At 50.3% G+C, this 41428-nt stretch carries 30 protein-coding genes and 2 pseudogenes (1 of these 32 running past the window's edge); 23 read left to right on the top strand and 9 right to left on the bottom strand.

Annotated features, from left to right (window positions below; all coding sequences use genetic code 11):
• Nucleotides 1–4754: beta strand repeat-containing protein (locus tag IE076_RS22285; RefSeq protein ID WP_189439000.1), on the bottom strand; the 4754-nt coding region annotated here is incomplete at its 3' end.
• Between the two features lie 436 nt (nt 4755–5190).
• Between IE076_RS22285 and IE076_RS22280 the strand changes: the two genes are divergently transcribed.
• From IE076_RS22280 to IE076_RS22270, 3 genes are read left to right on the top strand one after another with little or no spacing between them, the layout of a single operon-like run.
• Complete coding sequence (locus IE076_RS22280; protein WP_189438999.1) at nt 5191–5655, top strand: hypothetical protein; 465 nt, start codon at nt 5191–5193, stop codon at nt 5653–5655.
• Nucleotides 5656–5696: 41 nt separating this feature from the next.
• Nucleotides 5697–6806: a phosphotransferase gene (locus IE076_RS22275; protein WP_189438998.1), complete on the top strand. Its 1110-nt coding sequence runs from the start codon at nt 5697–5699 to the stop codon at nt 6804–6806.
• A complete protein-coding gene (locus IE076_RS22270) occupies nt 6790–9024 on the top strand; it encodes a lanthionine synthetase LanC family protein (protein WP_189438997.1) in 2235 nt (744 codons plus the stop codon). Before IE076_RS22275 ends, IE076_RS22270 begins: the two co-directional genes overlap by 17 nt.
• On the opposite strand, the gene IE076_RS22265 is transcribed toward IE076_RS22270, so the two are convergent.
• Both IE076_RS22265 and IE076_RS22260 read right to left on the bottom strand, forming a co-directional pair.
• Nucleotides 9021–9443: a hypothetical protein gene (locus tag IE076_RS22265; protein WP_189438996.1), complete on the bottom strand. Its 423-nt coding sequence runs from the start codon at nt 9441–9443 to the stop codon at nt 9021–9023. The genes IE076_RS22270 and IE076_RS22265 overlap by 4 nt on opposite strands.
• Nucleotides 9444–9497: 54 nt before the next feature.
• Nucleotides 9498–9917 (bottom strand): type II toxin-antitoxin system HicB family antitoxin, encoded by a 420-nt coding sequence (locus IE076_RS22260; RefSeq protein WP_189438995.1) that lies wholly within the window; start codon nt 9915–9917, stop codon nt 9498–9500.
• 718 nt (nt 9918–10635) lie between these two features.
• On the opposite strand from IE076_RS22260, the gene IE076_RS22255 reads away from it, so the two are divergent.
• Nucleotides 10636–11409 (top strand): aminoglycoside adenylyltransferase family protein, encoded by a 774-nt coding sequence (locus IE076_RS22255; RefSeq protein WP_189438994.1) that lies wholly within the window; start codon nt 10636–10638, stop codon nt 11407–11409.
• 208 nt (nt 11410–11617) lie between these two features.
• Here the strand turns inward: IE076_RS22255 and IE076_RS22945 are convergent.
• From IE076_RS22945 to IE076_RS22240, 3 genes and pseudogenes are all read right to left on the bottom strand, one after another.
• A pseudogene (locus IE076_RS22945) lies at nt 11618–12627 on the bottom strand (transposase family protein); the annotation flags it as partial.
• A 628-nt stretch (nt 12628–13255) separates the two neighbouring features.
• Nucleotides 13256–13847 (bottom strand): annotated as a pseudogene (locus IE076_RS22245) (IS6 family transposase); the annotation flags it as partial.
• Nucleotides 13848–14009: 162 nt separating this feature from the next.
• Complete coding sequence (locus IE076_RS22240) at nt 14010–14813, bottom strand: hypothetical protein (protein WP_189438993.1); 804 nt, start codon at nt 14811–14813, stop codon at nt 14010–14012.
• A gap of 973 nt (nt 14814–15786) precedes the next feature.
• Between IE076_RS22240 and IE076_RS22235 the strand changes: the two genes are divergently transcribed.
• From IE076_RS22235 to IE076_RS22150, 19 genes are all read left to right on the top strand, one after another.
• Nucleotides 15787–17169, top strand: coding sequence for a type VI secretion system protein TssA (locus IE076_RS22235; protein ID WP_189438992.1), 1383 nt, complete (start codon nt 15787–15789; stop codon nt 17167–17169).
• Between the two features lie 33 nt (nt 17170–17202).
• Nucleotides 17203–17724, top strand: coding sequence for a type VI secretion system tube protein Hcp (locus tag IE076_RS22230; RefSeq protein WP_189438991.1), 522 nt, complete (start codon nt 17203–17205; stop codon nt 17722–17724).
• A gap of 10 nt (nt 17725–17734) precedes the next feature.
• Nucleotides 17735–18238 carry a type VI secretion system contractile sheath small subunit gene (gene tssB / locus IE076_RS22225; protein WP_189438990.1) on the top strand — a complete coding sequence of 168 codons (504 nt, stop codon included), beginning with the start codon at nt 17735–17737 and terminating at the stop codon, nt 18236–18238.
• Complete coding sequence (gene tssC, locus IE076_RS22220; RefSeq protein WP_189438989.1) at nt 18238–19722, top strand: type VI secretion system contractile sheath large subunit; 1485 nt, start codon at nt 18238–18240, stop codon at nt 19720–19722. Before tssB ends, tssC begins: the two co-directional genes overlap by 1 nt.
• Nucleotides 19723–19744: 22 nt before the next feature.
• Nucleotides 19745–21148: a type VI secretion system contractile sheath domain-containing protein gene (locus IE076_RS22215; RefSeq protein WP_189438988.1), complete on the top strand. Its 1404-nt coding sequence runs from the start codon at nt 19745–19747 to the stop codon at nt 21146–21148.
• Nucleotides 21145–21549: a hypothetical protein gene (locus IE076_RS22210; protein ID WP_189438987.1), complete on the top strand. Its 405-nt coding sequence runs from the start codon at nt 21145–21147 to the stop codon at nt 21547–21549. Before IE076_RS22215 ends, IE076_RS22210 begins: the two co-directional genes overlap by 4 nt.
• Nucleotides 21549–23342 carry a type VI secretion system baseplate subunit TssF gene (gene tssF / locus IE076_RS22205; protein WP_189438986.1) on the top strand — a complete coding sequence of 598 codons (1794 nt, stop codon included), beginning with the start codon at nt 21549–21551 and terminating at the stop codon, nt 23340–23342. The genes IE076_RS22210 and tssF overlap by 1 nt, the downstream gene beginning before the upstream one ends.
• A 5-nt stretch (nt 23343–23347) precedes the next feature.
• Nucleotides 23348–24292, top strand: a complete 945-nt coding sequence (locus IE076_RS22200; protein WP_189438985.1) for a type VI secretion system baseplate subunit TssG — start codon at nt 23348–23350, stop codon at nt 24290–24292.
• Nucleotides 24293–24304: 12 nt separating this feature from the next.
• Entirely contained in the window at nt 24305–26878 is a 2574-nt protein-coding gene (gene tssH, locus IE076_RS22195; protein ID WP_189438984.1) for a type VI secretion system ATPase TssH, read from the top strand.
• A 20-nt stretch (nt 26879–26898) separates the two neighbouring features.
• Nucleotides 26899–27750, top strand: coding sequence for an FHA domain-containing protein (locus tag IE076_RS22190; RefSeq protein ID WP_189438983.1), 852 nt, complete (start codon nt 26899–26901; stop codon nt 27748–27750).
• Nucleotides 27750–28259, top strand: a complete 510-nt coding sequence (gene tssJ, locus IE076_RS22185; protein WP_194539870.1) for a type VI secretion system lipoprotein TssJ — start codon at nt 27750–27752, stop codon at nt 28257–28259. The genes IE076_RS22190 and tssJ overlap by 1 nt, the downstream gene beginning before the upstream one ends.
• Nucleotides 28171–29589, top strand: coding sequence for a type VI secretion system baseplate subunit TssK (gene tssK / locus IE076_RS22180; RefSeq protein WP_308936442.1), 1419 nt, complete (start codon nt 28171–28173; stop codon nt 29587–29589). The genes tssJ and tssK overlap by 89 nt, the downstream gene beginning before the upstream one ends.
• 11 nt (nt 29590–29600) lie before the next feature.
• Nucleotides 29601–30488, top strand: a complete 888-nt coding sequence (gene icmH / locus IE076_RS22940; protein ID WP_244649753.1) for a type IVB secretion system protein IcmH/DotU — start codon at nt 29601–29603, stop codon at nt 30486–30488.
• A gap of 2 nt (nt 30489–30490) precedes the next feature.
• Nucleotides 30491–33901 (top strand): ImcF-related family protein, encoded by a 3411-nt coding sequence (locus IE076_RS22175; RefSeq protein WP_308936443.1) that lies wholly within the window; start codon nt 30491–30493, stop codon nt 33899–33901.
• Nucleotides 33902–33979: 78 nt separating this feature from the next.
• On the top strand, nt 33980–34819 hold the full coding sequence (locus IE076_RS22170; RefSeq protein ID WP_189438979.1) for a hypothetical protein: 840 nt from the start codon (nt 33980–33982) through the stop codon (nt 34817–34819).
• Nucleotides 34820–34938: 119 nt separating this feature from the next.
• Nucleotides 34939–35793: a hypothetical protein gene (locus tag IE076_RS22165; RefSeq protein WP_189438978.1), complete on the top strand. Its 855-nt coding sequence runs from the start codon at nt 34939–34941 to the stop codon at nt 35791–35793.
• Nucleotides 35794–35888: 95 nt separating this feature from the next.
• A complete protein-coding gene (locus tag IE076_RS22160) occupies nt 35889–37841 on the top strand; it encodes a type VI secretion system Vgr family protein (protein WP_189438977.1) in 1953 nt (650 codons plus the stop codon).
• A gap of 14 nt (nt 37842–37855) precedes the next feature.
• Entirely contained in the window at nt 37856–38422 is a 567-nt protein-coding gene (locus IE076_RS22155) for a DUF6931 family protein (RefSeq protein WP_189438976.1), read from the top strand.
• A gap of 1 nt (nt 38423) precedes the next feature.
• Nucleotides 38424–38720, top strand: coding sequence for a PAAR domain-containing protein (locus IE076_RS22150; protein WP_189438975.1), 297 nt, complete (start codon nt 38424–38426; stop codon nt 38718–38720).
• A 415-nt stretch (nt 38721–39135) separates the two neighbouring features.
• Here IE076_RS22150 and IE076_RS22935 read toward each other — a convergent pair whose 3' ends face one another.
• The 3 genes from IE076_RS22935 to IE076_RS22140 form a co-directional block, all read right to left on the bottom strand.
• On the bottom strand, nt 39136–39249 hold the full coding sequence (locus IE076_RS22935; RefSeq protein WP_244649752.1) for a hypothetical protein: 114 nt from the start codon (nt 39247–39249) through the stop codon (nt 39136–39138).
• Nucleotides 39250–39652: 403 nt separating this feature from the next.
• Nucleotides 39653–40969, bottom strand: coding sequence for an HlyD family type I secretion periplasmic adaptor subunit (locus IE076_RS22145; protein ID WP_189438974.1), 1317 nt, complete (start codon nt 40967–40969; stop codon nt 39653–39655).
• 4 nt (nt 40970–40973) lie between these two features.
• Nucleotides 40974–41428, bottom strand: partial view of a type I secretion system permease/ATPase gene (locus IE076_RS22140; RefSeq protein WP_189438973.1) — the end only. Its footprint extends 1273 nt past the window's final position; the window shows 455 of its 1728 coding nt (coding positions 1274–1728); its start codon lies beyond the right edge, outside the window; the stop codon is at nt 40974–40976.

The raw sequence follows: 41428 nt of genomic DNA, 5'->3' as shown, positions 1-41428 counted from the left end.
ATACCACCCAGCAGGTTGATGCCGGTCAGGATACGGTCAAAGGCGCGGTCATAGTAGATACCGGCATAGGCCGTCTGGAGTGTGTTATCCCAGTTTCGGTTGCCCTGGTTGACTCTACCCACGGAGTAACCGGCATAAACACCGCCCAGTCCGTTGTCTTCAAAGGCCCGGTCATAACCGATGGTGAAGGCACCCAGGAAATGGGAGTAGGCCCGTCCGGTGGTGCTGGCTTGACCAAACCCGCTGGCATCAAACCAGAAGTCCTGAATGAGGCCGTTGTCCTGATAGAGGAACTGGCGGTTTTTCAGTTCACGTGTGTAGATCTCCTGTTGCAGGTAGCGGATCAGGTCGTCTGTCATGCGGACACTTGAGGCTCTGAAGTAGCCATCGGAGTCGATGGAGACAACCTTTAGCTGGTATGGTGCGATCTGATTGACCGTCAGGGATTGGCCCTGACCCAGAACGGTTAGTTCATGCGGATCAGCATCCACCGTAAAGGCTGCATCAAACTCGCGGCCTATAATCAGCGTGTTGTCCATTCCGAACCCACCGGCACCATCGCCAAAGGTGATCCGGCCTTGTGTGACTGGCAGATTAAACATCTTCACCGTGTTGTAATTGCCTTCCATCCAGATCGCATGGCTGTCCGGAGCCAGATCAGCGCGGATCGTGCCACTTGTTTCCAGAGTGTTGCGGTCACCAATCATGTGAACACCATAAGAGCGTTTTGTTGCATCCCTTGAAGTGGCGATGATTACGCCGCGGTTTGTCACGTTGGCACTACCGCCGGCACTGCCGGAGACAACAAGAACACCGTGGGCTGTACTGCCACCTGAAGCAAAGATCTCAGCTCCCTGCTGCACTTCAACGGACGATGAGGAGATATTGGGCGCTAAGCTGTAAATGCCTAAGGCACGGTCCCCTGCAAAGACACTGATGCGGCTGTTGCGTTCGATGATCGCTGTGTTTGTGACCGCAATGGCACTTGGTAACTGTGAGAGGCCGATACCCGTGTTTCCTGCCTCAACATTCATGAAGGAGCCTTGGCCCAAGCGGAACAGGTTGTTAGCTGAACGCTGGCGTACGCCTCTTGCATCAGTCTCACCTTTAGCGCGGATATGAGAACCGCCACCCAAAATTGTACGGGCAGCTATCCCACTTTGTTCGATGCCAACAGCCTCGGTTCCGGCATAAACAGCAATTCGCATATTAGATCCGAAGTCAGCGTCACTCTCACCAAAGCCACCAAAGGCAGTATTTTGCTCCACCCCAGTGGCATCTAGTTCTGCGGTAACGGATATATTTCCATTTGATCCCATCCAAATCGAGTTATCACCTACATCACTGAACTGATTTAGGCCGATGGCCGCTGTCCCGGCAGTAACGGATATGTGCTGACCCGATCCGATCCAAAGAGAGTTATCACCATCAAGGTTGAACTGATCGACTCCAACGCCCACTCCCCCTGCGCTAACAATCAAAGGATCATTTGGTCCGATCCAGACCATGTTATTGCCGGTTAAACTGGACTGTGAAATCCCAACGCCCAAACCACCTGCGGTAACGGAAATGTGCGCATCTCGTCCGATCTCGAGAGTGTTATCGCCGTTGGAACTTGCCTGCGATACTCCAAAGGCCCTTTCCACTGCGACAACGGTCAGGTTCCAATTCTCTCCGACCTCGATAGTGTTGTCGCCTTCGCTATTTGTTTGAAAAATCCCATTGGACGAACCAGCCGCGTCAAGGGTCAATTCCCCATTTGACCCGATCCAGATAGAGTTATCGCCGTCACGAGTTGACTGGCCTATTCCATTGGCGTCCAAACCCGCTGCAAGGGTCAAGTGCCCATTTTCTCCGAGCGTGATAGTGTTATCACCGGTGGCACTGTCCTGCACCAGTCCTATGGCGCCGAGATCCGCGATAACGGTCAAGACCCCATTGTCTCCGATTTCGATAGCGTTATCGCCGTTGGCACTAGCTTGCGCTAGTCCCCTGGCGTCAAGATCAGCGGTAACGGACATGTGTTCGTCCGAGCCGATCCAAATAGAGTTATCGCCATTTTCTGTTTCCTGGAGTATTCCGAAGGCCCTTCCCAGCGAGGTAATGGAGAAGGGGTCGTTTGCGCCGATCGAGATTGAGTTATCGCCATTGAGAGTTAACTGCACTACTCCAACGGTGAAATCCCCCCCGTCAACGGTCAGGTTCCAATTCTCTCCGGCATGGATCGTGTTATCGCCATCGAGATTTCTCTGGCTGATTCCAAAGGCGTCCAAACCTGCGGTAACGATCAAAGTTCCATTCGGGCCGATATCGAGAGTGTTATCGCCGTCACGAGTTGCCTGACCTATTCCAGTGGCGTTCAAACCCCCGTCAAGGGTCAAGTCCCCATGTTCTCCGAGCGTGATCGTGTTATCGCCGTTGGCACTTGCTTGCGTTAGTCCGCTGGCGTCGAGATCAGCGGTAACGGACATGTGTTCGTCCGATCCGATCCAAATAGAATTATCGCCATTTTCAGTTTCCTGGAGTATTCCAAAGGCCCTTCCCAGCGAGGTAATGGAGAAGGGGTCGTTTGCGCCGATCGAGATTGAGTTGTCGCCATTGAGAGTTAACTGCACTACTCCAACGGCTAAATCCCCCCCGTCAACGGTCAGGTTCCAATTCTCTCCGGCATGGATCGTGTTATCGCCATCGAGATTTCTCTGGTTGATCCCAAAGGCGTCCAAACCTGCGGTAACGGTTACAGTCCCATTTGGTCCGATATCGAGAGTGTTGTCGCCAGAGATATTACTCTGCTCTATCCCAGTGGCATTGTCTGCCGCGATAACGGCCAAGTTCAAATCTGCTCCGGTCCAGATAGAGTTATCGCCCGAAACATTGATCTGCTGGACTCCAAGAGCATTGTCTTCCGCGATAACGGTCAAGTCCCCATTTGGTCCGATCTCGATAGCGTTATTGCCTTCCTCACTCCGTTGAAATGAACCAGTGGCATCGTCTCCAGCAGTAACGGTTAAAGTCCCATGCTCACCAACCTCAATCGTGTTATCGCCAGTGGTATTACTCTGCGCTATCCCATCGGCGTTGTCTTCCGCGGTAACGGCCAAGTTCAAATCTGCTCCGATCCAGATAGAGTTATCGCCCGAAATATTGAACTGCCGGACTCCAAAAGCATCGTCTTCCGCGATAACGGTCAAGTCCCCATTTGGTCCGATCTCGACAGCGTTATTGCCTTCCTCACTCCGTTGAAATGATCCAGTGGCATCGTTTCCCGCAGTAACGGCCAAAATCAAATCTGCTCCGATCCAGATAGAGTTATCGCCAGAGCTATTACGCTGAACTATTCCATCGGCAATATCTTCCCCGATAACGGTCAAGTCCCCATTTGGTCCGATCTCAATAGCATTATCGCCTTCGTCATTTTCCTGTTGTATTCCATCAGCACTCAATTGCCCGATAGCGGATATTTGCCCATTAGTACCGAGCTCTACAGTGTTATCGCCTGAGAAAGTGTCTTGAGATATTCCAGTGGCCGGTCCCCCTGCTGTAACAGTCAGGTTCCCGTATTCTCCGACCTCGATCGTGTTATCGCCGCCTTCCGCGAATTGCTGGATCCCAAAACCATTTCCGCTGGCGTTACTGTCGATTCTGGAGTTTGCTCCCAACGAGAGGCTGTTGTAACTAGAGCTGGAGGTTTGTTGCCTGATGCCATATGCTGTTCCTCCTGTTGATGTAGAAGTGACATGCGCATCAGAGCTGAACACAGTTGTATTGTTGCCGCTAATAGAATTAGATTGATCAATTCCAAAGGCGAATAACTGTGCTGTAACATCAATCCGGGCACCAGAACCGAATTCAATATTGTTGTCTCCGGTACCAGTCAGATCATGAGACTGGAACACTCCAAAGCCATCCAAACCTCCATTTGCGCTAAGCTGCACATCAGAGCCAAAAATACTTGTTGAGTCACCGTCGCCTGCATTGATTTGAAAAACAGCGCGGGCCCGCTCCTGTGCAACAACATCGATCTGGGTTCCCGATGCAATCTCGGCTCTGCTGTTGCCGGTGCCAGCCGCAACGTGATTTTGCACGATTCCGTTGCCATCACCTGCAGCGTCAACGGTGACTTGTAGGGCTGCCCCGGTCTCAATTAAATTATCTCCATTGGCAGTAGACTGCCCCACTCCATCGGCGGCTGTCCCCCCGAGAACGGATATTCGACCATTGTCTCCGAACTGGACTAAATTGGAGCCAGTAAAACTGTTTTGGTCAATCCCGCGAGCTATCGCGTTAGGGGCGGTCACAGTAATCTGCGCGTTCTCCAGATTAACCGTATGAGAGCCTGTGGGATTGTTTTGCTGCACGCCTCTTACAAACTGAGCATTTGCGGTGTCAGTTGCAGTGATGTCGCCGCCCTCGCGGACGATAAGTGTGTTGGACGTGTCCCCGTTCTGTCTGATGACAGCCAAACTATCGACATTGCCGGGTGAATTGATTGTTCCTGAAACCGGGCCGTGGAGGGTGATTTCGCTGTTAAAGCCATTAGAGCTGATAGCAAAGAAGCCGGGATTAACATCTATGCTGCCGGTGTCCGTGACAAGCACTGTCCCGTCCGCCAACAAAGTGACCGGCGTATTTTGTGGGGCGTTGATCACAATTTGAGCAACGGCACTGCCCGAGAATGAGACTGCGATGATTGTGCTGGCGAGCAAGCCTGCGGTGAATGGAGCAATCCTGCGATAATTCAGTCTTTTGCGCATCAAACACCACCTAGATTCAATGTCTAAGAAAGCATTTCCATTGATGAATCCTGTTTATCCGAGTATCCACCACATCTATACCCATGAAAACTAATTTAGGCATTACAACAAGAAAGAAGTATTCTTGTAAAAACTACTACATAAAGTACGCGCATACTTATTAGGTACATCATTACTACTTGCCTGTTCTTACCGGCGTAGTTGCAGAAATCACTGAAAATATGTAGGGTCGTTTTCCAACTTACATTCGTAGCTCCAAACGTCTCCGGGTGATCAGTTGAGGCAACATTATGGACTCTCAAGAATCTGCATTTGCCGATCGATGTGATTGTGTAACTGACAGAAATACAGAGAGAATACTGATACAGTATTATCTTATTTTGCTTCAAATGAGATCTATTTTATGCTAGCCTTCCCCAACGTAATGGAGGAGAACATGGCTAGTACAGATACTAACTTTCCAAGATTTGTTGAAAAGCTTGCATCAGATCCGGCAAAGACGCCAGCCATGACCGTTTACATGGGCTATCTTGGCCCATCCGACAAAGAGGGCATGGTGCGCATCTATGGCTCACCGGCGCTGAGCCAGTTCACTGAAGTCGCTAAGAATGCCATTCTGCATTCTGAACCAATCTCTGGCGCGCAGATTGATGGGCTCTGTGCATATTGGGTCAGCAAGTCTGAGGTCGTTTCCAGTGGGCGCACCCAGTCATCAAAAGACTTCATTGCCAAACAACAGGCCGCCTTCCTCGAAGGAGATATCTCATCGCGCTTTGCCCCAGGTGCAGCTGCCGGGCTAGGCGGTGGACAGCAGGCCTTCCTGACATCCATTCCGTGCACCATCACGCTGACGATATTCTTATCCTGTCTGCCAATTGATTGCCTACCAACAGCACACTGACGAATTCTGATCTAGTTGAGTATCATCAGGAGTTTTGTATTGTGATTTTGTCCCCTGACACAGTCATTCCCTATCTGCTGGACAGGGGATTAATCACGCCGAGGGATATTGTACAAAATCGAATTCAACTGCGCGACCTTTCCCGGCGCAACCGCAACTATGCTCTCACGTTTCCCGATGGTTCCGGCTACCTCCTGAAACAGGGTGTGGCACAAACAGGCGCGCATAAGCTGTTTCACACCGTGTCCTATGAGGGGGAGGTCTACAGCCTTCTTCATAGCGCCGACTGTCCAATCAACATTAGGTCACACCTTGTACCGTTCCATGGCTTTGACGAGAAAACCGGGATTTTGTGCATTGAACTGATGCCGAGCTTTGACCAGGTCAGGAAGCAGTATTTCCAAAACGCGCAGTTCCCGGTAGAACACAGTCGGCAGTTTGCCAAAACTCTGGCTGAAACCCACCGCCTATCCCCTCAAGATGCAGATAAGCTCCATATTAAAATTGCCAAAAGCCCCGCCCCATCCATTTTTGGCTATGGCTGCCCGGATCTTGATAGCTTTTACAAACTAAGCGCCGCAAGCCAGCAGCTCCTTGGCATTATCCAGGAAACTGAGAGCTTCACCGAACATCTCAACGCCATGCGCGCAGATTGGCGCGAGGATAGCTTCATCCATAGTGATGTGAAATTTGAGAACTGGGCCATCTCCAACCCTGAAACGCAGGAAATCAAGCTGATCGACTGGGAAACTTCCGGCTGGGGCGACCGCCGCTGGGATCTTGGTTCAGTGATCGGAGATTATCTGGTGTTCTGGGTTATCTCCATGCCGCTTTCAGGCGCAACACCTGCGGAGAAAGCCGTGCAAAATACCCGCTTTCCGTTGGAGGTGATGCAACCAGCCATTCGTGAGTTTTGGCACACCTACAGCGCTGCCACTGGCTGGGACGAGCAAAAAAGCGCCGAACAGCTGATCTCAGTCATGCGCTTTGCAGCGCTTAGGTTGTTGCAGGCCGCCATTGAACTCATGCAGACCGCCAATGAAATGTCGGGTGCAGCCGTCACGCTGTTTCAGGTCTCTTACAACATCATGCAGAACCCCGAAAACGCCACCCAAACATTGCTGGATATGGTTGATGCAGAACTTCAATGAGCAGATAACATCTGCCATAGACAATCTCGAAATTCTCTCGCCCACCAGTTTTTCCTGGATGGGGCACCTTTCTGAACCAATTGGCAAGGAAATCGAGGACACGCTCGATGCAGACGCCCTCAAGCACCTTCTGATCTCCCGCATCCAGACTCGGCTTTATGAAAACTTCTATAGCTCCGGTGGTCCTGTGCCCATTCCCTGGCACCGCCGACCGCCAACTGATGTTGCCGAAAAGCTGGAATTACCGAAGAAAATCATCGACGCTTCAACCAGCACCGGTTGGTATCAAAACGGATGGCACATTGAAGAAGTGAAAAAGAATGGTCTTGTGGTGGCAAATGGTCAGCGCAAACTGTTTTGCCGCCCTGATCAGGTCCGACCTATTGAGGACGACTATCTACTGCCCTACACAAAAGTGGATTTGAAAACCACACCGGCCTCACCCTCGCTTTCACCAGGTTATCTGTCACTGTTTGGGAATGCCGGATTTGCGCGGCCAGACGATCCCTCCGTGCGGTTTTATCTGCATGCCAGCCCGGACAGCGTTACAAACCTTGTGGCCAGCCTGACAAAGCTACTCAACGACGAAGATTGCGCCTTCACGCTGAAAGTCATGAATTTTGCCAGCCGTCAGGATCGCTGCGATGCGGTTGTGCTGTATCTCTCCCGAGCCGATTTTCTAAGTCTCAAAGCACCATTGCTGGACGCGCTGAAAACCCTCGCGCCAAAGCTTCTACCGGGAATACCGATGCTGACCAAGCGGATCGCCAATGGTATTGGGATGGCCGACAATCCAATCACGGACCATCGCGACCCGGTAAGCTTTGGCAGCCACCGTTGCCGGCTGATTGCCAGAGCAATGACTGACGCATTTCATACCAAAAAGCCTGAGCTGGAAGCTGTTCTCGCGGCGTTTAAAGCCGAGGGCCTCGACCCTGAAAAACCTTATCTTGGCTCAGACGGACTCGATGAGTTCGACCTGATCCCTGAGGCTAAAAAGTTAGCACCGCACATTCCAGATCAAGCCGAGTGCCTCACAGTTGCCCGGCAGATTGGCGTGGCCCTGGTGAAAAGCGCTATATGGCATGAAAACCGCTGCACGTGGTTTGGTGCCATTAATGAGGTTCATGGCACCGATGCCCCTCAGCTTATGTCGCAAACTCTGCCACACTCACTTTATGGCGGCACGGCTGGTGTTGCTCTGTTTCTCGCCGAACTTTATGCGGCAATGGGCGACATAAGGTTTAAGAAAGCAGCCAACGGTGCCCTTAATCAAACGTTGGCCCAGGAGAACATCGCCACGCCCGGCTTTTACTCAGGCGGTATAGGCCTTGCTTACGCTGCTTTGCGCTTTGAGCATTTAACGGGCGACACAACATTTTCGGAGCTCGCTCAAGGCCTGATCACTGATACAATTGCAGCCAGTAAACAGACAGATATCCTTGAGCTGGGCGCGGGCTTGGCTGGTACGCTGCTTGGCCTTGTGCTCTTACAAAACATGAAACTCGCTGAAGGCCTGAAACCACATATCCGCGCACTGGCCGACACGCTGTGCAAGTCGGCAGCATGGCAAGATGATATGTGCACTTGGCAGATGGATCGTGGAGAAAACCTTGGTATGTTGCATGGCACCAGTGGCATTGCACATAGCCTGCTGAGCGCCCATGCTCTCACCGATGAGCCAAACTATCTTAAAACCGCACTTGGCGCATTGCGTTACACGGACCAGTTTTTCCTCATCGACAAAAACAATTGGCAAGACCGGCGCATGAAGGACAGCACGCGCCATAAACCAAGCGTTTCAACAAGTTGGTGCAATGGAACGGTCGGCATGGCCATGCTACGCACTGCCTTTCTCAAGGAGCAACACGACGGCACAATCCACGCCAATACTATCTTGGCTGCGGAAAGTACTCTAAAAAGTGCAACGAAAGCGATGGCCCGCTCAGGCAGTGATTTTTGCCTCTGTCATGGCCTCTCTGGCAGCGCTGAGGCGCTACAGTATCTTTCAGTATTTCTAGACAGATCTGACCTGCAAGAAGCCGCATCTGAAATTATTGCGCATGGCTATGCTAACTATCATCAAACCGGAAAATCCTGGCCTTGCGGCGTACTGTGCGGCAGTACACCGGGTCTGATGACAGGACTGTCCGGCATCGGTTATTTCTACCTGCGGCAAGCCCAAAAGGACGTACCTTCTCTGCTTATGATCACTTAACAATTGGCAAGGCAGGCGAGAAACTTCAGCGTACATCCCGCCTTACACAACAGCCGCAGTTTCCAGTCCGGCAATGCATCACATGCCGCCTCGCACGCCTGTGCCTTTGCAGCACATAGCACCGGACACGGCACTCCATCCGGATCATCAATATCGTCTTCATCATCTGTCAGCATAAACTCGCCCGTAACGGCAGTCAGGGCTGCAACATAGTCCTTATCTGGTGTCCCTTCACTCTTGGTATCGCAGGCACAAATGTAGCGCTCCAACGCAGACTCTCCATCCGCCCGCACTTCCCTGATCAGATCACGCCCGGCAGCCAGCCCCGGCATACCGTACATTTTTTCCATTACCGCCAGGTAGCTGGCGACAAAGAATCGGTCAACTAAGTGTTTCGTGATATTCGAATCCGTAAACATACTCCCTCCTTTTTCGGACTTACGAGAAGAGCACTTATTCCGGTGCTCTTCTCCTTAGGTTATTGAGCGCAAGTTGCTTTCTTTGCAGCGTCGCTTAAAAGAGCGGATCCGTTCAGATCCACGCCTATGCGCTTCGTTGTCAATAGCTGACAGTCGTCCTGCGTCGATCATAATATCGACCCGACTGACCTTGCCCAGTTCCACGACGTGCCGGATATCTACAAGCACAGAGCCTCCTAGTTCTCCCGCAAGGTCTTCGTCTTTCTTAGCGTCTGCGTAGAGCTGGTCTAATGTGCGGGGTAGGGGATTAGCGTCACCATCTTGCTCCATACCGCTAAGGTGAAGTGATACGGCTTCAATCGCGTTTTTTTTGGCGTTTTCCAGTGTATCACCGGCGGAAACGCATCCAGGAAGATCAGGGAAACTAACCCCAAAGCAGTTATCAGGGGCATTATGAACGGCAGCGATATACATTTAGATCTCTTTGTTGTTACAAGCTGGCTATTGCCAGCAAGCTTGTATGTAGATCGATTTTACCGTCTTGATTGATAATCCTTTTTCGGGTGCTGGACGGTAACTTTTCCCGATTTGGTCGGATGGTGGGCAGGCACACCATTGCTGTCGACAACCAGCGGGAGGGGTTCACCATCCGGTTTTATGAGTATCTGAACTGACCAAGAATATCGTTCTGGAACAAATGTCACGGTAGAGATCCTTCTGATGCCATACTACAGGATCTCCGATCTTAGTTTTTCGCGCAATGATAAGAGGTTGAGTAGCAAAAATACCTTGTGGCACGCTCTTTGTTGCAACCAAGCAGAAATGGCAGGCAAGGCGCAAAGCAGAAGTGTTATTATCGAGATAATGAAGGGCAGAGAGTTTGCCCCTGGCTGCAGAGCTCTGGCCCTGACGGAAGAAGACTTCAAATATCGCAGGACGACAGGGCCAGAAGGTGAAGGGCACCGCTGAAGACACTCTAAGGAGGGAGAACCTGCTGTGTGCACAGATCATGCTTCAGCACCACGCCTGCAGCTCCAGTGCGGGACAAACTGGTCATTCAGTTAAATCAACTGTAGCTGGAATAGATCTCGACAGCAGACAAGTCGACACTGTCGTCCGGCACTGAAGCATACTAAAATCGCCTACACCAAAGCTGACGCTTATTTATCCAACTGCCATCTAAGGAGCCTAAATGCATATCCCAGTGCCAACTGAAGCCCAGGAAGCCTGCGCAGCTGTCGAGGCAGTATTTTCGAACTCCATAGTTGGTATCTATTTGTATGGCTCAGCAGTCATGAGCAGTTTGAAACCTGACAGTGATGTTGATGTTCTGGTCGCTCTTAATCGTAAAACCACATTCACGGAAAGAAAGATGCTCGCCGGTCGTTTGTTGGGTATTTCAGGCGAGATTGGAAATTCAAATTCGATCTGGCCACTAGAGTTGACGATAGTTCAGGTAGCGGATGTCGTTCCATGGCGTTTTCCGCCATCTGAAGAGTTTTTGTATGGTGAATGGCTCAGACATCGCATTGTCAACGGCTTGGTTCCGGAGCCGCGAAGCAATCCTGATTTGGCAATCCTATTAAGAAAAGCAATCGAGAGTAGCGTTGCACTCTATGGAGACGAGGCCGCCGCTGTCTTTGAACCGATTTCTACAAAGGATATTCAATTTGCGATACTTGCTTCTCTACGCGATTTGCTAGAGGAGTTGGAGGGGGACGAGCGCAACACAATTCTGACCCTTGCCCGAATGTGGTATACGGCGGCGACTGGTGAAATAACATCTAAGGAAAGAGCTGCTGAATGGGTCGAAAAACAAATTGGTGAAAGGCACGCAATCCTGATCCGAGAAGCACGGATGGCTTATCTCGGACTTATTGAAGATGAATGGCAAAGCAAACGCGCTGAACTCGAAAATCTAACCAGCCGAATGAAAAGCGAAATTGAAGCTTGCTTGAGGGATTAGGTTGATCAGTAGTTGCAACGACGCATAAGGCTTATTTTTCGTCGGATCCCGACCGTCCGCTTAGGGCACTATGCAACCAGCACATAACTTGAAAGGGAGGGGCAGTAACTCATCCTTATGTCTCCGGCTTGGCATGCTTTGTTCTGAATTCCTATAACATAGCCAGAGACTCCGCGTGGCTGCGACCAACACCTTGAGAGCGCCTTGGGCGCCGCGGCTTGCGCTCGCGCTTCTCATAACCGCCTTTCTCAGATGAATTTTTGACGTTCACACAAGGAGAGCTGGCCTCTTGTTCTTTCTTTACAAAGGACAGTACTTCGCCCAGACGCTTGTTCTTGGTCACAGCTGCATGGATGACGCGCTGTTCCTTGTCAAACACCTTGTGCGCCGGCACCCTGCCTTGCCAGCGGACTTGCCACACGGCCATCGGCAAGCTGATAGGTATCAACGTACTTGCCAGGAAGCTTCTTGCTCAGATCATTGGGCTCCAGAATGAGCATTTTCCGATTGTAAGACACTGTAAGCTGCTGCGTCACATAGCGCTTCTCGCGCCAGCACAGGATATCGGCGAGACGATCTGGCTCCAATTTAAGTGCCCCATGCAAGCTGTCCGGACGAGCAAGGGGCCTTGGCCTGGGACGAATTCGCGCACAGTATCTCGATGTTAAGCTCTGACAGAGCGCGGCCAAACTGGGTCATGCCAGCCCCGCCTTTGGCCTCGGTATTGGCCACCTTAAAACGCTGTGCTTGTCAGAATAATACGCCACCGGACGGCCATGTTTACCTAAATAGCGCTCCAGCGCGGAAAAATACGAGAATGCACTCTCGGACAGCACAAACTGCAGGTGCATTAAGGTCGATGTGGCGTCATCGACGAAGACGAGCAGGGTGCATGGATCGCCGCGCTCCTCAAACCAGCGGTGATCACTGCCGTCAATCTGGATGAGCTCACCGTAGGCTTCACGGCGATTGCGCGGCTGGTGGAACGTGCGCCGCTGCGCCTTGTTCAGCCAAATTCCGGCCTCAATCATCCATTTGCATACGGTGGCGCAGACCGCTCGCACCTTCTTGCTTGTAGCGCTTTACCAACCGCGAAATCTGCCGCGCGGACAGGTCCAGCAGATTGCCAACGCTCAGATTGGTCAGTTCGCCGCGGGCGATCTGTGCAATCACTTCGAACCGATTTACCTCCCGCTCGCTCATCACCACCCATCCCATACCACGCTCCCCAGCATAACCCACGTAACTGGAGCATGACATTTTTAGTTTGCAGAGCGTAAACAGTTTAGCATTGCGACTATAGCTCTATTTCGCAGAAGGTTCGTTATGGAACTTATTGTTTATTAATTTATCCAGATTGAGTCTGCTCTTAAGTTGCAAATTGCTTTCCGTTCGACAGGCTGAAGCGAACGGAGTTAAATCTTGGTTACGCATACTCTGACGAAACCAGCGCCATTCTTGCTGCTGTCGGTTCATATAATTGGCTCTCACCAAGGCATAAAATGGCCGAGCCATGATGTAGCGGGAGAGATCATCTAGTTTGGTAGAAACGCAGAAGCGGTCCAAGACACATCTGACGCCGACTTCCTATTATGATCAGCTCCAATCTCTAAAGGTAAGGCATTGAGCATCGTAGATGCGAATAAGCCATTTCGTGCACGGGATTAAAACGGGCCCGTTTTAGCTATCCTGTCACACCCCCTACTTGGAATCTCTCGGAGACTCTTGGAAACTTCTGGAATCTCTTGGAACTCTTGGAATCTCATGGAAACTCTCGGAATATCGTAGAAGACAAGCGCTTCAGGGTAGGGATCCAGCCATCAAACTGTCCCTACTTGAACATTCACATAACCTCAAAACCCTTGATGGTTGCAGCTGCTGTTCGCATCGATTGGAAGCCGAGCGCTGCTTTGATGAACCGTTTTAGCTTGCCATGGTCGCTCGCCAGCCTGTTGTTTAGATATTTAACTTGCCGCAACCTAACAATTTCGGGCACCTTTCCTTCGGCCTTGAGCTCGGCGAGGGCTTGCCCAAAGGCCGGTTGATCCTAGCAGGGATATAATGCTTCGAACGCCGGAGCGCTTTGCTTAAAAACCGTTTGGCAGCAGCAGTGTTACGGCAGGAGCAGAGCAGAAAATCAATGGTTTTGCCATGCTTATAGATGGCCCGGTAAAGGTATTTCCAGTGCCCTTTGACACGCACATATGTTTCGTCTACCCGCCAGAAAAAAGATAGGCGATTCTGATACCACAAGGTGCGTTTTTTTAGTTCAGGAGCGTAGTGCTGAACCCAGCGGTAGAGGGTCGTGTGTCAACATCAACGCCGCGCTCACTCAGCATTTCCTCAAGATCACGGTAGCTGATGCCGTACTTGCAATACCATCCCACTGCCCAAAGAATGATCTCGCCCTGAAACTGACGATACTTGAACGCTGGCATAGTAAATCCCCCACAACATAGGGATCATGCAGGCAAGGCCGCAAACTTGCAACAAAGCCCCTGAAGGCAGCTGAGACGAACCCCTTTAACGGGTCTAACAGAATACAGTACCGCTGAAAGTCCCTAAAGGTTTGTGAGATTTCCGGTTCGGCGCAAGAATGTTTACATGAGCGCGAGCTTGTCATTAACGACCAACCAACCGGCGGGTTCAGAGATGATTGTGCCAGCATCGTATTGTCCGAATATGCGAGTGTAGCCACGCCGGCGTAAGAGTTCAAAAATTACAGCACTTGCTGGCCCTACAGGTTTGGTGTGTTTTGCTGCGCCACCAAAGTGGGTACTTAGCTGCAATTCCAGCTTCGCTCGCCAGTGAAGTTCCATCGCAACTCTTGCTAATATACTGCTGTATTTTCTTTTGAATTCGATCGATGCCAGCGATGAGACAGCACCGGTAGCCAAGCCTAAATAAGGGACTGGAACCGCAGCACCCACAAGATCAACGGCCCGCTTTCCTGCCTTAAAACTCTTCGCAATTATACAAACTTGTATCCAGTCCTGTATCGTTTGTGATTGTTGGTAGTGACTTGCAATCTCGTGCAACATTTTTAAGTGCGCTGAACTGGATACAGATGCGTTAAGATTGGTCGCGGTACCTGCAACATCAACTTGGGTCACTCCTGAGGCGAGGCCACCGGCTGCGCCTACTAATCCAGAAGCAACATTTTTCTCAGCTCTGCTATTCAGGTACCTATTGGTCTTCTTACTCAGAAAATGGTCGCAGGGGTGGCCGTTTGCAATGAAGAGAGGGTTTGGTGGGACTTTAGGATCGATACCATTTATTTCTGAAGTACAGTCTCTTATCGCATGCAGGATAGTACTTATTTCTCCTATACCAAAATGATCTGTAACAGCATCTGCAATAGTCCAGCAAACTGCTTCTGTTCTTTCTTTGTTTATTTCTCTCATAATTGCACACAACTTTCCTGTTACCGGGAAACGTCTTTACCGAGTCCCAATTTGAGATTTTTAAGGCACTGATGGCCTGATGATCTAAGTTCGGCGAATCTTTACGAAGAGCTGGTGGTGGTGGGGTCGTAGGGGGTGATTGATGTGGGGTGCCTGCATTAATCTAGAACCGGCTCTCTACTTTTTCAACCCGTGTGGCACCTATCTTCTCCCCTGGCAGAAGTAATACTTACTCCTTTTTTTGATTTTGTTAGCCGAATAACAAATTCTTGGTCACTGAGTTCATAGCTATCAGAAAGAACCTCCCAGATTTTTCAACCGAAAAAATATTTCCTATTAATAAAAAAAATTTCTCGGCAAGTATAAATTTTCACGAGTGAAGTATTTTCATCCCAACTTTTTCACTCAATTATAAGTTACATCTATTCTGAAGTGCCAAAAGCATAATGGTTAGAGTTAGTTATGTACTCTGCATTCATACATTACGTACACGTCATGATTGTATTTTGGTGTTAAAATTCCTATGCATTAAAACACGCCACCAGTAGACTGAGCACGGGCGAAAAATTCATAGCGCTTCGGCAATATCTGCTTGCGATCCTGCTAAAATATTTGGCTTTATGAAACCCGTGCTGAATCAGGCAATCTTCCTTATAAATTGTTGATATTAATCGTTTTTTTGGAACTAATTTTTGTTAGTAAAACCTAAATTAAGATCCAAAAATAGGGATTTTCCGTCGCGGAACCTGAGTACTAGGACCAATCAAAATTGGAGCATTTTTGTGCCTCTGGAGCCGCTCATCACGAACGATCCAATAAAACAATTGGTATCATCACTCAACAGCCCAACAGAAACCACAACTAGGGGTTTACGCTTACGAGATCTGTATTTTCCCTAATTCACGCCCCTCAAATTTGATATATATCAGTTACTAGGTTTAATAAGATTTTTTCTTCGGAGAATGTTATTAAGATGATGATTACTAGCGATAATATTAGCCATTACTTAAAGAGTGAAAGGTCTACCTATCGCGAACTACGTAATCTGTTCAACACATCTCAATCTTGCTATCGCACATTGTGTGAGTCACAGGAAACTCTCAGTGACAAAGACCTTAGGGAAGCAAATAGTAAAGCTTGGTCTGAATTCGAGAATTCAGCAGTAGATATTCTAAATAATGTGTCTTTAGACATAGAATTATTCTGCTGGTATCTTGTGTCGCTCTCACAAAAACAAGATGGATTGATAGAGTTTCAGGAAGCTCTAAGAACGTTCTCCAATCTATTAGAAACCGATATCGATAGGCTGCAACCTATCCCCCCGCAAGAGAAGTTAAAATCTCAGGACGAACGTGAGCAGAAAGAGGAAATCGCAACCCTCAAATTGCGCCCTATAAGGCAGCTGTTTGGTGAAGCAGAGGGCAAAGGTTTGCTTTACCTGCCGATATCCAATCTCCCGTTACTCGGTGAGATTTCCTATTGGAAGCTCATTCAGGTTGAAAAAAACGGGACTCTGGAAGATCTGAAAGACGATATTTCTGCGGTCGTCAAAGCTGATCCCGAGAATCTGCGCAAAAAGCTTGCGACGTTTCAAAACATAATCTCTGTTGTCGTTCGCATTGAAAACACCGTCAAAAACTACGCGCAAGATAATGGACAACCTGCACCCCAGGTCATTCATTTCAAACGTTTTTTGGACGATGTGGTGCGCTGTATCAGTGTGCACTTCACAGACCTTGGGTTTGCTTTGCCCGACACCCCACATGAAACAGCAGAAGAGTTACCCGCCCGTTCGGGAGAAATGGCGAAGAGCGATACTTATGCAGGCCAAACACCAGAAGACGAAGTCTCACGACAACCTTCGGGCATCGTCAGTTCTCGGGAGCAGGCACTCGAAGAAATCGCAGCTCTAGCTACATATTTCCGCAGACGTGAGCCTCACTCTCCCATCTCTCTTCTGCTGGATCGAGCCGTGCGGTGGGGTAATCTGTCAGCCGGTCAGCTTTACCAAGAGATCCTTACTGAAGGCAGTGTTGGTATGGCGCAGATGGCGCTCCTCACCGGGCTCGAAAGTCAAGGCTATTCCGATCAATACAAGCGCAGCTCAAGTCGCGGTTTAGGTGATATCGAACACCCTAAACTCCCCGACTATCATGCAGCTCTCCCAAAACCCCATCTCACAGAAAACCCCCAAATCACTGAACCCGCTGAAGAAAAGACAGCAAATCCAACGCGTTCTGACATGAGCGCGAATAACAGTCAGGCTGATATCGAACCTGACCAAGTGGGTATTAACTCATCCAACGCTGAGGACACCCCAGCTGAAGATGCAGACTTTGTACAATTCAAATGGTGATCATCCGATCACCAAACTACAGAAGGAGTGAGTATGTCTAGTTTCTATATGCGTATCGACGGTATTACCGAGTTTAAAGGTATGGCGACTGTCAAGGAAATTGGCGGTAAGAAGGGATTTTTCCCAATTGGGGGCTTGGGCTTTGGTTTTGGCCGCTCAATCCATGTAGCCGTAGGCGCATCTGAAGACGCTGAATCCGGCGTACCATCCCTGAGCGATATCGCTATCTCTCGCCCAAATGATGCTGCGTCAGCAATCTTGGAGACACTGTTCTTCTCCCCAAGCAACAAAGGTAAGAAGTTTGAGATCGTTACGACCAAGACGTCGAACGATGGCAAAGGGCTGCAGCCGACTATGGTCATCACCCTGGAGGAAGCACGTGTCTCTTCTTACAGCTATGCGAACGAAGCGACCGACATCACACTGGCATATACGACCATTTCTATCGTTCACTACTTCGAGACAGAAGCTGGAGAAATCGTAAAAACAGACGCAGTCACCTTCGACCTTAAAGTCGCCGAACTGACCTCAGGCAACAGTGATGCCCAGAAATAGAGGTTTGTAAATGGCACTCAATGCACAACAGAAGCGGGTTAGCAAAAACCGCGTCTCTATAACGTATGACGTTGAGGATGGTGGCGCCGTTCAAACCAAAGAGTTACCGTTTATCATCGGTATGCTTGGAGGTTACTCCGGGGATCGAAAAGACAAAGAAAGTTTGGAAGATCGCTCTGTTTATCAGATAGATAAGGATAACTTCAATGCAGTGATGGCCCGTATCGGGCCAGAGCTGACCTACAAGGTCCCCAATAAAATTGAAGATGACGATTCAGAGTTCGAAGTAAACCTGGACTTCAAATCAATCAAAGACTTCGAGCCGGATGCAATCGTAAGCAAGATTGAACCTCTCAGGAAACTCGCAGAGACCAGAGAAAAGTTGATGACGCTTGCGGCAAAGGCTGAGCGTTCCCGAGACCTTGAAACGATCCTGAAGGAAATCTTACAGGATGAAAGTTTGATCAAGGTGTTGGGTGACGACCTAAATCTTGGAGAGGATGGGGCCGAATAATGTCTGAAACAGAACAGGGAGCAGCTGAAACAGCTGCTCCCGAGGCGGAAAGCCAAAGTTTACTCGACAGAGCTTTGCAGGCAACTCCACAAACGCCTGAAGACTCCTTTAAGGACCTCTTGTCAGTCATGACAACTCAAGCGATGGAAGGAACCATCGTTTGGGAAAAAAACGTCAGCACCACCATCGGTAAAGCCATTGCCGAAATTGACAAGGTGATGTCAAAACAAATGTCCGCGGTCCTGCAGGACGAAAAGTTTCGCAGGCTCGAAGGATCCTGGCGCGGTTTGCAGAAAGTAGTTCGCGAAAGCGAGCTTGGCACGCAACAGAAAATCAGGGTCATCGACTACGATAAGACTGAGCTTCTTGAGCAATTCGAAGACGCGCCAGCTGTTGACCGAAGCCCACTGTTTGAGCGGCTTTATCAGGACGAGTTCGGAACTGCCGGTGGCGAGCCATATGGCGCGTTAATCGGAGACTATTACTTCGGTTTCGGCGGTGAAGATATTGCGCTGCTGACATATCTGGCTCAGACGGCAGCCTCTTGCCATGCGCCTTTTGTGGCTGCCGCAGGGCCGGAAATGTTTGAGTATATGTCCTTCGAAAGTTTCAATGAAGGGCGCCCGATCGCAGCAGGGTTTGACAGCCCAACCTACGCCTCCTGGAGTAACTTCCGAGACAGCGATGAGAGCCGGTATGTAACGCTGACATTGCCATCAACGCTCGCGCGATTGCCTTACGGGAAAAATGGTAAGTCGGCCAAGACGTTCTACTTTGAAGAGTTGGCCATAGATGCTGAAGGCAACCAGCGGCCTACAGATAACTCGCAGCTGGTCTGGTCTAACTCTGCCTATGAAATGGCCTTGAATATGAACAATGCCTTCACCGCGTTTGGTTGGTGTACGGCAATTCGAGGCTTGGAGAACGGTGGGAAAGTCGATCAGTTATCTAACCTCGTTTATAAGTCGGACGCGGGGGATGTGCAGCAACATTGCCCAACGGAAGTAAATCTGACTGACGAGCGAGAAAAAGAACTCTCGGATTTGGGTTTCCTGCCGTTAGTCCATTACAAAAACACCAGTTATGCCGTTTTCCTCGGCAGTCAAACTGTTCAGCGGCCCAAAACCTATGTCAGCCCGGATGCTACATCCAATGCTGCGATCTCGGCACGCCTTCCATACATCATGGCTGCAAGCCGTATTGCGCATTACCTCAAGGTGATGGGGCGCGACCGGTTGGGCTCTAACGTTGAAGCAGCAGACATCCAAAAAGAACTCAAATTCTGGATCGACCAGTACACCAATGCTGGCGCAATCGGCAACGCAGAACGTTCGCGTACGCCTCTTGCTGAAAGCGAGATCAAGGTCGAAGAAAAACCCGGTAGTCCGGGCGCCTATTCCGTGGTCGCCTATTTACGACCGTGGCTACAACTTGAGGAGCTAACCACGTCCGTTCGTATGGTTGCGCAAATACCTGCATCATAAAATCAAAAGGGTATAGCTGGTTATGGGTTCAACCAATTCAATTCACTTGCAGTCAGAGGCAGTGCTAAAGAACGGATACTTTGGCGGCGGGGACAACTCTGTAGTATCCCCTCTGCCTAAGCTCAGTTCTGAGGCGGTGAAGTCTTTTATCTTACGTTCACTGCTTGATATTCAAGAGCGTTTTATTGCGCAGTTGAACGCAATCATCGAGGCTGAGGCTTTCAAAGTTTTGGAAGCACGCTGGCGCGCATTGCAAGAATTGGTGTGGCACAAAGGACATGCGTACTCCGTTAAAATAAAAGTCCTGGACCTTAGTTGGGATGAGCTCGCGGAAGACCTGCACTACGCCGGTGATGTGCGGCGTAGTGCTCTTGCCCAGATCCTGGGAAGGAGAGAACTAGATACCTTAGGGGGGGAACCCTATGGACTGTTGGTGGTAGATCACTCACTCACCTTTGATCTGAACGCCGACTATGATGAAATTTACACTGCTGAACTGCTTTGTGATCTCGGCGCTACAAGCATGTGCCCGATTATCATGAACGTGGCAGAGGATCTTTTGGGAGAGAGCGATGCTCAGTGGTATACAGATACCAAGCGCATCAAGAACATTCTCCAAAGCAAAGAATTCAGCTCGTGGCAACGACTGCGTGAAAGTTCCAACGCTCGTTTCTTAGGGTTGGCCTTACCGTATTATCAATTACGTGGCCGCTACGAAGATCTTGATCTTGAAAGTGGATTTCGTTTCCATCAACGACCTACGGACAGCAGCGGACTTTGGGGTGGCGCCGCGACGTGTTTTGCCCAAACGGCAATAAGTGAATTTGCAGAACGGGCCTGGTTCGGGTTCCTGAAACTCATCACAAACGAATTCGGCAGTGGCGCTGTGCTTGCTCCACATGCTGCGCCAGCACCGCAAGGAACGACTTCCACACTCCGCTCTCGTGTGCGTTTTACGCGCGCTGTCTCGCGTTTTTATTCCGAGGAAGGTTTCATACCGCTGGCGGAAAGCACCAAAACCAACCAGCTTTACTTTGTTGGTAATAGATCAGTGGTCGATTGCGCTGGCATCCCCCAGAAGGAAGTTTTGACCCAGTTGCAATCTATAATGATTGCCTGCCGGCTTGTTCATTACATCAAGATCCAGATACGAAGCCTGATTGGTAGCACCAACACGATCAAAGAGTGCGAAACCAGACTAAACAGGTTTCTGCAAGCCTATACATCGACAGCTTCCATGTACACGAGCGAACTGCAGTCTCGCTATCCATTGCGAAGCGCGCGGGTGGAAGTATCGGGCGACACGCTGTTTAACACGCGTTTTAGGTGCAAGATCTTTATCGAGCCGCAATATCAGATCGATCACGTGCTGGGCGAAATATGCCTTGAGACCGACCTCCAGATACCTCAGGGAGTAGCCGCGTGAGATTTAGAAAAGCATTTCTCCAGCCCGATACCGACGAGACGATTGAAAGTCATGTCGCTTTTCATGTCGAGCACCTGTTGCAGAGCGTCTCGCCGGAAGTCTCACCGAGCCCGCTTCTGGAAAATGTGGCCTCCTCCAACTTATGTTTCGGCGTACCCATGAACTGGGCATTGCAGGATGCTGTTCGCGATAAACGGATACGTATTGAGTTGCGCGAGCGGTTGAGCCGGTTCGAGACCCGACTTTCGGGCATTTCAGAGATTAACCTTGCCGAAGACAGAAATAACAATCAGGTGAAGTTTGTTATCTCAGCCTCCTGCCTGACGAACGATGTCTGGCAAGCTGTAGAACTGCAAACAACGCTCTCTCGTATGGATCAATTTTCAGAGGAGGGGGCGTAATGGATCGGTTGCTTCAGTACTACGAAAATGAGCTGGATTACATGCGCAGGGCGTTTGATGCCTTTGCCCACACCCACCCTCAGGCAGCCCGTACCCTTGCGGTGACCGCTGGAAAGAGCGCCGATCCGGACATTCAAAGGCTCTCTGATTCACTCGCCTTAATCGCCTCTCGTCTGAACCAGAGAATGGATGATGCTGTCCCTGAGATCGCGCTTGATCTGCTACGTCTCATCTGCCCGATGTTTTTGTTGGGATCACCGAGTTATTGCCCAATAAAGCTCGAAAAAAGTGATGCATTAGCAGGACAGGTTATCGTCAGGAAGGGAACAGAGCTTGACTTTCTCACTGAGGAAGGACGCTCGCTCTGTCGCTACACCTCTGCTGCCACGGTCAAGATTGCTCCACTATCCGCGGACAACTTCCGTGTGCAAACAGCCCCCTTCCCGTTTGAAGTTCCAAATGAGTCAGATGGGTTTGAGGCAGCACTTAGCTTAACGATTGCGCCCCATGACCCTGATAGCAGCTTCGCCGACCTGAAAGTCGACAGCCTTCCTTTGTACATTAACGCGCCGCCGGGGCGTAAACAGCGGATCTTGAATGTCCTCGCGGGCGGGATTCATGGGATCAGCCTGTCCGCAGATAACAGCGGGTTAGCGCACTGGTTTGGGCCCGAGGCTCTCAAGTTTACGTTTGCGCATTCAGACGACACTTACTTGCCTTCAAGCGGTATCCCTGCATCGGGTTTTGAAGCCCTAAGAGATTTTATTGCCTATCCGGATCAGGCCTACTTTTTTGAAATTGATAATCTGGGAGACGTTCTTGCCCAGATGCCTGCGGAGGCGATTACGCTTCGTATATTCGTAGATGCCAGTGCTGCAAAAGCATTAGAAGACGTGCACTCCGAAGACCTGGCAATCAATGTTGTACCGCTGATAAACACGTATTCTGACAGTACTCGTCCGCTTCGCTACAACTTCCAGCGCGTTCAGGTTCCCTTGCTGCCCAATTCAGCGGATCAGATGGATGTTGTTTCCCTGCAAATTAGCGGCATTGATCAGCTCACATCAGAGGGAAATGTGTCCCTGCCGAGTATGACTGATCCTAGCCGGCGGCAGGAGAGCGAAACTCCGGTATGGCAAGAGCGTCACACGCACGGCGAGTTCGACCTTGCTCGCTTGTCGGTCAGCTTCTCCATTCCCCGTTGCCAAAAGCAAGGGAAACGGGAGTTTCCGGATGAGATGGATATCGTCGCCAAGGTCTTATGTTCGAACGGCGAAGCTGGCACACGCCCTAAACCGGGTGCGAAATGCGAATTTCAAGATGATGCTTTAGCTGGCATTCCATTCTCATTGGTTGCCGAGCCGACAACCGCGATCTTGCCTGATTGTCACGCCGATCAACAGTGGGAAGTCCTATCGCTCCTGAACGCCAATTTCTCGACCCTGTTTGAGGCGAAAGATCCAAAAAGTTCGCTAGTGGAAGCCTTGCGCATTTGCGCTCCCAGTCATGTTCGTGAAGCAGGTGATGCTGTTTGGGATGTGAAAGTAAACCAGCGCGTCGCGCCCATGCAGGTCGACGGTTCCATGCTTCTTGCCGCTGGCAGCGAAATTGAAGTCACTTTAGATAAGTCGAAATTACCGATTGCGTCCCACGCCTTTGCAATCGCTCTAAACCGCTTTATCGGCTGTTTTGTTAGTTTCGATCGTTTCTTCCAACTGATTGTGCGCGAGCGAGGTCACGTCCAACCATTACGTGTCTTTCCTAGAACTCATGGGATGGCATTGGGAGGATGAATAGATTGGCTCACCACGATTTACTCGATATTTCGCTGCTTCAAGCCCAACGCTTGGCACTACCTCAATATGAGGAGGCGCTTTCTGACGCTCGTTTCAACCCGTTCCCCTCAGGGACTGACAGGATTGGAAACGACGAGTATGAAAGCGGCTTTTCCCATCAGCAAATCGCGGGTGAGCGGCTATCTCTTGCTGCACCAGTTTTATCCAGTTTTGATGGTGCGCTTCCTGACTATATCCAGGAAGCCCTGCTCAAAGGCATTCACGATGGCGATGACAGTTTCAGGGACTTCCTTGCTATCTTCGATCGTCGCATTCTGGAACTACAGATCCGGGCATCACGGGTGAGGATGCTGGTATCCAAAGAGGATGCCACAAACACCGAAGCTGCCAACATCCTTACGCATCTTCTCACCTGGGTTTCTCAAAAACCAGAAGAGACGAACTGCATCGATATCCTGCTTCCGTTGCTTACACGAACCAGATCTCTGGGCGGGCTCCGGCGCGTTGTCTCCTGGTTCCTGGGGCGCGAAGTACACATCACAGCCCACCATGGGAAGAAATACCGCGTATCGAATAGTGATCGTTCGCGCCTTTCCGGAAGAAACAGAGAACAAAGCCAGGTCTTGGGCAAGGGGGCTCTTCTGGGCCGGTTTGGGCAAATCTCGGTTCCAGATATCGAAGTGCATATTCCATGTTCAAGCCGCGAGGAACTAGAGGAACTCACGCAAGCACCAGAGAAGATTGAGGAGCTGCAACACATCATCTCACAGTACTTGCGCGATGCGACCTCGGTTCAAATTTACGCGGACATTTTACGGAAGTACCTGCCGCCTCCGCGATTATCCGCGCGCAAGCCGCGCGATCGGGTGGGTTTTCGCAGCCTTCTGGCCCCTGCCCTTCGCCCCAACCAAACTGCTTCGATCAATCTTCTTGAATACCAACTTTAGGGATTATGGCCGATGGTCAAACTTACAAAACTTGTTTCTCGCCTGACCCCAGCTTTGAAAGTCATGCTGGAGAATGCTGTCGGTGAAGCAATCAACCGTAAAGTTGTTGCCGTAGAAATCCCTCACTGGCTCTATCATGTGATTTTTTCAAGCGACACGGAACTACAAGATTTTCTTGAATCACAAGGCGTCCAGCTGAACCAATTACAAGCAGAGCTGGAACAGCGTATGCCCATCGGTATGGGCGAAGAAGGCAAGCAGCCAACCATTTCCGGATCACTTGCGAAACTGGTTGAACGAGCATGGCTGATCGCATCGGTTGACCTGGAACACGCTGCAATCCTACCTGAGGTGCTGCTGCTGGCCCTGCAGACATCCGGATCCTTGGGCACGCGCCTGGAAGCCTTGCAAGCATTGGAGCCTGTTTCGACAGATGCGCTTCGCTCCTTCGCCGTAAAGCGCGGGCAGAATTTGAACTTTGCTGCCGGTGGATCCTCCAGCAAGGGCGGCGGAGTTAGTTCAGGCGGTGGCGATGCTCTTTCTCGCTTTACGGCCAACCTGACGCAAGAAGCACGAGAGGGGCGCCTGGACCCTGTGTTAGGGCGTACAGACGAAATTGCAAACGCGATTGATGTGCTTCTTCGTAAGCGGCAAAACAACCCCATCCTCCTGGGTGAGGCTGGCGTGGGCAAGACAGCTGTTGTTGAGGGATTGGCGCAGAAAATAGCCGCAGGAGAAGTTCCCGACCAACTCAAGAATGCAGAGCTGATCAATCTGGATTTGGGCCTTCTGCAAGCCGGTGCAAGCGTAAAAGGTGAGTTTGAGGAACGGCTTAAGAACATCATCAAGGAAGTGCAGTCCGCCTCGCACCCTATTATCGTATTCATTGATGAAGCGCATACAATCATCGGAGCAGGCGGCACGGAAGGGCAAAATGATGCCGCCAACCTTTTGAAACCCGCTTTGGCACGCGGCCAATTCCGGGTCATCGCAGCAACCACCTTTGCCGAGTACAAAAAGTACATTGAGAAAGACCCCGCTTTCTCCCGTCGCTTCCAATCCATCTCCGTAGATGAGCCTAACCGAGAAGCGGCAGTTAACATTCTGCGTTCAGTTTCCGAAGAGCTCTGCAAGCATCATGGCGTACCCATTCGCGGGAGTGCTCTTCAGGCGGCGGTGGACCTGTCTATACGCTACCTGCCGTCCCGCAGGTTGCCGGATAAAGCAATCAGTTTGCTTGATACAGCTTGTGCACGTGTTGCTCTTTCGCAGCATACCGCTCCAAAACAAATTGCTGTTTTGGAAGAGAAACTTCATTTCACACGAGCAGAACACAAGCTGCTCGAAGAAGAAGTCCGGCTTTATGGATCAGATGCGAGCCCTGAGAGCGATCTGGTCGAGGCAATTGAGGCGCAGGAACATGAGCTGAAAGATCAGGTCGCAACCTGGCAAGCGCAAAAGAGCAAAGTCTTTTCGTATCTTAATGCCACTTCCGAAGCGCAGGATGCCGCGGAAGCGAGTGTTTCCATACCTTTTGACATCACAGTAAATGGTGATGAAGAGCTCTACGTCCATCCATGGGTAAGTGACATCACCATAGCTTCAGTCATCTCTGACTGGACAGGAATACCCGTCTCCAACCTCAACTCCGATGACGCAGAATGCCTGTTGCAGCTGGAGGATCGGCTGAAACGAAGGGTAATGGGGCAGGATGCAGCTATTGAAGCGATCGCAAAATCGCTGAAAGTGTCACGCGCGGGCCTTACCGACCATCGTAAGCCAATTGGCGTGTTTATGATGTGCGGGCCATCCGGGGTCGGTAAGACGGAAACAGCGCTGGCAATTGCCGAAGAGTTTTTTGACGGAGAAAACTCTCTCACCACAATCAATATGAGTGAGTTCAAGGAACCACATAAGGCTTCAATGCTCTTGGGCGCCTCAGCCGGGTACGTCGGCTATGGCAAAGGCGGCATTCTGACAGAAGCGATCCGTAAGCGCCCCTATCAGGTCCTGTTGCTGGACGAGATGGAAAAAGCACATCGGGAAATTCAGGACATTTTCTTCCAGATTTTCGATCGGGGCTACATCACAGACAGTGAGGGAACAAAAGTCGATTTCCGCAACACGATCATCATCATGACATCCAATACGGGCGGTGAGAAATTGCGGCAGCTAACGGACAGCTGTGACGGGGTATTTGACCCTGTTCAGGCAAAGGAGGCCTTGCAGCCTCTACTACTGGATTACTTTAGCCCGGCCTTTATTGGCCGCACCGAACTGATTGCCTACCAACCACTTGATGAGACGACCTGCATTAAAATTGCAGAGATCCATCTTGCGCGGATTAAAGAGCGCGTCAGGTCCCAATACAACGCGGAGCTGAGCTGGAAAGATAGCTTCGTTGATTATGTTCAGAAACGTAACGACGAACCGATGTCTGGTGGGCGGGCAATCGAAGCAATAATAAATCGGGATTTTCTGCCGAAATTGGCTGAGGAATGCATCAAACGCGTAATTGATGACGCACCCCTTAGCTCGATTTGTGTGACCCATGATGGGACAGACATCTCCCTGATAATTGAATAGCGAATAATGGGTGGGGTTCTATGACGCTAAGCATGCAATTGCTTCAGATACCAGAGGCTAGCAACGTCGAACGGCGTGAATTTTACCTGCAAGATGACAGCTGCGAAATCGGCTCTGGGTACGACTGCGATATTTGCTTGCCAGATCCATCAGAGACAATGTCTGCCACGCATTTGGTTATCTCTCGGACCGAAGACGGCGCATTTGCGATCATGGACACGTCTCAGCATGGCACTGCGCTTAATGAGGACATGCTGCCCAAAAATGATGCCGTCTATCTGAGCGATGGGGATGTACTTGGTTTTTGCGGATACAAGTTGCTCGTCGGGATCGTTGGAGCGGTTGAAAGACACCAAGAACTCGAAAGCGCTTCCGTCCTGGAGTTCAGGGCAGAGACCGATTTGGGGGGCGATGGCCCTTTGCTGCCCCACGTTCCGTCGGAAAGCACTCCAGCACTGCAAAATAGAGAGTTCCATCAAGAACAGGCTGGAAATGATCTGCTGTTTGATCCGTTTGACGACGGCCTCGATAGCACCGCTGAGCAAAGTTCCATGATGGAAGACAGGCCGCGACATGCGCCGTTTCGCGGTTTTGAACCACGCGCAAGCAGTGCAGAGCCCCCCTCAGGTTGGCAGGCATGGCAACACAAAAACGGAATGTCCAACGCGTTGGAGCGCGCATTGGACCGGTTCCTCGCACAAATTGATCCCGAAGCGCACGAGCAGGAATACGACGAGTTCGTACCTCTATTTGCAAATCGGAAGAAGCACTATTGGCAGTTTTACAAGCGCCAATTTTCTAAGAAACGGCAAAACCGTGAGTTCTATCTCACCTTCTTTGCACTGCTGGATGAGGAAATCGGGAAGCTATGATGCGTTACTTACTCTTTGTTGCCATGACTTTTCTCAGTGCGTGTGCAAGCCGCGAGCCAACCTCTCCCGTTCCGGAGAGTTTAACCCTCATTGCCGGCCCGGACATAAACCAGACCGATGACGTCGCCAATCCAGTGGTCGTCAGGGTTTATCAACTCTCGAACCGTACCGAGTTTGATGCGGCAAATTTCTGGCAAATATACAACAATGACAGCGCAGATCTGGCCGCTGTTACCCTGGACAAGCAACTCTTTGCCCCGCTTTACCCGCAAGAGCATCGACCAGTCATGATCGACTTGCAACCGACCACCAAATACCTCGGGGCTTTTGCTGAGTTTGCCAACTATAGGGGGCAGTTGTTTAGCACGACAGTTCCCGTAACCCCGAAGAGCTTCAAAGAAAATATCGCTGTGACAGTAAATGCCAGCGGGATCGCCATTGGCTATCTCGGCAAGGACTACGAAGCGCCTGAAGAGGCAGAAATTAATCCGGCTGACGGTTCAGAATAAAGTTGTTTTCATGATTTCACGTATCGCTTGGAAAGAGGGTATGTTTCTTTCCCCCCAACAGTTTCAGCAAGCGGATAATTCCGTAAGGTCTTACGCTGACGCCTTGGCCCAGCTGGACCTTAGCGGGGGGGATTTCGGTGTTAGCAAACTCGAATTCAACTCCAAGAGCCTTCAAATCGGCAAACTGGCTGTTCGGGAGGCTGAAGGCGTCTTTGCGGACCGGCTCTACTTCAAGCTGGACAAAGAGTTGGTCATTGATGTTCCCGATGGTGTCATCGACAAAACTGTTTTCCTGGCCGTCCCAATAGCCCTCACCGGTACGCGTGAATATGGACAAGTCCATGGCCAATATCGTTTCTTGACAAGCGTAAAGCAGCTTCGGGATTTGAGTGATCCCGAAAATGGAGTTGTAGAAACCGAAGTTGCAGACGTTGGTGTAACCCTCACTCTGAGTGGGACGGATTTGTCTGGATACACCACGATCCCCATAGCACGGATCCTGGAGAAAACCCCAGAAGGGCAAGTGATTTTAGACCGGGCTTTTGTCCCGCGAGCAATCAGCATCGGGGCATCAAAGGTCCTTTCTACCAACCTTGATGAGGTAATTGCCTTAGCTCGCGTGCGGGCAACCAACGCCGCAGCGCGGATTGTCTCAGAAGAAAAAGTGCGCAGCGACAGCAGCCTCCTTAAGGAGCGCATGGAACTGCTAGCCCTAAACCGGGGCTTGTTCTCTCTGCAAAATATGGCCGCTGATCGCTCCGTCTCTCCACGTTTGTTGTTTGCAGCTCTTGGGGAGTTCCTGGTTGAACTGGATGCAATTCAAGCCAAATTCACGGCTCCGGATTTCCTCTTCCATCCGGCTCATATGGGGGACTGCTTCGACAAGGTGTTCAAGTCCCTCAAGAACACCTTGACGCTGAATAAGTCAGCCGATGTGTTCTCATATAGCTGGAATAGCGATCTGTTTGAAAAACGCCGCTTACTACGGCTCATCATGCCCGCCCGTATCATTGCAAAAAAGATGCGCCCGATCTTGGCTCTCTCCGGTCCAGATGGAGAGGCAAAGCTAAGCCAGTTGGCACCGCTCTCTTGTAAGCTGGCAGGCTTGTCCGCAATGCCGGATTTGGTCGCCAATGCCTTGCCCGGCATCGAGCTACAGCCATTGGCCACCGCCCCCACGCAACTGCGCAACCGATCGGATGCCACCTTTTTTGCCGTGAACACCAGCAACCCTCTTTGGCTCAAATTCGTTAGCAGCCACGAAGCCCTGGCGCTTCATGTCGATGAACGGATCCAAAGCGTAGATGCAACTTTGTACATGTTAGATTGAGGCCGTTAGATATGATCCCGCAAGTTAATAAGATCTCGCAGTTTAATAGGCTTCCAACACCAGCTCTAACTGGCGACAGACGGGAGCTTGCGAGTGACACTGCAATCCCGGTTCTTGTCAAATTTTCATCACGGGACCTGCAGTTGTTGTATCAGGCGCAGCAGCAGTTTTCCGGCTACGAAAACCGGCTTATGAATGCATCGGCAGATCTGTTGGCCGTTTGTGGGACAATTGCGCGGATGCAACCGGCTGACAAGCTCGATGCGACCCACGTGGAACTCAAGCAGACAATTATTGATCTGAAATACAAGGTCGTTCAGCTGGACTATCCCCCTTCCGTAGCTGAGAACCTGTGCCTGTTATATGCGATTGTTTTAGACGAGTTCATCCTCTCAAGCCCCTGGAGCGCCAATAGAGGTTGGGAGAACTGGACGCTCGCGGCAGATTTATTTGGCTTTCGCGATGGCGGTGATCGCTTTTACAGCATTACCGAACGCGTGCTCATGCAACCAAAGGCACTGCGCGAACTCTTGGAGGTCATCTATACTTTCCTGAAGTTGGGTTACCGCGGAAAATACAAGCTTCAGGGAGAGACAGAGCGCAATCAGTTAATCGCAAGACTGGAAGCAAGCCTGACTATCCCTCTCATAACGAATGAGCAAAACGCCCCCTCTCAGGATTTGGATGAGCCTGCCGAACCCATTGTTGGGATTTCGAACACAGCAAAGTGCCTTCTGGCAGGTGCGGCGCTCATACTAATTTCCCTATCTAGTTGGACTTACACCGCATTCGAGCGCCAACAGTTGCGCGAGTACTTTGTACAGTCAGACATGGCACCAACAAAAGGTGCTGCCGCTCCACTCTTCAACGACTCCACACTCATCAATGGGAAAGGGTAACTATGACCCCGCTGCGTATTTTTCTTGGTGTTGTCGTTGTCGCAATATTCGGCCAACTCTTTCTTTCAACCTATCTGCTTGGCTACGGCTCGATCAGCGGGGTAACCGCGATCTATTGGATTGCTTCCCTCTTCCTCGTACCTTTCGTGATCGTCGGATTGGTGATTTCCTATTTCTGGAAGTTCAAGGGCAGGAAAATATGGAAGTCAGGCGGTCCCAAGGATCCTCTGCAAGAGGTGCGCACTCAGGCAAAATACCAGTTTTCCCATCTACGCACGCAAGCCCGGTCCATCAGCCACAAGCCAATGTCGGTCACGTGGAATCTGTTTCTGGCGGCCAAAAGTGATGATTATTCGACAACCATGGACGAGCTTAATTATCGTCCCACAGGTGAAGCGCTCCAACATGACGGCCTTACGGTAACAACCTGGAGCTCACCCACTGCGGTCGCCTACCGGATTGAGATAGATCCGGACCAAGGGCTGGATCTGGACCTGCTGACTGTCATCTTCAAACTGATCTTTACCCACCGCAGAAATCTCGCCGTTAATGCAGCCTTCGTGGAATACGATCTGGCAAGTTTGACCTCTCCGGCAAACCTGACAACAGATGCGATTTCATCCTTCAATAAAATACTGAACCAGGCCTATGACGTCTTTGGGCTTGAGATCCCTATACATTTTGTCATCCCCGGTCTGGAGAAAATGCCCGACCTGCATTTGGCCGCCGATCTCTCAGGCGCCTTTGACGATCAGGTCGTGTGGGGCGGCTTTCTGGACAAACAAATCACAAGTCCAAGCGCACGTATTGACCGCTTGTTCCAGGATTTCATCCGCACTGTAAGCCATCGTCAATTAAGCAGCTTGCAACGGATGTCGGAAACTGAGCCTTGCGCCGCCATCGTCAATACGCCTCTCCAGCTTGACCTTATTCGCGCTCAGGCCAACGAACTGCTGCTCCAGTTAATCAAGCCGATCCCACCGAAACAAAATCATCTCGACCTGCACAGCATTGCCTTTGTTGGCGCCAGTCAAAGCACGCCGACAACTGATCCGTTGGCTCAATTAACCGGCCAACGCTTTTTTCAGGAGCAGCCTCATCGCGGCGTCCCGATTTCCTGCGCGACCAGTGTGACTGCCGACAGCACCGCTTTGTTGGCTAATGCCTATCACCAGACACGCTACTTCGTGAAACAGAATGACCACCATTCAGCACGGATCAATCTGAAATCGAAAGTGGTCACTGTCCTGCTGTCTGCGCTCGTCATCTCCTACGGAGTTCTCTCATGGAAGAACGTGAGCGATTACCGTGGGATCAATGCAAGCACAATGAAGGTCTTTGAAGACTATCAAAACAAAGCCGATAGTTTTAGCAGCAGCACAGCAAGTCTGGCGGGCCGCATTCTTCTTCTCGGGCAGCTTCGTCAGAGCCTGGATGCCTATCAAAGTCTTGATATGTCTCGCTATCGCAAATGGCTTCCTGGCAACTCAATGCTCAGTGTTTACGCCAATTTTTATAATCAAGAACTTGAAGACGGGCTTACAGGCCTGCTCTCCGACAACTTGCAAAAACGCATGGTCGCTGCAAACGCCCGCGCAGATGACGGCAAACTAATGGACCTGCTAATCATCGCAGACCATCTAAACGACGGTTCGGCGGCCCACGCCCAACAGCTAGCAGGTTTCTTTACGCGTAATCTGGTTACTCAAGGCGAGATCTCGACAGTTTTCCATGATCGTTCGTTTGCTGTCTTGCAGGATCTTTTCCAGTTGAACCGCCCCATCACCATACAAAACGAACAACTGCACCAGTCTGTCGTCAGGCGCCTTTCAAAACAGGATCCGGAAGGACTGCTGTACGCCGCTCTCATGCAGAGCCCTAAATACGCCGATCCCGCCGATTTGCGCAGTCAGGTCAGTTCCAAATTTTCGCAGGTCTTTGCCCCTATTGCCGACGAGCAGAGTTACTTGGTGCCAAGAGCCTACACCCGTGGCGGATTTGCAGATTTATTTGAAAAAGATGCCCTGCCCGATCTCGCACCACTGCTCGCCGATTATCAAAACATCATCGAGCCACTCAACGCCACACAAATCAATGGCATCATGACAGGCGTCGCAGAGCGGTATGCAAGCGACTATATTGCAACCTGGGACGTATTCCTGCGCTCACTTTCTATAGCCACGACTGGGGAGTGGTCGAACGATCAGATCCTGATCAAGTCTCTGACAAGCACAACAAATAACCCCGTAATGAGTCTGGTGAATGCACTCGACTACAATGTGGGTCTGACCGAATTCAAAAGCCTTGAGGATAGTGCGGAGGATAAGTCCGGTTCACAGGGGCCCGTTGCCGATATTCAAGCACAGACAGCCGATAAGATTCATAGGGCGTTTACACCTTATCTATCTGCTGCAGCCTCCTCAAATGACAGCAAGACCCAGTTCGACCTTTTCCTTCAATATACGCGTGAGGCCTCAGGCTGGCTGGCAGAAGCCACAAGCGATGCCAACAACGCTGGACGTGTCCTCTTTGAGAAGTTCCAGGCTGAGGACCAAGCCAATCCGCTTTCCAAGCTGAACACGTTTGCTGCACGCTCCGAACTGGAACTGATCAGTAAATTGGGCCGCAATATTTCTGCAAGCCTGAATGATGCCGCCATGCAGCAGGTTTATGGTTATATTGACAGCCAATGGCAGCAGCAGATCTTGCAGCCCTACGGGAGACAACTGCGCGACAACTTCCCGTTCAATCGGTCCAGCCGCCAGGATCTTTCATTACAGCTGTTTACGCAGCTGTTCATGGGAGAGGGCGATTTACAGAACTTTGAAAACACCTACCTCAGCCGCTTTAAAAGCGAGGATGGCACTTACACATCCCAGGCCAATTTCCTGGTATCCGGTGGCGCTCAGCTTTCCGACCAGGCCGTTAGAACGTTGGATCAGCTTGGGCAAATACGGGATACCTTTTTCGTAGGTCAGGCCCCTGCCCTGTCATTCAAAGTTCGTGCGTCCTACCTGAACAATCTGTTCAGTAACCTGACCATTAGCTCCGGCCCAACGCTCTACCAATACCGGCATGGTCCACTTATCTGGAGCGAACAAAACTGGCCTGCTTCAGGCACAGAAAGCAATGGTCTGCGGCTCCAGATTTCCGGTCAGGGCATAACGACGCTCGAAGGCAACTTCGAAGGGCTGTGGTCCTGGTTTAGGTTGGCTTACAGCGGAACGACGCAGCTTGATCCATCAAATGGGATCGCGAAGACCAGCCTTTTCCAAAGATCAATCGACAATCAGCCCCGTGTATTAAACATGGTGTTTCAAGCAAACAGTCGATTTAACCCCTTCTCATCCAACTTCTTTTCAAGAGTTAATATTCCGAACAGTCTATTTTTTAGAGAAAAACACATTAGTTAAAGTATTTACCTGATGGGACAAAGCATAACTTAACTATAGATTTGTTGTTGGCACAAATAACACATGAAGGAGACTGAAATGAGACAAGTAGAAGGTATTAATTACCCACCAACTTCATCATCAATAAACGCGGATGTGGCTGAAGCAACAGCATGGGCGTTCGCAGGAGAAGTGGTGGGGGTGATTGGCTCTGAAGTTGCCAGTGAAGTTCTTTCAGCCGCTTCGCTAGCGCGTAGCATGTACAAAATTAGCCCTTTGGTCACGATGAAGCCGAACCCATTGTTCGAAGCATATGGTTTTGATGCCGACGAATTGAACATTTACAAATATGGCACGTGCAGCCCGGAGACCCAAAAATATCTCTTAAGGAGAAAGAAAAAGGATGCTGCCAAAACAGTCGGCAGCTATGGCGGAAAATTCGTACCCGTTCTCAATCCTGTAAAACTTATCAGAGGGTTGAATGGGACGGTGGCCTCCGGTCGTCATATCCATACTTTACATGCAATGCTTAAGAAATATCGGCAGTCTCGCGACATGAGCGAGATGATAGATATGGTGATGGATAATAAGAAGCTGAGCACAGGACATGCTGTGGCAACAGCGGTCTCGAGCGGGGCCCCAGGAGGCTCGGTTATTTCTGTGGGGACCGCTATCTCTAAAGGCGGCTACAAGTATCTGAATGCACAGAAGCTTATCTATTTTTCGACTTGGCTTCACTTTAAAGCTTATCGAGAAATGAGGATCGCCAGATTATTTGGAGGTACCTCTGGACCTCAGGGCCCGGCAAGTGACCTATTCTTTGAGTTATTTACTCGGCGAGGCTTCACAGCAGTATTCGGAAAATATGAAACAGCCAAAATAATGGCTGAACCATGCGGCTGGCAGGCTGTACATCAGAAGATGACGCACCTTGAATAGTTATTTGAACTAGACGTGCAAATGCCGGCTTCTTTAAGCGCATTCACTCTTTAGAGCGCATTTCACTTAATTCGTCAGATGCGCTCTAAAATACCGAAGAAACTAAGGAAGAAAACGACATGAGATTACCCGAAGGGATCGAATATCCCAAAAATACTTACGGTTATGATGACGCCTTAAAAGAGGTTGCCGAAGAAATGGCCTGGGAGGCTTCAGGTGCAATTGCGTCCGCTTTAGAAGGCCCGTTACCAGTAACAGTAGCTATGTCGCTTTGCAGGCTCGCTCGGGATACCTCCCAAAATGTTGGCGTTGACGAAATGGTGGCAAACCCGCTGTTCGCTGCCCATGGCTTAGAGGCCGACGAGATGAACTGGATCACATATGGAACCTGCAGCCCGGTAACTCAAAGATTTTTAAAGAAGAAGAAACATAAGGCAAATGCCAAATCGGCTGCAAATCAAGCAGGAAAATACGTAAAGATTATCAATCCTGCCAAGCTGCTTACCGGCGTGAATGCAACTTATTCATCGAGCCGGCATATTCATTCATTAAGAGCGTTACTGTCCAAGTACAGATCCTATCGGGATATGAGTGAAATGATAACAATGGTTCTCGACAACAAGAAGTTGAGCTGTGGCCATGCAATTTCTACTGCAATTTCAAGTGGTGTCCCATTTTCCGGAACGCCGGTAACTATGGCCAAGTCAATAAGTAAAACCAGCTACAAAGCTATGAATGGCCAGAAAGTAGTCTATTTTTCGATTTGGCTTCATTTTAAAGCGTGGCGCGAAATGCGAGTTGCCAGTTTCTTTGGGGGTACATCCGGGCCACAGGGGCCTGCAAGTGAGCTGTTTTTCGAAATATTCACGAGGCGTGGGTTTACATCACTGTTTGGGAAACATGACGTTATGGGTTTATTAAACGAACCTTGCGGATGGATGGCTCTACAAAAGAAAATGACGCACCTTGAATAGTTATACGAACTAGACATGCAAATGATAGATCTATGTAGCTTCGTATAAAACACAAGCTACATAGAAATAATACTCTATTCATGAATGGAAATACCGTGGGCGAGGAAAGTGAAACAAGTGCAACGCTTGATATCGATGGTACAACCTATGTAGTTGTCGGCGCGAAATTGGATGAATACATATCGCGTGTGCCTCGTTACGAAATAGTCGTTTTGGAGGGGGATACGTCCCTTTCGAACTTAATCGGAAAGGCTTGCCTTCTAAACTTCTCGCAGGCCATCCACATTGACGGAGTTACCCCGCGTACCTTTTCCGGCATAGTGATCGAAGCGAAACGAGTGTTGAGCGCGGACGGAACAACGCAGCTCGCATTGGTTGTCTCGCCTAAGTTTGGTGTATTGAGCTTGAGCCGCTACTCCGCCATCTACCAGAAAAAGAACACGCTGGATGTTTGGCGACAGGTGCTTAAACGCAATAAGCTGGATGACATTAAGCTCACCGGTAGTACAACCTCTCAGGTGCGCGAAACTTGCATTCAGTATGAGGAGAACGACCTCGACTTTTGCGAGAGATTGCTTGCAGAAGAAGGATATGTTTACTTCTTTTCTGATGGAAAAGATGCCGATAAGCTTGTCGTCCATAACCCATCAAACCCCTTTCCCTCCCCCGGTGGTACCGTCACGTTCGAGGATGTTCAGGGGATCGCCGACAAAGGCGTTTTTCAAGCAAGATCTCTAGAGCATCATCAGGTCTTTCGCCCAGCTACAACAGAATACGCGACCTACGACCCAGGTAAGGCTAAAACCGCAAAAAGCGGGACGAAGTCTTCTTCCTCGGTCACGTCCAGAGGAAAGCCTGTGGTGTATCGCTACGTTCCGCTTCCCCATGGGTCTACAAGTTCCGCGGTGCTAAAACGGTTTGCCGCTGCTGAGCAAACAGCGGAAGTTAGCATGCGCGGCACCACAGATTATCCGTCTTTGTATCTGGGCCAATCAGTCCAGCTCGCCTCCAGCGCAGCCAGCAAGTTTCCCAAAAAGCTCACGGTCGTCGGGTTCACCTACAATTGGCGACAGGGTGAAATACCCCTGGCAACATTTGAAGCCCTGCCCAGTGACATGCCGCTCCAACCCCCTTACAAACCCAAGCCAAAGATGGCGGGTGTCCATAACGCGATCGTGACGGGGGCAAAGGCGGGAGAGCCTGCCTGCGATGAACAAGGCCGCGTAAAAGTAAAATTCTTTTGGGATCTTTCCGATGCCACAGACAATACCTCCGGCTACATCAGAGTTGCAGAGAGCTTTGCTGGGAACGGAACAGGAAGCCTTTTCCTGCCCCGTGCCGGGCATGAGGTGCTGGTATCTTTCATCAATGCAGACCCCGATCTGCCTGTAATCACCGGCCAAATTTATAACGAGAAGAATAAGCCGCCCTTTGCAGCCCGAAACACCACCAAGTCGGGCATCATCAGCAAACTCGGGAAGAAAACCAATCAACTCGAGTTCGAGGATAAAAGTGGTTCCGAGTTATTAGGCTTGCGAGCGGCAAAAGATTTTGAATTGGAAGTCGAAGAAAATGTCGTCCGAAATATCAAAAAGCTCGATACAACCACCATTGGAGAGACGGCAAAACTCATCGTAAATAAAGACCATCTTACCGAGGTGAAGCAAAAAACAGAGCTATCGACCAAAGACAGGGTGGTGAAGACGTCTGGAACAGACGAGCTTTCCGCAAGACAGGTCGAGATCTCAGCTGATACCAAGATCGTCCTGAAAGTTGGATCCTCTAAAGTTGAAATCTCCAACAGCGGAGTAAAGATTTCGGCGCCGCAGGTCAGTATTGATGGAAAATCAAAAACCTCCATAAGCTCCAGTGGGCCCCTCAGCCTCAAAGGCCTTTCCTCAAAACTCGAAGCAACGACCAAGTGCGATGTAAAAGGCCTTCAGGTCAATGTTGCGGGACAAGTCCAAGTGGCGGTTAAAGCGCCCTTAGGCCAAGTCAGCGCCCAGGGGCCATTGATGCTCAAAGGCCTACCAATGATGATAAACTGAGGTCTTGGGTCAACATGAAAAAGATTCCGTATCTACAGGCACAAAAAATCCTTGAGCGCTTTGAGCTGGGCCCAGAGGCTCAATCCTTGATCGAGCCCACCGCAACACCGCTGGATGTGATGAACGAGCTCGTAAAACATCTGCACTTAGCGGACTACGTAAGTTTTGTGGCCCATGCCCTACCGCCCCGCGAGGGCATTTGCTGGGCGCTTGCTGTTCAGGAGGAGATGTCTATTGCAGATGTCCCCGACGCTGAGGGCATCCGCGGCCAGGTGCGCGATTGGGTACAAAAGCCAACTGAAGATTTGCGCCGTTCATTAATGGAGCTCGGCGAAAAGCTAGGCACGGACGGTCCGACAGGGTGGTTGTGTTTTGCAGTCGCCTGGAACGGTTCCGGGAGCATCGCGGATGCATCAGGTCCTGTGGTCCTCCCCCCCGCTTATTTGCATGCCAAAGCAATACTTGGAGCAATCGCTTTGGCTCCGGCAGAAACGACCAAGGACATCAAACAGCTACTTGATATGGCCCACCGCAATGCGCTCGCAGTTGCAGAAGGCGTATGGCCTGGAATGGAGGTGTAACATGCCCGGACTACCTGCCTCGCGCGTTACGGACATGCACGTATGTCCCATGGTAACCGGTATAATCCCGCACGTGGGAGGGCCAATCATGCCTCCCGGCCAGCCCTTATGTTTAATCGCCAAACTCCCGGCTGCCACCGCTACGGGAATGGCGACCTGCGTCGGCCCTCCCGACATAATCGCAAAGGGCAGCACAACATGCCTGATCTCAAAACTACCCGCCGTCCGCGTCGGAGACACCTGCGCCCACGGAGGCACAGTAATCCTCGGCAGCCCACTGTGCCTGGTTGGCGGATGATAAGTTCAGGCTGGAAAACAGCTGTGACTGCACGCCCAAATATGCACGTTCGGTCCAGTTAGGCCTAATAGGCGGGTAAGTAAGTATTTTTTGTCTTGGTATTGCGCCTGGTTTGTATAGTTTTATCATGGGTATAGCCGTCTTGGTTTACAGCCGACACAGATGAACTTCGTCCCAGTCTTCGAACACCTAGCAAACCTGCTCCGCTATGTCTAATAAGTGAAGCTACAAATAGCCTTCCTCCAGGCGTAATTCATGCGTGAATTCCGAAGAGCCGGTTGATGAAGGAGACTTCAGTTCCTCCGCCGACAGAGAGAAAGCAGGCATCAAACTATCCTTTCATAAACATCCGTATAACCGCAAAACCCTTAATGGTTGCAGCCACTGTTCTATTCGGCTGGAAGCCGAGCGTTGGTTAAAAACCGTTTGGCAGCAGCAGAGTTGCGGCAGGAGTAGAGCAGAAAATCAATGGTCTTGTCATGCTTGTTGATGCCCGGTAAAGATATTTCAATCGCCCTTTGATACGCACGTATGTTTCGTCTACCCGTTAAGAAAAAGATAAGCGGTTCTGATGCCGCAATGCTCGTTTCTCAAGTTCAGGGGCATTATGTTGTACCCACGGATAAAGTGTTGTGTGGTCCACATTCTCGCCGCCCTCTTTCAGCCTTTCCTCGAGGTCTCGATAGCAAATATCGTACTTACAGTACCATCACACGGCTCAAAGAATGATCTCTCCCATGAAATTGACGATACTTGAACTCTGACATTGCAAATCCCCATCAAGCAGGGCTCATGCAGCCGATGACCCAAAGTTTGCAACAAACCTGAAACTGCGAACTCAGAGTGAACTGCTTGCAACCCAAAAAGGCGTGAGTTGGGAACCGAATGAATTTTTGCGATACAACCCACTCGTCACAGTCACTGTTGGTTTGCTATTCTTCTCTAAATGCACGTACCATCTGCTCGGTAAAGGGTTTTATCAGATAAGAGAGCACCGACCTCTCGTCTGTCTGCAAATAGGCCTCAACTGGCATACCTGGCACAATGTCACGTCCCGTTATACGATTAAGTTGTTTGGCCGGCGATGCTAATAACACCCGGTAGAATGAGGTTCCGCTTACTTCGTCGAGGACAGCGTCTGCAGAGATGGTCAAGACAGTCCCTGTTAATTCTGGAGTGGTGCGCTGGTTGAATGCAGACAGTCGCATGCGTGCAGGTTGCCTGAGATAAACCTGATCAATAGAGGTTGGATCGATGCGGGTTTCGAATACAATTTCATCACTCGAGGGAATAACCTGTAGAATTGCCGCGCCCGGTGCTACTACACCGCCTATGGTCGACACTTGGATCTCATGAACGATGCCATCAGCTGGAGAGCGTACCTCCACGCGGTCCAGCTGTTTTTGTGTAGATATAATCTGTTGAACCATTTCTACAATAGATGTGTTGACCTCACGCAGTTCTGTGACCACTTCTTCGCGCACCTGCCGTTCGGCTAGCAGAATCTCAAGTTCAGTATCACGAATTGAATTAGCGATACGCGCAAGTTCTGCTGTATGTTCACCCAATTGTCCGAGCAGGTCTGACTGACTTCGCTGCATCGACAGTACTTGGCTTTTTCGGGTGTAACCGCGCTCGCTGAGTTCAACCAAACCTTTCAGCTCGATTTTCAACGAGGAAAGTTGCTCTTGCTTCGCTTTAATAAGAGCATTAATTCCCGTTATCTGATTACTATACTGACGGATTTTTTCTTCCAATTGTTCTCGGCGGCCCAACTGGACGTCCCGGCGGGACTCAAATATAACTTGCTGGCCAAGCTGGATCGAGGTCATGTCTTGCATTCTGAGTGTGGGAAGATCATTGCGGAACTCAACATGGTCTGATCCAATCTGTTCGGATCTGAGTCGGTCACGCAAAGCGGAAGCATTCGCCAAACGTGACTGATAGATCAGAAGATTAGCACGCAATTGTGTGTCCTCGAGGCGAATTAGCACCTCGCCTGCAGAAACTTTGTCGCCATCTGTTACTAGAATTTCTTTAATAACGCCCCCGTCAAGATGTTGAATAGTCTTTGGCTTACCCTGAACTATAACTTTGCCAGCTGCGATTACTGCTCCGTTAATCTGGGTGAAATGTGCCCATGCTACGGCACCCACCAACAAGCAAACACTCGCAAAAGCGCCTAAACTGCCCCAAAGGCGCATGCCAGTCTTGACGACAGGTGTCGTAGAGGAGGAAAACAATGCCATGTCTTTACATTGCCTCCGCTGCGACAGTAGACGTTAAACGTGTTGCTCTACGCATTACATCAGACTTATTGCCAAAGTCGACCACACATCCGTCATTAAGGACCATCAGCTTGTTTACGGCTGCAATCGCACTCGGACGGTGCGCCATCACGATAACGGTGCTGCCAGCTTGCCGCATTTCTGAAATTGCCTGAGTAAGAGCCGCATCGCCATCTGCATCAAGATTTGAATTCGGTTCGTCCAAAACAACTAGCTTTGGCATTCTGAAGAGCGCCCGCGCCAAACCAATTCGTTGGACCTGACCACCTGAAAGGATTGATGCGCCATACTCCAATCGCGTATTGTAGCCGTCCGGAAGTTTTAGGATTAATTCATGGACGCCAGCCAACTTCGTGGCTGCGATCAAATCATCATCGGATGCATTTGGATCAAAGCGAACAATGTTGTCACGGATGGTTC

The organism is Pseudovibrio japonicus, assembly GCF_014651595.1.
GTDB lineage: Bacteria > Pseudomonadota > Alphaproteobacteria > Rhizobiales > Stappiaceae > Pseudovibrio > Pseudovibrio japonicus.
Note: the sequence above shows the minus strand (reverse complement) of the source record. Positions and strands in the feature narration are given on the sequence as shown.

Coding starts and splice junctions, on each gene's coding strand:
- IE076_RS22280 (WP_189438999.1), top strand. CDS start 5,191: ATGGCTAGTACAGATACTAACTTTCCAAGATTTGTTGAAAAGCTTGCA.
- IE076_RS22270 (WP_189438997.1), top strand. CDS start 6,790: ATGCAGAACTTCAATGAGCAGATAACATCTGCCATAGACAATCTCGAA.
- IE076_RS22265 (WP_189438996.1), bottom strand. CDS start 9,443: ATGTTTACGGATTCGAATATCACGAAACACTTAGTTGACCGATTCTTT.
- IE076_RS22260 (WP_189438995.1), bottom strand. CDS start 9,917: ATGTATATCGCTGCCGTTCATAATGCCCCTGATAACTGCTTTGGGGTT.
- IE076_RS22255 (WP_189438994.1), top strand. CDS start 10,636: ATGCATATCCCAGTGCCAACTGAAGCCCAGGAAGCCTGCGCAGCTGTC.
- IE076_RS22240 (WP_189438993.1), bottom strand. CDS start 14,813: ATGAGAGAAATAAACAAAGAAAGAACAGAAGCAGTTTGCTGGACTATT.
- IE076_RS22235 (WP_189438992.1), top strand. CDS start 15,787: ATGATGATTACTAGCGATAATATTAGCCATTACTTAAAGAGTGAAAGG.
- IE076_RS22230 (WP_189438991.1), top strand. CDS start 17,203: ATGTCTAGTTTCTATATGCGTATCGACGGTATTACCGAGTTTAAAGGT.
- tssB (WP_189438990.1), top strand. CDS start 17,735: ATGGCACTCAATGCACAACAGAAGCGGGTTAGCAAAAACCGCGTCTCT.
- tssC (WP_189438989.1), top strand. CDS start 18,238: ATGTCTGAAACAGAACAGGGAGCAGCTGAAACAGCTGCTCCCGAGGCG.
- IE076_RS22215 (WP_189438988.1), top strand. CDS start 19,745: ATGGGTTCAACCAATTCAATTCACTTGCAGTCAGAGGCAGTGCTAAAG.
- tssF (WP_189438986.1), top strand. CDS start 21,549: ATGGATCGGTTGCTTCAGTACTACGAAAATGAGCTGGATTACATGCGC.
- tssH (WP_189438984.1), top strand. CDS start 24,305: ATGGTCAAACTTACAAAACTTGTTTCTCGCCTGACCCCAGCTTTGAAA.
- IE076_RS22190 (WP_189438983.1), top strand. CDS start 26,899: ATGACGCTAAGCATGCAATTGCTTCAGATACCAGAGGCTAGCAACGTC.
- tssJ (WP_194539870.1), top strand. CDS start 27,750: ATGCGTTACTTACTCTTTGTTGCCATGACTTTTCTCAGTGCGTGTGCA.
- tssK (WP_308936442.1), top strand. CDS start 28,171: ATGCCAGCGGGATCGCCATTGGCTATCTCGGCAAGGACTACGAAGCGC.
- icmH (WP_244649753.1), top strand. CDS start 29,601: ATGATCCCGCAAGTTAATAAGATCTCGCAGTTTAATAGGCTTCCAACA.
- IE076_RS22175 (WP_308936443.1), top strand. CDS start 30,491: ATGACCCCGCTGCGTATTTTTCTTGGTGTTGTCGTTGTCGCAATATTC.
- IE076_RS22170 (WP_189438979.1), top strand. CDS start 33,980: ATGAGACAAGTAGAAGGTATTAATTACCCACCAACTTCATCATCAATA.
- IE076_RS22165 (WP_189438978.1), top strand. CDS start 34,939: ATGAGATTACCCGAAGGGATCGAATATCCCAAAAATACTTACGGTTAT.
- IE076_RS22155 (WP_189438976.1), top strand. CDS start 37,856: ATGAAAAAGATTCCGTATCTACAGGCACAAAAAATCCTTGAGCGCTTT.
- IE076_RS22150 (WP_189438975.1), top strand. CDS start 38,424: ATGCCCGGACTACCTGCCTCGCGCGTTACGGACATGCACGTATGTCCC.
- IE076_RS22145 (WP_189438974.1), bottom strand. CDS start 40,969: ATGGCATTGTTTTCCTCCTCTACGACACCTGTCGTCAAGACTGGCATG.